Source organism: Chthoniobacterales bacterium (genome assembly GCA_018883245.1).
Classification (GTDB): domain Bacteria; phylum Verrucomicrobiota; class Verrucomicrobiia; order Chthoniobacterales; family JACTMZ01; genus JACTMZ01.
The window spans coordinates 1-55,153 of the sequence record VEQL01000015.1; the positions used below are offsets into that span (position 1 = coordinate 1).

Annotated in this window: 58 protein-coding genes, 2 tRNA genes and 2 pseudogenes (1 of these 62 cut by a window edge); 30 read left to right on the plus strand and 32 right to left on the minus strand. The window is 61.3% G+C overall.

Translation table 11 applies throughout. The annotated features are described in order from the left end of the window. Positions 1-41 precede the first annotated feature (41 nt). Together FGM15_06865 and dprA are read right to left on the minus strand one after the other, a co-directional pair. Entirely contained in the window at positions 42-2,558 is a 2,517-nt protein-coding gene (locus FGM15_06865) for a DNA topoisomerase III (protein MBU3665584.1), read from the minus strand. Positions 2,559-2,560: 2 nt separating this feature from the next. Beyond that, complete coding sequence (gene dprA, locus FGM15_06870; protein ID MBU3665585.1) at positions 2,561-3,652, minus strand: DNA-protecting protein DprA; 1,092 nt, start codon at positions 3,650-3,652, stop codon at positions 2,561-2,563. Positions 3,653-3,774: 122 nt separating this feature from the next. Between dprA and glgA the strand changes: the two genes are divergently transcribed. The 4 genes from glgA to FGM15_06890 are packed head-to-tail and all read left to right on the plus strand — an operon-like array spanning position 3,775 to position 6,609. Next, positions 3,775-4,986: a glycogen synthase gene (glgA, locus tag FGM15_06875; GenBank protein ID MBU3665586.1), complete on the plus strand. Its 1,212-nt coding sequence runs from the start codon at positions 3,775-3,777 to the stop codon at positions 4,984-4,986. A 48-nt stretch (positions 4,987-5,034) separates the two neighbouring features. Beyond that, positions 5,035-5,286, plus strand: a complete 252-nt coding sequence (locus tag FGM15_06880; protein MBU3665587.1) for a hypothetical protein — start codon at positions 5,035-5,037, stop codon at positions 5,284-5,286. Positions 5,287-5,291: 5 nt separating this feature from the next. After that, positions 5,292-5,717 carry a PIN domain-containing protein gene (locus FGM15_06885; GenBank protein MBU3665588.1) on the plus strand — a complete coding sequence of 142 codons (426 nt, stop codon included), beginning with the start codon at positions 5,292-5,294 and terminating at the stop codon, positions 5,715-5,717. A 10-nt stretch (positions 5,718-5,727) separates the two neighbouring features. After that, a complete protein-coding gene (locus tag FGM15_06890) occupies positions 5,728-6,609 on the plus strand; it encodes an SMP-30/gluconolactonase/LRE family protein (protein ID MBU3665589.1) in 882 nt (293 codons plus the stop codon). On the opposite strand, the gene FGM15_06895 is transcribed toward FGM15_06890, so the two are convergent. Genes FGM15_06895 through FGM15_06910 form a run of 4 tightly spaced genes read right to left on the minus strand, consistent with a single transcriptional unit; the run spans position 6,606 to position 10,101 of the window. After that, positions 6,606-7,346, minus strand: coding sequence for a protein-L-isoaspartate(D-aspartate) O-methyltransferase (locus tag FGM15_06895; protein MBU3665590.1), 741 nt, complete (start codon positions 7,344-7,346; stop codon positions 6,606-6,608). The genes FGM15_06890 and FGM15_06895 overlap by 4 nt on opposite strands. Further along, complete coding sequence (dusB, locus tag FGM15_06900) at positions 7,318-8,367, minus strand: tRNA dihydrouridine synthase DusB (GenBank protein ID MBU3665591.1); 1,050 nt, start codon at positions 8,365-8,367, stop codon at positions 7,318-7,320. Before dusB ends, FGM15_06895 begins: the two co-directional genes overlap by 29 nt. Before the next feature lie 32 nt (positions 8,368-8,399). Further along, complete coding sequence (locus FGM15_06905) at positions 8,400-8,921, minus strand: hypothetical protein (GenBank protein MBU3665592.1); 522 nt, start codon at positions 8,919-8,921, stop codon at positions 8,400-8,402. 7 nt (positions 8,922-8,928) lie between these two features. Beyond that, positions 8,929-10,101, minus strand: a complete 1,173-nt coding sequence (locus tag FGM15_06910; GenBank protein ID MBU3665593.1) for a YjgP/YjgQ family permease — start codon at positions 10,099-10,101, stop codon at positions 8,929-8,931. Positions 10,102-10,203: 102 nt separating this feature from the next. Between FGM15_06910 and FGM15_06915 the strand changes: the two genes are divergently transcribed. Genes FGM15_06915 through FGM15_06925 form a run of 3 tightly spaced genes read left to right on the plus strand, consistent with a single transcriptional unit; the run spans position 10,204 to position 13,936 of the window. Beyond that, the gene (locus FGM15_06915) at positions 10,204-12,147 is read left to right on the plus strand and encodes an ATP-dependent DNA helicase (protein MBU3665594.1); all 1,944 of its coding nucleotides are present in this window, start codon (positions 10,204-10,206) and stop codon (positions 12,145-12,147) included. Beyond that, positions 12,123-13,322: a hypothetical protein gene (locus tag FGM15_06920; protein ID MBU3665595.1), complete on the plus strand. Its 1,200-nt coding sequence runs from the start codon at positions 12,123-12,125 to the stop codon at positions 13,320-13,322. The genes FGM15_06915 and FGM15_06920 overlap by 25 nt, the downstream gene beginning before the upstream one ends. After that, entirely contained in the window at positions 13,319-13,936 is a 618-nt protein-coding gene (locus FGM15_06925; GenBank protein ID MBU3665596.1) for a hypothetical protein, read from the plus strand. The genes FGM15_06920 and FGM15_06925 overlap by 4 nt, the downstream gene beginning before the upstream one ends. A 10-nt stretch (positions 13,937-13,946) precedes the next feature. Here FGM15_06925 and FGM15_06930 read toward each other — a convergent pair. From FGM15_06930 to dnaG, 7 genes and pseudogenes are all read right to left on the minus strand, one after another. Next, positions 13,947-14,038 (minus strand) — tRNA-Ser (locus tag FGM15_06930). Positions 14,039-14,082: 44 nt separating this feature from the next. Beyond that, entirely contained in the window at positions 14,083-15,567 is a 1,485-nt protein-coding gene (locus FGM15_06935) for a YdiU family protein (GenBank protein ID MBU3665597.1), read from the minus strand. 24 nt (positions 15,568-15,591) lie between these two features. Further along, positions 15,592-15,930, minus strand: coding sequence for a hypothetical protein (locus FGM15_06940; protein MBU3665598.1), 339 nt, complete (start codon positions 15,928-15,930; stop codon positions 15,592-15,594). 36 nt (positions 15,931-15,966) lie between these two features. Beyond that, positions 15,967-16,452, minus strand: a complete 486-nt coding sequence (locus tag FGM15_06945; GenBank protein ID MBU3665599.1) for a hypothetical protein — start codon at positions 16,450-16,452, stop codon at positions 15,967-15,969. Further along, positions 16,373-17,322, minus strand: a pseudogene (locus FGM15_06950) (sigma-70 family RNA polymerase sigma factor). The gene FGM15_06945 and the pseudogene FGM15_06950 overlap by 80 nt, the downstream one beginning before the upstream one ends. A 39-nt stretch (positions 17,323-17,361) precedes the next feature. Further along, positions 17,362-17,940 (minus strand): annotated as a pseudogene (locus FGM15_06955) (hypothetical protein). A gap of 81 nt (positions 17,941-18,021) precedes the next feature. Next, positions 18,022-19,809, minus strand: coding sequence for a DNA primase (gene dnaG / locus FGM15_06960; GenBank protein MBU3665600.1), 1,788 nt, complete (start codon positions 19,807-19,809; stop codon positions 18,022-18,024). Positions 19,810-19,907: 98 nt separating this feature from the next. Here dnaG and FGM15_06965 point away from each other — a divergent pair, with 98 nt between their 5' ends. Next, positions 19,908-21,350 carry a nodulation protein NfeD gene (locus tag FGM15_06965; GenBank protein ID MBU3665601.1) on the plus strand — a complete coding sequence of 481 codons (1,443 nt, stop codon included), beginning with the start codon at positions 19,908-19,910 and terminating at the stop codon, positions 21,348-21,350. A 6-nt stretch (positions 21,351-21,356) separates the two neighbouring features. Here FGM15_06965 and thiS read toward each other — a convergent pair whose 3' ends face one another. Next, positions 21,357-21,554 carry a sulfur carrier protein ThiS gene (thiS, locus tag FGM15_06970; protein ID MBU3665602.1) on the minus strand — a complete coding sequence of 66 codons (198 nt, stop codon included), beginning with the start codon at positions 21,552-21,554 and terminating at the stop codon, positions 21,357-21,359. Continuing rightward, entirely contained in the window at positions 21,551-22,693 is a 1,143-nt protein-coding gene (thiH, locus tag FGM15_06975; protein MBU3665603.1) for a 2-iminoacetate synthase ThiH, read from the minus strand. Before thiH ends, thiS begins: the two co-directional genes overlap by 4 nt. 96 nt (positions 22,694-22,789) lie before the next feature. Between thiH and FGM15_06980 the strand changes: the two genes are divergently transcribed. Genes FGM15_06980 through ssb form a run of 5 tightly spaced genes read left to right on the plus strand, consistent with a single transcriptional unit; the run spans position 22,790 to position 25,775 of the window. Further along, complete coding sequence (locus tag FGM15_06980; GenBank protein ID MBU3665604.1) at positions 22,790-23,731, plus strand: ribose-phosphate pyrophosphokinase; 942 nt, start codon at positions 22,790-22,792, stop codon at positions 23,729-23,731. Positions 23,732-23,745: 14 nt separating this feature from the next. Then, the gene (locus tag FGM15_06985; GenBank protein ID MBU3665605.1) at positions 23,746-24,411 is read left to right on the plus strand and encodes a 50S ribosomal protein L25; all 666 of its coding nucleotides are present in this window, start codon (positions 23,746-23,748) and stop codon (positions 24,409-24,411) included. Positions 24,412-24,420: 9 nt separating this feature from the next. Continuing rightward, a complete protein-coding gene (locus FGM15_06990; protein MBU3665606.1) occupies positions 24,421-24,999 on the plus strand; it encodes an aminoacyl-tRNA hydrolase in 579 nt (192 codons plus the stop codon). Beyond that, positions 24,996-25,304 carry a 30S ribosomal protein S6 gene (gene rpsF / locus FGM15_06995; protein ID MBU3665607.1) on the plus strand — a complete coding sequence of 103 codons (309 nt, stop codon included), beginning with the start codon at positions 24,996-24,998 and terminating at the stop codon, positions 25,302-25,304. Before FGM15_06990 ends, rpsF begins: the two co-directional genes overlap by 4 nt. Positions 25,305-25,334: 30 nt before the next feature. Then, positions 25,335-25,775: a single-stranded DNA-binding protein gene (ssb, locus tag FGM15_07000; GenBank protein ID MBU3665608.1), complete on the plus strand. Its 441-nt coding sequence runs from the start codon at positions 25,335-25,337 to the stop codon at positions 25,773-25,775. On the opposite strand, the gene pssA is transcribed toward ssb, so the two are convergent. Next, a complete protein-coding gene (gene pssA / locus FGM15_07005) occupies positions 25,776-26,555 on the minus strand; it encodes a CDP-diacylglycerol--serine O-phosphatidyltransferase (GenBank protein MBU3665609.1) in 780 nt (259 codons plus the stop codon). It abuts the gene before it with no gap. Positions 26,556-26,599: 44 nt separating this feature from the next. Further along, positions 26,600-27,418 (minus strand): phosphatidylserine decarboxylase family protein, encoded by an 819-nt coding sequence (locus tag FGM15_07010; protein MBU3665610.1) that lies wholly within the window; start codon positions 27,416-27,418, stop codon positions 26,600-26,602. Here FGM15_07010 and sufT point away from each other — a divergent pair. The 9 genes from sufT to FGM15_07055 all read left to right on the plus strand — a co-directional run bounded on the left by sufT (position 27,324) and on the right by FGM15_07055 (position 37,167). Continuing rightward, positions 27,324-27,869 (plus strand): putative Fe-S cluster assembly protein SufT, encoded by a 546-nt coding sequence (sufT, locus tag FGM15_07015; protein MBU3665611.1) that lies wholly within the window; start codon positions 27,324-27,326, stop codon positions 27,867-27,869. The genes FGM15_07010 and sufT overlap by 95 nt on opposite strands. A 31-nt stretch (positions 27,870-27,900) precedes the next feature. Then, positions 27,901-30,648 (plus strand): PAS domain S-box protein, encoded by a 2,748-nt coding sequence (locus FGM15_07020; GenBank protein ID MBU3665612.1) that lies wholly within the window; start codon positions 27,901-27,903, stop codon positions 30,646-30,648. Next, positions 30,645-31,277: a response regulator transcription factor gene (locus tag FGM15_07025; GenBank protein MBU3665613.1), complete on the plus strand. Its 633-nt coding sequence runs from the start codon at positions 30,645-30,647 to the stop codon at positions 31,275-31,277. Before FGM15_07020 ends, FGM15_07025 begins: the two co-directional genes overlap by 4 nt. Before the next feature lie 167 nt (positions 31,278-31,444). Next, positions 31,445-32,200, plus strand: coding sequence for a hypothetical protein (locus FGM15_07030; protein MBU3665614.1), 756 nt, complete (start codon positions 31,445-31,447; stop codon positions 32,198-32,200). A gap of 65 nt (positions 32,201-32,265) precedes the next feature. Then, positions 32,266-32,463: a hypothetical protein gene (locus FGM15_07035; GenBank protein ID MBU3665615.1), complete on the plus strand. Its 198-nt coding sequence runs from the start codon at positions 32,266-32,268 to the stop codon at positions 32,461-32,463. An 84-nt stretch (positions 32,464-32,547) separates the two neighbouring features. Further along, the gene (locus FGM15_07040) at positions 32,548-32,703 is read left to right on the plus strand and encodes a small basic protein (GenBank protein MBU3665616.1); all 156 of its coding nucleotides are present in this window, start codon (positions 32,548-32,550) and stop codon (positions 32,701-32,703) included. 37 nt (positions 32,704-32,740) lie between these two features. Continuing rightward, positions 32,741-33,442, plus strand: a complete 702-nt coding sequence (locus FGM15_07045) for an rRNA pseudouridine synthase (GenBank protein MBU3665617.1) — start codon at positions 32,741-32,743, stop codon at positions 33,440-33,442. Positions 33,443-33,472: 30 nt separating this feature from the next. Then, entirely contained in the window at positions 33,473-33,862 is a 390-nt protein-coding gene (locus FGM15_07050; protein ID MBU3665618.1) for a RidA family protein, read from the plus strand. Positions 33,863-34,041: 179 nt separating this feature from the next. Then, positions 34,042-37,167 (plus strand): PAS domain S-box protein, encoded by a 3,126-nt coding sequence (locus FGM15_07055; GenBank protein MBU3665619.1) that lies wholly within the window; start codon positions 34,042-34,044, stop codon positions 37,165-37,167. A gap of 457 nt (positions 37,168-37,624) precedes the next feature. Here the strand turns inward: FGM15_07055 and FGM15_07060 are convergent, their stop codons facing one another. The 10 genes from FGM15_07060 to FGM15_07105 form a co-directional block, all read right to left on the minus strand. Further along, the gene (locus FGM15_07060; GenBank protein ID MBU3665620.1) at positions 37,625-37,873 is read right to left on the minus strand and encodes a hypothetical protein; all 249 of its coding nucleotides are present in this window, start codon (positions 37,871-37,873) and stop codon (positions 37,625-37,627) included. Between the two features lie 315 nt (positions 37,874-38,188). Continuing rightward, positions 38,189-38,482 carry a hypothetical protein gene (locus FGM15_07065; protein MBU3665621.1) on the minus strand — a complete coding sequence of 98 codons (294 nt, stop codon included), beginning with the start codon at positions 38,480-38,482 and terminating at the stop codon, positions 38,189-38,191. Beyond that, entirely contained in the window at positions 38,479-39,060 is a 582-nt protein-coding gene (locus FGM15_07070) for a hypothetical protein (GenBank protein MBU3665622.1), read from the minus strand. Before FGM15_07070 ends, FGM15_07065 begins: the two co-directional genes overlap by 4 nt. 4 nt (positions 39,061-39,064) lie before the next feature. Beyond that, positions 39,065-39,700 carry a hypothetical protein gene (locus tag FGM15_07075; protein MBU3665623.1) on the minus strand — a complete coding sequence of 212 codons (636 nt, stop codon included), beginning with the start codon at positions 39,698-39,700 and terminating at the stop codon, positions 39,065-39,067. 139 nt (positions 39,701-39,839) lie between these two features. Continuing rightward, positions 39,840-40,685 carry a hypothetical protein gene (locus FGM15_07080; protein ID MBU3665624.1) on the minus strand — a complete coding sequence of 282 codons (846 nt, stop codon included), beginning with the start codon at positions 40,683-40,685 and terminating at the stop codon, positions 39,840-39,842. Further along, positions 40,682-40,987 carry a hypothetical protein gene (locus FGM15_07085; GenBank protein ID MBU3665625.1) on the minus strand — a complete coding sequence of 102 codons (306 nt, stop codon included), beginning with the start codon at positions 40,985-40,987 and terminating at the stop codon, positions 40,682-40,684. The genes FGM15_07080 and FGM15_07085 overlap by 4 nt, the downstream gene beginning before the upstream one ends. A gap of 140 nt (positions 40,988-41,127) precedes the next feature. Further along, positions 41,128-42,690, minus strand: a complete 1,563-nt coding sequence (locus FGM15_07090; protein ID MBU3665626.1) for a hypothetical protein — start codon at positions 42,688-42,690, stop codon at positions 41,128-41,130. After that, complete coding sequence (locus FGM15_07095) at positions 42,687-42,983, minus strand: hypothetical protein (protein MBU3665627.1); 297 nt, start codon at positions 42,981-42,983, stop codon at positions 42,687-42,689. Before FGM15_07095 ends, FGM15_07090 begins: the two co-directional genes overlap by 4 nt. Further along, positions 42,980-43,186 (minus strand): helix-turn-helix domain-containing protein, encoded by a 207-nt coding sequence (locus tag FGM15_07100; protein ID MBU3665628.1) that lies wholly within the window; start codon positions 43,184-43,186, stop codon positions 42,980-42,982. The genes FGM15_07095 and FGM15_07100 overlap by 4 nt, the downstream gene beginning before the upstream one ends. Further along, positions 43,183-43,374, minus strand: coding sequence for a helix-turn-helix domain-containing protein (locus FGM15_07105; GenBank protein MBU3665629.1), 192 nt, complete (start codon positions 43,372-43,374; stop codon positions 43,183-43,185). The genes FGM15_07100 and FGM15_07105 overlap by 4 nt, the downstream gene beginning before the upstream one ends. Positions 43,375-43,607: 233 nt before the next feature. On the opposite strand from FGM15_07105, the gene FGM15_07110 reads away from it, so the two are divergent. Continuing rightward, positions 43,608-43,964, plus strand: coding sequence for a hypothetical protein (locus tag FGM15_07110; GenBank protein ID MBU3665630.1), 357 nt, complete (start codon positions 43,608-43,610; stop codon positions 43,962-43,964). On the opposite strand, the gene FGM15_07115 is transcribed toward FGM15_07110, so the two are convergent. Further along, positions 43,961-45,079 (minus strand): hypothetical protein, encoded by a 1,119-nt coding sequence (locus FGM15_07115; protein ID MBU3665631.1) that lies wholly within the window; start codon positions 45,077-45,079, stop codon positions 43,961-43,963. The two genes, FGM15_07110 and FGM15_07115, sit on opposite strands and share 4 nt — an antisense overlap. 90 nt (positions 45,080-45,169) lie before the next feature. Between FGM15_07115 and FGM15_07120 the strand changes: the two genes are divergently transcribed. From FGM15_07120 to ribF, 7 genes are all read left to right on the plus strand, one after another. Then, positions 45,170-45,241: transfer RNA gene (locus FGM15_07120), tRNA-Val, on the plus strand. Between the two features lie 103 nt (positions 45,242-45,344). Next, positions 45,345-46,634, plus strand: coding sequence for a transcription termination/antitermination protein NusA (nusA, locus tag FGM15_07125; protein MBU3665632.1), 1,290 nt, complete (start codon positions 45,345-45,347; stop codon positions 46,632-46,634). Positions 46,635-46,652: 18 nt separating this feature from the next. After that, on the plus strand, positions 46,653-48,689 hold the full coding sequence (infB, locus tag FGM15_07130) for a translation initiation factor IF-2 (GenBank protein MBU3665633.1): 2,037 nt from the start codon (positions 46,653-46,655) through the stop codon (positions 48,687-48,689). A 66-nt stretch (positions 48,690-48,755) separates the two neighbouring features. Next, the gene (rbfA, locus tag FGM15_07135; GenBank protein MBU3665634.1) at positions 48,756-49,112 is read left to right on the plus strand and encodes a 30S ribosome-binding factor RbfA; all 357 of its coding nucleotides are present in this window, start codon (positions 48,756-48,758) and stop codon (positions 49,110-49,112) included. After that, entirely contained in the window at positions 49,109-50,101 is a 993-nt protein-coding gene (locus FGM15_07140; GenBank protein ID MBU3665635.1) for a bifunctional oligoribonuclease/PAP phosphatase NrnA, read from the plus strand. Before rbfA ends, FGM15_07140 begins: the two co-directional genes overlap by 4 nt. Further along, positions 50,079-50,801, plus strand: coding sequence for a tRNA pseudouridine(55) synthase TruB (truB, locus tag FGM15_07145; GenBank protein ID MBU3665636.1), 723 nt, complete (start codon positions 50,079-50,081; stop codon positions 50,799-50,801). Before FGM15_07140 ends, truB begins: the two co-directional genes overlap by 23 nt. Positions 50,802-50,809: 8 nt before the next feature. Next, positions 50,810-51,712 carry a riboflavin biosynthesis protein RibF gene (ribF, locus tag FGM15_07150; protein MBU3665637.1) on the plus strand — a complete coding sequence of 301 codons (903 nt, stop codon included), beginning with the start codon at positions 50,810-50,812 and terminating at the stop codon, positions 51,710-51,712. 66 nt (positions 51,713-51,778) lie between these two features. On the opposite strand, the gene FGM15_07155 is transcribed toward ribF, so the two are convergent. The 4 genes in view from FGM15_07155 to FGM15_07170 are tightly spaced (at most 31 nt apart) and all read right to left on the minus strand, a layout consistent with a single transcriptional unit that may run on beyond the window. After that, positions 51,779-52,525: a pyridoxine 5'-phosphate synthase gene (locus FGM15_07155; protein ID MBU3665638.1), complete on the minus strand. Its 747-nt coding sequence runs from the start codon at positions 52,523-52,525 to the stop codon at positions 51,779-51,781. Between the two features lie 3 nt (positions 52,526-52,528). Beyond that, complete coding sequence (locus FGM15_07160; GenBank protein ID MBU3665639.1) at positions 52,529-52,984, minus strand: DUF5069 domain-containing protein; 456 nt, start codon at positions 52,982-52,984, stop codon at positions 52,529-52,531. A gap of 31 nt (positions 52,985-53,015) precedes the next feature. Continuing rightward, the gene (locus tag FGM15_07165) at positions 53,016-54,356 is read right to left on the minus strand and encodes a DUF2851 family protein (protein MBU3665640.1); all 1,341 of its coding nucleotides are present in this window, start codon (positions 54,354-54,356) and stop codon (positions 53,016-53,018) included. Beyond that, positions 54,353-55,153 carry the final stretch of a TIGR03790 family protein gene (locus tag FGM15_07170; GenBank protein ID MBU3665641.1) on the minus strand. It continues 852 nt past the right edge of the window, so only the last 801 of its 1,653 coding nucleotides appear in the window; its start codon lies beyond the right edge, outside the window; it ends in the stop codon at positions 54,353-54,355. The genes FGM15_07165 and FGM15_07170 overlap by 4 nt, the downstream gene beginning before the upstream one ends.

Below are 55,153 nucleotides of genomic sequence, written 5' to 3' on the forward strand. Positions count from 1 at the left end.
CCCGCTTGACTCTGGGTAAGGCGAGGCTTGGTGCCATGGTCTTAGGAGGCGCCTGCGGCTGCGGCGGTCTTCTTCGGCGTCTTGGGCTTTCGCTCTTCGAATTCGAACCCGACTTTGCCGGATTTCTTGTCGAGGACGAGGAAGGCGTTGAAGGGGCGGCCTTTTTTGGAGATGAACTTTGTGAGAAGGGCTGTTTTACCTTCTGCGCAGATTTTGCGAACGTCGTCAGCACTGATTTCTCTCTGGAGGATCGTTTTGCCCATGCGGAATGCGCACTTTTTCTCGGGGGCCAACGCGTGTTCACAAGCGAAGGCGTTGCCGGCGTCATAGATGGCGCCGTTTTCGCACACGGGACATTTCTCCACCACCATGGTGGCTGCGTCTTTATTGAATGGCTCGTTGTTGCGGACCCCGCCGTCGCCGAAGTCGAAAGTTGTTTTCCATCCGGTGGCCTCCGAGAGAGCGAGCTTGGCCTCGAACGGTCGCCCCATCTTGCTCTTGAATCCCTTGATCGGCCCGACGCTGCCGGTGTCCAGCAGCGCACGAACTTCCTCGGGTTCGAGTTCGCGTCCACTCACGGTCTTCCAGACCACGAGCCCGCAGCCGGCTTTGCAGTCATAGGCTTTGAATGATTCTTTGAATCCGGCGGCACTCCCGCATTTCGGACATTTGGCATCCAAATCATGGAAATTGCCGCGCATGGTCTCGCTGTTCACTTGTCCCGAGGCTTCTTTGATTTTTTTGATCACGCGATCCACGAGGCCGCGGATTTCCTCCATGAACGCGTCGCGTTTGAGCTGTCCTGCCTCGATCTGCTTGAGCTTGTATTCCCATTCGCCGGTCATTTCCGGAGAGCTGAGCGTGCCGATCTGCAGTTCGCGCAGGGCGGTGATGAGCTTGATCCCTTTGGCCGTGGCGGCGAGGTCGCGGCCTTCGCGCCGCACGTATTCCTGCGTGAGGAGGCCCTCGATGATGGCGGCGCGCGTGGCGGGGGTGCCCAGGCCGCGTTGGCTCATGGCTTCGCGCAGTTCCTCGTCCTCGACAAGTTTGCCGGCGCCTTCCATGGCGGAGAGAAGTGTCGCCTCGGTGAACCGCGGGGCCGGTTTGGTCTGCAGTTCCTTGACCTCGATGGACTTTGTCTCGGCGGTTTCGCCCTGTTTGACCGGCACAAGAGATTCTTCGTCCGCGCCCGCGGCGGACTTCCCGTAAACCTCGCGCCAGCCCGGTTCGATGAGCACCTTGCCGTCGGTCTTGAATTTCTCGCCCTCCACCGTGGTGATGCGTTTGGTGACCTCGTATTTTGCGGGAGGGAAAAAGACCGCGATGAAGCGCCGCGCCACGAGGTCGTAGAGGCGCATCTCGTATTCGTCGAGTTTCTCAGGGCTGGCGCCGGTGGGAATGATTGCGTGGTGGTCGCTGACTTTGGCGTTGTTGAAAACGCGCGGCGTGGCTGTCACCCATCCCTTGTCCAAAGCTTTGCGTGCGTGGGGCCCGAGCGAAGGATCGTCCATACCGGAGAGGACTTTCTTCACCGCCGGCAGGTTGTCCTGGGGTAGATAGCGCGAGTCGGTGCGGGGGTAGGTGAGGACTTTGTGCTTCTCGTAAAGGGCTTGGGCGATTTGCAGGGTGCGCTTGGCGCTGAATCCGAAACGTCCGTTGGCCTCGCGCTGGAGCGTGGTGAGATCGTAGAGAAGCGGCGAGGACTCGCTTTTCGGTGTCTTGGTCTCCTCGACGGTGCCGGTTTTTCCTTCGCACTTGGCCTTGATCTCGTCCGCTTTGGCCCGACCCCAGATGCGCTCGGCTTTGGCGTCTTCATCCGATGACTTTTTGAATTTCTCGTCGAACCATTTGCCGATGTATGCCCCGGCGGCCACGCCGAACTCACCGTGCAGTTCGAAGTAAGGACGGGGCTGGAAATTGCGGATTTTTTCCTCGCGTTCGACAAGGATTGCTAAGGTGGGTGTCTGAACACGGCCCACGGGCGTCACTTGGAAACCGCCGAGCAATTCCTTGTAGAAGGCGGTCATGGCCCGCGAGCCATTGATGCCGACCAACCAATCGCTTTCCGAGCGGCAGGTAGCGGCCTCGCTCAGCGGGATCATTTCCTCGTCGCTGCGCAGATGTGCGAAGCCTTCGCGGATGGCGTCAGCCGTCATGGACTGCAGCCAAAGCCGCTTGATGGGTTTGGTGTTTTTGAAGTGCTGGACGACGTAGCGGAAGATCAGTTCACCCTCGCGTCCGGCGTCGCAAGCGTTGATCACTTCACCGACGTCTTTGCGGGCCAAAAGTTTTTTCAGGATGCGCAACTGCTCCTGCGCTTTTTCGCGCGGCACGAGGTCGAAGCGGTTGGGAAGGACCGGGAGATTCTCGAGGCTCCACTTTCCGCGCACGACTTTGAATTCATCGGGTTCCTGGATCTCGAGCAGATGTCCCACCGTGTGGGAAATCACCATGGAGTCGCCCTCGTAATAACCCTTCTCCTTTTTGAACTTTCCAAGGGCGCGGGCAAGGTCTCCGGCCACGCTGGGCTTTTCGGCGATGACGAGTGTTTTGGACATTGTTAAACGAGTTTGACGAAGCGTTTTCCCGGCAATTGCTTGACGAGTCGCCGCATTTCAAGGGCGAGCAACGTGGAAGACACGACGGCCGGTGTCAACCCGCTTGTCGCGATCACGGTATCGAGAGGCGCCTCTTCGGAGCCGATCGCGTCACAGATCTTTTGCTCGTTGGGCGAAAGGCTTTGCGGGGTCGGGGCGTCCGGCAGTTCCGGCTCTTTGGCAAAAAGAATCGGCAGATCATCGAGGATGTCGCCGGCCGCAGTGACAAGTTTTGCGCCCTGCTGGATCAAGCGGTTCGATCCGAGGCAGGACGGTTGGTCGATGCGTCCGGGCACTGCGTAAAGCGTGCGCCCTTGCTCTGCGGCCATGTTCGCGCTGATGAGCGCGCCGCTGTTGGCGCCGGCCTCGACCACAAGAACGCCGAAAGAAAGTCCTGTGACGATGCGGTTGCGGATGGGAAATGTTTGGCGGTCGGGTTTCGTGTCGATGGGGAACTCGGAGAGGACCGCCCCCGACGAGGCGATGCGCTCGGCGAGTTGCGCGTTCTCCGGCGGATAAATGTGCGCCAACCCGGCGCCGATCACGGCGATGGTGCGTCCTTTGGCGGCCAACGCGCCTTGGTGGGCGGCGGTGTCGATGCCGCGCGCCAGACCGCTGACGACCGTTAGTCCTGCATAGGCCATCTGGAATGAAAGCTTTTTGGCGCTTTCCGTGGCATAGTGGCTGGCGCGACGGGACCCGACGACGGCGATGGCGTTGCGGTCGCGATCGTCAAGCGTGCCGAGCATGTAGAGAACGATCGGCGGATCGTGGATTTCGCGCAGCGAGTGCGGATAATTGTCATCCTCCGCCGTGATCACGACCGCGCCCATTGCCTTCGCTTTTCGCAGTTCCGCGGACGGATCGGCGAAACCCTGCCAGCGGGCGATGTTTTCGGCGACGTGTGAGCTGATGCCTTCGACTTGCTCGAGTTGGCCGCGGCGCGCCAGCAGGATTTTTTCCGCCGAGCCGAAAGCACCGAGCAGCCGGCGCATGCGCACCGGGCCCATGGACGGAATCATGTTCAGCGCGACGCAGGCCTCGAGGTGGTTCATGGGGGCGTCATGCTAAACACAGGTGTCAAGGAGCGTGGAATGGGAAAAGCATGGCTGCGCCCTTGCGATGCGCGGAGGAACTTGCGCTGGCCAAGGCCGGCACGAAGTTCCAAAATGCCTCTGTGAAAGTATTGATGCTGACCAACGAATACCCGCCCCACGTTTACGGGGGTGCGGGGGTGCATGTGGACTATCTGGTGCGCGAGTTGACGCGATTCATGGATGTGGAGGTGCGGTGCTTCGGAGACCAGCACTCGCATGATGGCCGCCTGACTGTGCGCGGCTTTGGATTCGACGGCTCGGGGTTCGGTTGCTCCAAGGCCTTGCGGCCGGTATTTGCCACGGCCCAGCGCGATGTGGCCTTTGCGGCCGCGGGTCCCGATGAGGCCGATCTCGTTCATGTGCATACATGGTATACGCATCTGGGCGGCATCTTGATGAAGTTGAATTACTCGATGCCCTTGGTTCTGACTGTCCATTCGCTGGAGCCGCTGCGGCCTTGGAAGCGGGAACAGCTTGGTGGCGGATACGATTTTTCCGTATGGGTCGAGAAAACGGCGATCGAGATGGCGGACGCGATCATAGCCGTATCCGAGTCAACGCGCGACGATGTGCTCGAAATGTTCGGTGTCGATCCGGCCCGCGTTCATGTGATCCACGGAGGCATCGACCTCGACGAATACCGCAAGCGTGCCGACGAAAAGGTGCTGATCGGCCACGGCATCGATCCGTCAAAGCCTTATGTGCTCTTCGTCGGTCGTATCACCCGCCAGAAGGGGATCATTCACCTCGTCCGTGCGCTGCGATATCTCGATCCGGGCTTCCAAGTGGTCTTGTGTGCCGGGGCGCCGGATACTCCCGAGATTGCCGGCGAAATGCACCAGGCAGTCGCGGCGGCGCAGCAGGAGCGTCCGGGTGTGATTTGGATCGAGGAAATGCTTCCGAAGAACGAAATCATTCCTCTGTATTCGCAGGCATCGGTGTTTGTCTGTCCGTCTATTTACGAGCCGTTCGGACTGATCAACCTGGAGGCGATGGCCTGCGGCACGCCGGTGGTGGCCAGCGAGGTCGGAGGCATTGTCGAGGTTGTTGTTCACGGTGAGACCGGTCTTCTTGTGCCTGTTGAGCAGATGGACACCGCGCCTTTCGAGCCGGTGAATCCGGACAAATTCGCCCGGGATCTGGCCGCCTCGACCAACGAACTGATGCGCCAGCCGGAACGGCGTGCGGCGATGGGTGCGGCGGCGCGCAAGCGCGTGGAGCATGTTTTCAGTTGGGAAGCGGTTGCCCGCCGCACGGCAAATCTCTACCGCGAGGTGTGCAGGGGGAAATGAAACTCTGCGCATATTGACAACAGCCCATACACCCATACTGTCGCCCATATGAAGACCACCCTCGAGCTGCCCGACGATCTTTTTGCTGAAGCCAAGGCCGTTGCACTAAGGAGAAAGACGACCTTGCGCGCAATGTTTGAGCATGCCCTGCGCCGTGAAATTGGTTCGTCAGCTGGTGCAGAGAGTCCTTCGCCTTATTACCACATTGGTCCAGGTGGAATTCCACTCATGAACCACACCGGCACCGGAAACAGGGTTGTCACCAGTGAAATGGTGCGTGAGATGCTCGAGGACGAATAGCTGCCGTGGCCTTTCTTCTCGATGTCAATGTGCTGATCGCGCTGACCGATCCCTTGCACGATCATCACCGTCGCGCCACCGACTGGTTTGAAGCCGATGCTTACCGTGCTTGGGCAGCGTGTCCGCTGACCGAGAACGGCTTTGTCAGAATTGTCGGGCAGAGAAACTACCCCAACTTTGCCGGTGATGCTCACGCGGCGCGCGAGGTCTTGGAGAAGCTTTGCTTGTTGTCCGGGCATCAGTTCTGGCCCGATGATTTGTCGCTGCGCGATCGCACCAAATTCAAGCACTTACCGGATTCGCGCCAGCTCACAGACTGCTATCTGATCGGTGTGGCGGTTGCGCGCAAAGGATGCCTTGCCACGCTCGATCGTGGTATGGACGCTTCATTGGTCCGCGGCGGAAGTCGCGCGCTTTTTTTGATTCCTTGATGCTTCCATAATGGAAACTTTTTCTTCCGACTGTGTTTTGCCGGCGCGGGCTATCTTGGGCGAGGGGGCGTGCTGGTTCCCAGCCGAGCAGAGACTCTACTGGGTCGATATTCTGCGCTGCGAAGTTCATCGGTTCGATCCTGCCACGGGACGCGACGAGGTGCGCAAGACACCTTGTCATGTGTCGATGGTCCAACCGACGACACGCGGCGATCTCGTGCTGGCCACGCGCGACGGCATTGCGCGAATGGATTTCGAGAGCGGCAAGTTTGTGCTGCTGTGCGATCCGGAAGCCAACCTCCCCGGCAATCGTTTCAACGACGGGAAGCCGGATCCCCGCGGGCGGCTTTTTGCCGGCACGATCGCCTATGACGGCTCGGATCAAAAGGCGGCGCTTTGGCGCATCGAGCCTGATCTGAATTCCACGAAGCTCATCGATCGCGTCGGCAACTCCAACGGCCTCGGGTGGTCACCGGAGCAAAGGACGTTTTATTGGACCGACACGAAGACCGGCTGCGTGTTCGCGTTCGATTACGACGCGCTGACGGGCGGCATTGCCAACCGGCGCGCGGTGGTCGAAGTGGATAAGTCGATCGGCCGTCCCGATGGTTTGGCCGTCGATGCGGAAGGCTGTTTGTGGACCGCGCTGTGGGCGGGTTATGGCGTGGCGCGATGGAATCCGGCCAATGGCGAAATGCTGGCCAAGGTCGAGTGCCCGGCTGCCAACGTGACGTGTCCCGCCTTTGGCGGTCCGGATCTTGACGTTCTTTATTTCACCACCGCACAGAAAGGCCGCGACGACGCGGAGCCTTCGCCGGAGCCCGAAGCCGGCAACTTGTTCGCTGCCAAGGTCGGGGTGAAAGGTCTGCAGGGTTTCGCCTTTGCTAGTTAGCGCGGACTTTCCGCTTCGCCGGTCATGGGGACGAAGCGGACGGGCAGGACGGCATGTTGTTCGATCTTGTCGCCGTGTTTGCTTAGAAGGATGAGTTCCTGGTTCATGCCGCCGCCAACGGGAACGATCATTCGTCCGCCATCTTTGAGTTGGGTGACCAGGTCTGGCGGAATCGCATCCGGAGCGCAGGTGACGATGATTGCGTCATAGGGTGCGTGCTCGGGCCACCCTCGATAGCCGTCGGCGTGGAGAACATGGGCGTTTTTGTAGCCAAGTCGTGTGAGGTTTTGCCGGGCCAGCCCCGCGAGTGGTTCGAGGATTTCCACGGTGAAAACTTCGGCCCCGGTCTGCGCAAGGACAGCTGCTTGGTATCCCGAGCCGCCGCCGATCTCCAAAATTTTCTCCCCCGGTTTCGGGCGGATGGCTTCGGTCATGAAGGCCACGATGTAGGGCTGGGAAATGGTCTGTCCGCTGCCTATGGGCAGTGGGTAGTCCCCGTAAGCCTCATCCCGCAGGCGCGCCGGGACAAATTCGTGGCGGGGGACCGAGCGCATGGCGCCCAGAGTCGCGGTGTCGCTGATTCCGCGCGACGCGATCTGGGTTTCGACCATGGCATTCCTGCGAGCGGCATAATCGTCGGCCGGCGGCTTTGCGTCGGTGCAGGACGCAAGAACGAGGATAGTAAGAGAAAAGAAAAAGTTGGCGCCGCTACAGGTGAGCCAACGATGGGGCGACATGCTGCGGTTCCTCGGTATCGACCGGTTCATGCACGGCATTTTCGTGCCACGCTCGGATCTCTGCAAGCTGCTCAAGCGATTCGATTGCACCGAACCGGCGGCGAAGTTCGCGGCTGGAAGGGAGCCCGCGGGAGTAAGCCATCAGCCTCGCCCGCATGGCGTGCATGCCTTTCGCGGTGTGGTGCCAGTGTTGGAGTTCCTCTCGGCAATGCTGCTCGACGAGGTTCCAACGGTCGGACAGCGTGGGTGAAGGCGGTGCATCTTCGCCTCGGAAGGCGGCTTTGATTTCGTGGAAGATCCATGGCGAGCTCATCGCCGCTCGTCCGATCATCAAGCCTGAAACCGGGGTATTTCTCCAACGGTGGAGTGCGGTCGTTGCGGAGTTGATGTCGCCGTTGCCAACGACCGGAATCAGCACGGCGTCGGCGGCGGAGGCAATGACGTCCCAATCGGCCTCGCCGGAATATCCCTGCGCGCGGGTGCGGCCGTGGATTGTCAGTCGCTTGATTCCCGCATCCTCGAGCCGCCGTGCGTTGTCCGCGGCGTTGACCGACTGCGCGTCCCATCCGGTGCGGATTTTGGCCGTGACGGGCAGCGGTGCGACAGCCTGCACCACCGCGGACGCGATGGAGGCGAGAAGTTCTCCATTGCGGAGAAGGGCGGATCCGCCGTTTTTGCAGACGACTTTGTTGACGGGGCATCCGAAATTGATGTCGATGAAATCCGGCTGAACCCACTCCACGACCGCGCTGGCCCCGCGCGCGAGGTGTTCCGCATCCGCGCCGAAAAGCTGGACGCCCAGAGGACGCTCGTCGGGAAGGAAGCCGACATAGCGCGCGGTGCGTTCATTGCGGTGAAGCACGCCGTCGGCCGAGACGAATTCGGTCGTCAACACGTCCGCGCCCCGTGCCTTGCAGATGCGGCGGAAAACGGAGTTGGTCACTCCGGCCATCGGCGCGAGGAAAAGCACCGGCTGTTCCGGACGCCTCGCGAAGGAGGTTTGCGGGGTGGAGGTTTCCATGGGAGCGGACGGGACCGCCACAAAATTGATGCTCAGGCGGCCTGCGTTTCGGGGTCGGGTTCGCTTCCGAGTTGTAGTCCCAGAAGAGCGGAAACTTCCACCTGGACTTCGGGCACCTGAGAGAGGCTGAGCTGCGGGTTGGGGATCAGGAAGGTCTCGCCAGTCTCAGCCCGCTCGTAAACCAGCACTCCGGCATCCTCGCTGTCCATCGGCTTGAGGATGCGTTTGCGTTCGAGCATCAGCGCGAGGATGTAGCGGGCGTTTTTGGTCGAATCGGAATTTTCCTCGATGAGCTTCCGCAGGATTCCTTCGGCGTCTTGCTTGGCCAAGGGTTCAGGCGGTGGTGGCGGAGGTGTTTCGAATTTTGAACGCCAGAAAGAGAATGGCCTCGGTTCGGCGGGCAGTCCGCCCCACGCTTCCTCGCAGATGTCCTCCCGCCGGAAACCATCGCCATCACGGTAGAGCGCGGTGTAAAAAGCCTCGCCCTCGGTGAAGGGCTTTTGCGTGGCGGTGCAAATGTCGGATCGTTTGCGGATTTCCCAGTCTTGGTTCATGGCATTTTCAACTCAGTATGTTGGGCACCTCGCGGTTGGTTGAGCGCATCCATAGCATGACCGCGCCGACCGCGCCAAAAATAACCAGCGGAATCCACGCGGCTGCCACCGGATCGATGCGGTTGCCCTTGCCCAGAGCCAGGAAGACGCTGCTCGAGAGCACGAGGAGAAAGAAGAGCCCGATGGCCATGGTGATACCGCCGAGCAATCCGCGTCGCGAATAGACGATGCCGAGCGGTGCGGCGATGAGCACGGCAAGGAAACAGCCCCAAGGCAAGGCCCAGCGGTAGGCGAGTTGCGTGCGGTAGGCTGCAAGGCGTCCTTCCGTGAAATGGGCGTTGTTGGCGAGGTATTCGCGCAGTTCGGGCACCGAGAGGAAATTGGCTTCCAGCACCGAGCTGCTGATCCGCCACGGTGTCTCGGAAAAATTGCGCAGGCGCAGGATTTCAAAACGCCGTTGCTCTTTCACGTCGCCCTGCGGTGTGAAGTCGACAACCTTGCCCTTGTCGAGGCGCCATGTCTTCGTCGCGTGATCGTATGATGCTTTGTCCGCGTAATAATTGCGCCGTGGGTGTCCGGCTTGGTCCTCCTGGATGATCATGACGGCGGAGAATCTTTCGACCGAAGGATTGAGCCGCGCCACATGCCAGAAGCGCCGGTCCTCGCGGTTGCGGAAGAGGTGTCCCCTGATTGCTTTGCGGTCGAGATCCTCGCCGCCCGAAACCTCCTCGATGATCTCCTTTTTCACCGCGCCGGCGTGGGGTGCGGCCGAGTAATTGAGCGCGGTTGCCAAGCCGGTTGTGAGCAGTCCCAGCAAAAAAAGCGGCATGAGCAGCCGCACGACGCTGCGTCCGGCTCCGAGGATGGAAATGATCTCGTTGCGTCGGGACATCTGGGTGAACGTGTAAAGTATGGCCAAGAGCAACCCGACCGGCAGGCTCATGAGGATGATCTCGGGCACGCGAAGAACGTAAAATTCCAGCAATTTCGAAAGCGGAGCTTTGTTCTCGAGGAAGGCCGGTGCATTCTCGCTCAAGTCGAAAACAACCCAGATGGCAACAAAGCCCCCCACGCAATAGAGGAATGGTTGCAGCACACGCTTGAGAATGTATCGGTCGAGAATCTGCATCGGAAACGGCACGTTCGCGCCCCCAAGGGAGCGCGGGGCCCGATATGCCATCTTCTTCGAACGAATTGACGCGATCAACGCGATTCATCGGGGGGGCACGGCGTGATTTCTCTCGTTCCCGACAGCGGTGCAAGCCCCACCACCGATCTGCGCATGGAGGAAATCTTTTCCCCGGGCGGTCTGTTGTCCTCTGCCAACAATTACGAGTTCCGACCGCAGCAGTTGCTGATGGCGCAGCGCGTGGCCGCGGTCCTTGCCCGCGGCGGTCATCTTGTCGCCGAAGCAGGCACCGGCACGGGAAAGTCCCTGGCCTATCTGGTTCCGTCCGTGCTGACGGCGATGGAAGGCGGGCGCAAAGCGATTGTCTCCACACACACCATCAACCTGCAGGAACAGTTGCTCTACAAGGATCTGCCGCTCGTGGCGAAACTTCTGCCGCACGAGTTCGAGGCGACGCTGCTCAAAGGAAGGCAGAATTATCTTTGCCAGCGCCGTTTGCAGAAGGCCATGGAGAACAGGGCGGAGCTGTTCACCACGTCAGAGTCGGTGGAACTCGAGCGCATCCTCGACTGGAGCCGCCGCACGCGCGACGGCTCGCTTGCTGACATCGATCCGCTGCCCGACCCCGCGGTTTGGAATCTGGTTTGCAGCGAGGCCGGCGTTTGCACCCATCGGTCGTGCGGGGGTGGCCATGGCCAGCGTTGTTTTTACCAGCAGGCGCGCAGGCGGGTGGACACCGCAAACATCGTCGTTCTGAACCACAGCCTGCTCTTCATTCTGCTCGGCGGTGCGGACGAACTGCACGCCGATGGTGCCGGCTATCTTTACCCGAACGACTTTCTCGTCATCGACGAGGCGCATACGATCGAAAGCGTCGCGGCCAAGCATCTCGGGCTGCGTTTGTCGCAATACGAGCTGCGCTACCTCCTGCAGCGTCTTTGGAATCCCCGGACTAAAAAGGGCCTCATGGCTGCGCTCAAGGCGCGGTCCGGAGGAGCGGCCGTGGCATCCGCACTTGACGAGGGTGAAAAGTTTTTCACCGCGCTGGCCAACGCATGCCCCTTCACCAAAGGCAAAGAAGTGCGCGTCCGCCAGCCGATCGAGCTGCCGATGGACATTGTGTCGCGCTTGAACGCGGTTCGCCAAATGCTCAAAGAAGCCGCTTCCGGCGCCAGCGAGGACATGCGCGCGGAGGTCGGCGAATGCATTTTGCGACTGCAGGCGTTCGCCGAGGGATTGCCGGTGTTTGCCGACCAGCGCGAGGAAGAAAGCGTCTACTGGACGGCACTGTCCGGCCGGCGCGACCAGTTCGTGACCGCGCACGTTACCCCGGTGGATCTGGCGGCGGAATTGCGGCGGCTGCTTTTTCGCGACGAGACCACGGCTGTCCTGACCAGCGCCACGCTTTCGGTCGGGCGGCCGGACTTGATGTATTTTCGCGAGAGGGTCGGGGGCGAGGATGCCGAGGCGGTGCAGATCGGAAGTCCTTTCGACTACGCGCGGCAGATGAAAATTCACGTCGTGAAGAAGATGCCCGACCCGCGGGCGGCCGATTACGAGACAGCGCTGGAAGGTTGGATCGACCACTTCACGGACAAGACCGAAGGTCATGCCTTCGTGCTTTTTACCAATGCACGCCTCATGCGCCGGCTGGCCGAGCGGATGGAGAAACACTTTGCGGACCGGGGTTGGCCGCTTCTCGTGCAGGGGGCCGAACTTTCGCGTCACCGGATGGTCGAGGAATTCAAGGGCGAGTCGAACTCCGTGCTCTTCGGTCTCGACAGTTTCTGGAGCGGGGTGGATGTGCCGGGGGGCGCGTTGCGCAACGTGATCATCACACGGCTGCCCTTTGCCGTGCCGGACCATCCGCTGGTTGAAGCGCGGCTCGAGCAGATCGAGGCGCGCGGGGGGGATCCTTTTTCCGAATACTCGCTACCCGAGGCGATCCTCAAACTGCGGCAGGGTGTGGGGCGCCTTATCCGCACCGCGGTGGACGAGGGGATCGTTGTGATCCTTGACAACCGGCTGGTTACCAAGGCCTACGGCCGGGCGTTTCTCAAAGCCTTGCCCGAATGTCCCGTGGAGGTTGTGTCGTGAGCGTGCGGGAATCGGAGCAAACAAAGCGCGGAATACTTTTTCGCGTGGCCTGCGTTTTTATTGCGCTGGCATCCGGTCTGCTTTCGTGGTGGATGTCGTCGGACCAAGCAAATTGTGCGTTTCCGGGATTCGTCGTGGCACCGGACATTCCGGCATCCGAGCCGCCCTTTTTCCGGACAAATGTAATCAATCCCGGCGCGCCTCAACCGAAGTCGCACTCGGCTGCGCTTGCGGAGTTGCCGGGAGGAGAATTGTTGGCGGCATGGTATGCGGGCAAGGGGGAGGTGGAGGATGATGTGGCGATCTATCTCTCCCGACGCGGACCAGATGGAGAATGGTCTCCTCCGGGGGTGATCATAACGCGCGAAGGGGTTGCATCGCAACTCGGCCGCAACGTGATTTCCCTCGGCAATCCGTTGCTGCTGTCTGACGAGTCGGCGCGCGTTGGACTGCTCTTCGTGTCGATTGCTGCGGGACGTTGGTCCGGCAGTTCGATGAACATAGCATGGTCGGAGGATGGAGGGCGCACTTGGGGACCGGTCCGCAAGCTTACGATGAACCCGCTGGCGAATTTGAGCGCATTGCCTCGCAATCCCCCGGCGCCTCTGCTCGGAGGCGGATGGGCGGTGCCGGTTTACGAGGAGTTCCTCGGGAAATTTCCCGAGATCCTGTGGCTTCAGCCGGAGCGAGACGGGTGGATCGACGCCGTTTCACGCATCTACGGAGGTGTTTCGATCTTGCAACCTGCTTTGGTGCCTCTGGACACGCGGCGGGCTGTCGCTTTGTTTCGCGACTACACGTCTGCGCGTCGGATGTCGGTGGCATGGAGTGACGATGCAGGAAGGACCTGGAGCCGCCCCGTGCCCACGGATATTCCGAATGTGGATTCGGGCGTCTGTGCGGTCAGGCTCAGCGACGGGGCCTTGCTCTGCGCTTTCAATGACTTCTCTCCCGGCAAACGCGAAAATTTGCGATTGGCAATTTCACGTGACGAGGGGCGCACATGGCGGCGCGTTGCCACGCTGCAGGAAGAGGCCGGCAGCGAGTTTTCTTATCCCTACATGTTGGCCCGAGGGGGCAGGGTTATGATGGTTTATTCAGCTCGCCAGAAAGAAATTCATTTTGCGGAATTCAACGAAGCGTGGGTCAGACAGCAGGAGGAGCGTGCGCAATGACACAACTTTCGCTCTGGTGGGGATTGGTTGGGCCTTGGTTGCTGCTGGTATGGCTTGTCCAGCGCGTGCCTTGGTTGCACGGGCTACGCAGTGCGGTCGTATCCGCCATTGTTGCGTCGGTCGCGGTCTCCGTCCCTTGGTTCGGACATGCCTTGCCTTGGTGGTCGATGAGCCTTAGCGCGAATTTCAGCGTGACGATGGCAGTCCTTCTCGTTGTTGCGATCATCGACCGCGCTTTTGGGACGCGCATTCTTCGCAAGCGCGATTGGAATGCTGCATGGACTTTCGGCGCAGCGGCCGGTTTGCTTCTTTACCCCAGCGCCTTGGGGCTGGGTCCGCGGAATTTCGACTCATACTCCCTGGGCTGGCCGTGGCTCTTTTGGAAAGAGTCATTCGTCCTATACGGCGCGGCATCCATCACGGCCGCGGTCCTCTTATGGCGTGGGAATCGATTCGGCTACGTGCTGCTTGCCGTTTTCTGCGGCTACGCACTTCGTTTCCAAGAGTCGCAGAACTTCTGGGACTATTTGATCGATCCGGTCTTTGCCGCCGTCTCGCTGCTCGCCGTTCTTTGGAAGGGTGTCGCGCTCGCCTGCAGCAAGCACAAGGAATAGAACTGCAGAGTGGCGGAAGGGGTGGGATTCGAACCCACGGTGGGTTTAACCCCACGCTCGATTTCGAGTCGAGTGCCTTAAACCGGACTCAGCCACCCTTCCTTCAAGGTCGTTTATAGCCCGTGCGTCGCATCGAGGCAACTTCATCAAGTGCCGCAGAAGGTCCGGTAGGTCTCGATGCCGGGCGGCGGCGGTTCGCAGAAAGGTTCGTTCGCTGCTGATTCCTCGAATGGCCGTGAGAGAATGTCCAACAGTCTTTGCATTGCCGAGAGGTCCCCGTCGTTGGCCGCTGCAAGCGCCTCCTCGACACGATGGTTGCGCGGAATCACAGATGGGTTGGCGCTGCGCATTGCAGCTGCGATTTCGTCCTTGGTCTTTTGCTGGCGCCCGAGGCGCGCGGTCCACTTTTCAAACCAAATACTGAAGTCCGCGTCCGACAGACCTTGCGGAAGCCTGTGCGTGCCCGCGGCACGAATCAAGGACGCGAATGTGTTTGTGAAGTCGGATTTGGCGCGGGTCATCCAAGCCAATAGCTCGTTGGCCAAGTCGAAGTCATCATCTTCTGCAGTCAGCAGGCCGAGCTTTTTTCTCAGGCCCGACTGATAATGGTCCTGGAACCTGCGGGGAAAGGCTTCGAGAGTGGTGTTCGCACGTTCGATCGACTTTTCGCGGTCTTTGTCGACCAACGGGAGCAAGGCTTCCGCCAGTCGCGCTAGATTCCAATGTGCGATGTGGGGCTGTTTTCCGTAAGCGTATCTGCCGCCGCGATCGATGGAGCTGAATACCGTTGCAGGATCATAGGTGTCCATGAATGCGCATGGACCGTAGTCGATGGTTTCACCGCTCAGCGCCATGTTGTCGGTGTTCATCACCCCGTGAACAAAGCCGACGCAGAGCCACCGTGCCACGAGGTCCGCCTGGCTCTCCACTGCCGCGGCAAGCAGAGCCAAGGCCTTGTTTTCCGATTGGGCCGACTCCGGATAGTGCCGCTGCAGCGTGTGCTCAAGGAGCGCCTCAACCGTGCGCAGGTCGCCGAGCGCGGCCGCGTATTCGAAGGTTCCCACGCGGATATGGCTTGCGGCGACGCGTGTCAGCACGGCTCCGGGCAGCGGTTTGTCGCGAAGGATTTTCTCGCCGGTCGATACCACCGCGAGGCTGCGGGTGGTCGGAATTCCCAGCGCATGCATGGCCTCGCTCACGATGTATTCACGCAGCATCGGTCCCAAGGCCGCCCTGCCATCGCCGCGCCGCGAGTAAGGGGTTTGGCCCGAGCCTTTCAGCTGGATATCGAAGCGCCGCGCGCCAGGCGCCATATGCTCTCCGAGCAGCAAGGCCCTGCCGTCACCGAGATTTGTGAAATGGCCGAATTGGTGTCCCGCGTAAGCCTGTGCGATCGGGTCCGCGCCCAGAGGAAGGCTATTGCCGGATAAAAACTCCGCCCCTGTGTGCCGCAAAGCATCCGCATCGAGTCCCAGATCGCCCGCCAGCCGCTCGTTGAGCAAGACGATCTCAGGCCACGCCACCGGAACCGGTGCGACGCGGGAAAAAAGAACCTCCGGCAAACGGCTGTAGGAATTGTCGAAGCGCCAACCCGTGGCGCCGGGGCAAAATATGCCGGGCTCGCCGCTCATTGATACGGTGCGCGGGCTGTGCGATTACAAATCCGCGCTGAGGAAGCCGTCGTTGTATGGCCAACCGGCATCGGTGAGGATTTGGTAATCCTCCGGGCTGAGCAATTCCAAGAGGTCGAGCGTGGTAAGGTCGGATGTTGCCACGGACGCGGGTTCGCGATCGGGGCGGGGTGCGATGGCAAGAACGACGAGCGCGGCGATGGCGGCGGGGGCGAGCCAACGGAAAATCGGAGCGAACCATGAGGTCCGAGGCGCACCTGCTTCACCAATCCGCCGCATGACTTTCGCAGCGAAAAACGGCGGAGCTGGGTGCCGCGGGGAGCGGCCGAGCAAATCCCAAAGTTTCCGGTCCTCTTGGTTCATGCTCAATAAAACACCGGAACCGGGCAGCGGTTGCGCTTAAAGATCGCGCGGCTCCAGGTATCCCTCAAGCTGGCGAAGCCGGGTGGGGTGGCGCATCTTGCGAAGGGCCTTGGCCTCGATCTGACGGATTCGTTCGCGGGTGACTTTGAATTGCCGTCCGACTTCCTCGAGCGTGCGCGGGTAGCCGTCCACCAAACCGAAGCGCTGTTCGAGCACGGAGCGCTCGCGATCGGTGAGGGTCTCGAGAACATCTTTGATCTTGTCCTTGAGCAGGATGATGGCGGCGCTGTCCGCGGGGTTTTCCGCGGATTTATCCTCGATGAAGTCACCGAAGCTGGTGTCATCGCTGTCGCCGACAGGCATCTGCAACGAGATCGGGGTCTGGGCCATTTTGAGAACGGCGCGGACGCGTTCGACGGGCAGCTGGATCTCGTCGGCAATTTCATCGGGCGTGGGCTCGCGTCCGTATTCCTGCACGAGTTGCTTCTGCACGCGGATGAGTTTGTTGATCGTTTCGATCATGTGCACCGGAATGCGGATGGTGCGGGCCTGGTCGGCGATCGAGCGGGTGATGGCCTGACGGATCCACCACGTGGCGTAAGTGGAGAATTTGTAGCCGCGGCGGTATTCGAATTTTTCCACCGCTTTCATCAGGCCCATATTGCCTTCCTGGATGAGGTCGAGGAAGGACAGGCCTCGGTTGGTGTATTTTTTGGCGATGGAAATGACGAGGCGGAGGTTGGCCTCGACCATCTCGGTCTTGGCTTTGTGGGCCTCGCGATGCCAGCGGCGCAGGTCGGAATAGGACTGGCGGAAGACGTCTGGAATCATCCAGGCGCGGTGGCTCAGGTCGGCGATGCGTTTTTCCAGCTCCTGCATCTTCTTTTTGGCTTCCGCACTGCGCTTGGCGCGCGGGCTGGTCTTGGCGTGCTCGCCATTGAGATGAAGAAGGGTGCGGTGGGTGTCGTCCGCAGCCTGCACAAAGTCGTCCGTGATCTTTTGTTTGTAGAAAAACTTCGGGTAGTGCTGGCGGATGCTCACCAATGCCTTTTCGAACGTCTTGTGCTGGGCGCCCGAGGGCTTTTTGAGATTGGCTATCTGGGCGAAAAGACGGTCGATCTTCTGGGCCTGCGTCTTGATTGTTGCGCAGAGCCGGGGCAGAGCCTTCATGTAGCGTTCGCGGCTCTCGATCTTTTTGTCCATGATCACGCGGTCGAAACGCTCGCGCTGGTCGAGCAATTTTCCGGCGAGATCCAGATGGCCGCGGGCCACGAAGCCCATGCGGTAAACGATGTCCTGAACCTTGAGTTCCGCATCCTCGATGCGCTTGGAGATTTCCACCTCTTGCTCTCGCGTGAGGAGCGGCACTTGGCCCATCTGCTTGAGATACATGCGCACGGGGTCATCGAGAATGTCGAGACGTCCGTCGGCCTTGTCGTCCTTGTCGGTTTTTTCCTCTTCCTTGCGCGGCGCCTTGTCCGTGTCGATGTCGCTTTGTTCGATCAGTTCGATCTCCACCTCGCGCAAGCGAGTGATGATCTTGTCGATCACGTCGGGGTCATTGAGAGCGGAGGGCAGGTTTTCCTCGAGATCGTCGAAGGTGAGGTAGCCTTGGTCTTTGCAGAGTTTGATGAGTTCGCGCGTTTTTTCCGCTATGAACTGTTCGGTATTTCGCCCTTGGGAAGGATCGGTCAAGAGCGCGATTGCAGAGTTCTTGATGGCTTGCGACTTCGTGTCTGCCTGCTTTTTCCCCGTGACTTTGTCCTTGGCGGACTCCGGCTTTTTGGTGTGCTGCGCGTTCGCCGACTTGGCGTCCTTTGCCTTTGCCGCGGTTGCTTTGGCCTTGAGAAGCGTTTCCTTGCCCTTCGGGGCCGGTTTGCGAGCAGGGGCCTTTTGGGGCGAAGTTTTTTTGGCCGCCGGCTTGGATTTCGGTTTTTGGGCAGGCGGCTTGGGGGAGTGCTTTTGAGACTTAGCGGCTTTGGAAGGCTTTTTGGACTTTTTGGTGGCCATGGATGTTGGATGAGCGGTCGCCGGACAGCATTTCTTCCCGATGTTTCGGGAATCAGCGGGTCTGCGTAGGTTCCGCGGTTGTCACTGCGACCCGCTAAGATCCCTCAACTGTCTCATAATGTCAACAACCTCAGACTGTAATCTCACGACTTCGTCAGAGGGCAAGCCGGGCTGTCGCAATTGCGAGGTGATGCCTTCGCGCCTTGCATCGAGGCTTCGTTTGCGCAGGTTCAGTAAGGTCTCGCGGGCGATGAGGTCGGGCCGGATCGGAGGGGGCGCGACCAAAAGTGAAGCCACAAGCGACTGGTCGTCAGAGGATTGTGCGGCAAGAAAAAGGCGTGCCGCAGCTTCGTCCGCCGGATCGAAATCCGAGCGCAAGCAGGCTGCGAGCAGCTCGGTGCCGGCCCGTCCGGCCAGAAACGAGCCTGCATCCTGCTGCGCAAGCCACTGCCGGGCGTTCAGGTCGGACAGAGCGGCATGGAGAAGTAGCCGAACCACCGGGTCGGGTTGGCTGCCCTGCTTCTCGCTGTCCGGTTGTTCCTCGGTTCCCGAATCGGCGGGGTGCGCCGGTTGTGTCTTCGGCACGGCGGCCAGAAAAGCCTGCGGTGATATGGCAAGGCGCGGTGCAAGGCGGGCGGCGATCGCTTCCCGCCCCACCGCATCGGGCAAGGACGCGGCGAAAGCTGCCAGCTTTCGCGCGAGGGCAGCCTTTTTCTGGGCGTTGTCCAGCGCGCCCGATCGGGCTGCCTCATCGACCGCGAAGTCGAAATAGTCAGGAGCACTTTCCATGAGTTCGCGAAATTTTTCTGCGCCCTGACTGCGGATGAGGGAGTCGGGATCCTCACCGGGTGGAAGTGCAGCGACGCGGACGGCAAAGCCGCTCGCAAGCAGGATGGGCAGGGACCGCTCCACCGCCGTGCGCCCCGCGCGGTCCGAGTCGAAGCAAAGCACGGCGGTGTCCGCGTAGCGCTTGAGCAGCCGCGCTTGCGATGGCGTGAAGGCCGTGCCCTGCGGTGCAACGACATTTTCCATGCCACTCTCGAAAATCCGGATGAGGTCGAGTTGTCCCTCGCACACGATTGCGGTTCCGGTGTCGGCGAGCGGCCGTCGCGCTTTGTGGAGGCCGAAGAGGGCGCGGCCCTTGTTGAACAGCGGCGTCTCGGGAGAGTTGACATATTTGGCCGGATCCTCCGATGGCGGCAGGACGCGTCCGCTGAACGCGATGACTTCGCCGAAGTCGTTGCAGATCGGGAACATCAGCCTCTGACGGAAACGATCGGCTGGCGGCTTGCCGGCACCGCCGTGGAAAAGGCCGCTGGCCTGGAGTTCGTCGTCGCGGAAACCGGCGCTCCGCGCATGCTTCAAAAGCGCATCACGGCTGTCGGGGGCATAGCCGAGGTGCCAATTCTTGGCGATATCCGATCCGATGGCCCGGGACTTCAGGTAGTCGCGCGCGTTGGCGCCCGAAGCCGAACGCAGGAGGTTGTGATGGAACCAGTCAGCCGCGAGTTTGTGCAACTCGAGCAGACGTCCGCGTAGTTCGTGCCGCCTCTCTTCCCCGGGCGCGGATTGCTCCTCAACCACCACTACTCCCGCGCGTTGTGCCAGGCGTCGCACGGCAGTGCCGAAGTCCACGCGCTCGTATTCCATGACAAATTTGAAGACGCTGCCCCCCGCGCCGCATCCGAAGCAGTAGTATGCCTGCTTTTGCGGGCTGACGTGAAACGAAGGACTTTTCTCGCGGTGGAAGGGGCACAGCGCCCGCCAGCTTGAGCCCGCGCGCTTGAGCGGGAAGTAGCTGCCGATGACTTCCACGATGTCCGTGGCAGCGGCGACCCGTTCAATGCTCTCCTCGGCGATGCGTGGCATGGCCAGTCAATCTAACCGAGGCGGCAACCGTGCGCGCGGTTTTTCGCGCGCGGAATCGTCTTGTGGGGCGGGGGCAGAGGGGGGAAATTCGGCATCACATGAGGCGTCTGACCTTCGCTATCCTTACGCTCGTTTTTTCCGGTGTCCTTGCGTCCGCGGAGACTTTGCCCTCGCGCGACGTTTCTGCGCTGCCGGTGGTGACTCCTCTGGCCGGCGACATACCCGAGGGCGCGGTGGTGGTGGTCCCGCTCAAGGGCGAGGTCTCGAAGGCGCAATTTTTCTTTCTCCGCCGCATTCTGAAAATGGGTGAGGCAGCGAAGGCCTCGGCTTTCATCCTTGATATGGACACGCCCGGCGGTGATCTCGGCGCGGGGGTGGATATCCTGCAGGCTCTGCTCAAAGTCCGGGCGCCGACGTTGACCTACGTCAACCCGAACGCGGGTTCGGCAGGAGCGTTGATCGCGCTGGGCACCAAGCAAATCTGGATGGCCCCGGTGAGTGCGATCGGCGCCGCCGCGCCCGTGATGGGAACGGGTCAGGAAATCCCCGAAACCCTCAATGCAAAGATCGTGTCATATTACTCCGGATACTTTCGCAGCGCGGCGGACAGCAACGGCCATAATCCCGAACTGGCCGAGGCCTTCATCAACAAGGACAAGGAGGTGAAAATCGGCTCACGCGTGATCAGCGACAAGGGCGAACTCCTCACGTTGAGCGCCCAGGAAGCCGCGGAAAAAATCAACGGCAAGCCCCTTCTTGCCGCGGGGATCGCGCCTTCCATAGCCGACCTCGTGCGCGATGCGGGGCTTCGCGGTCCGGTGGTGGAGGCGGAGCCGAGTGGCTTCGAACGCATGGCGCTGGTGATCACCATGCTGGCTCCGCTATTCCTCCTCGGGGGAATCATCGGGACCTATATCGAATTCAAATCCCCGGGATTCGGTGTGCCCGGGTTCATCGCGGCGATTTGCTTCCTGCTCTTCTTCGCGGGTCATTACGTCGCGGGGCTTGCGGGCATGGAAGTGGTGGCATTCTTCGTCCTTGGCCTGCTGATGGTGCTGGTTGAACTCCTCTTTCTTCCGGGGATTGTGGTTCTCGCGCTTGCCGGCAGCGTTCTCATGATCGGCGCGCTCCTTTGGGCCATGGTGGATTACTATCCCAATGCCGTGCAGTGGCCGTCCTTCGATGTCTTTGCCGGTCCGCTGGCCAACCTCGCCATTGCGATCGGCATGTCCGGCGTTGCCATTTTCTTCCTCGCGAAATTTTTCCCGCAGTTGCCCGTGCTGCGGAGGATCATTTTGACCGCGAGCCAGCCCTCGGGGGCATCGGTCCCCGCGCACGAACCCGGTTCGATCCGGCCGTCGGTGCGCGCGGGCGATGCGGGGCGGACGGTTTCGTTGCTGCGACCCGTCGGCAGGGCGGAGTTCGGTGGCGAGATATTCGACGCGCGGACGGAGGGCGATTTCATCCCGGCGGGAACGCGGGTCGTGGCGCTGCGGACCGAAGGCAGCGAGGTCGTGGTCGAACGGGCTTCGCGTGATTGAAGTGCCTCACCCTCCGGCAACCATACGCACGACCTCGAGGCGGTCGCCGTCATTCAGCGCGGTGCTTGCCCACTCCGAGCGCAACAATGCGATGCCGTTGTGCTCGACCAGAGCGGCGGACACAGGAAGACCGAGTTCGGTGACGAGTTCTTCCACTTGCGAGGCGCGGACTTCGCGGTTTGCTCCGTTGACGGTGATGTTCATGTGCAGAGAATTGCCCGGTCCCAGTCTTTCCACACGGGATCCAGTCCCAGTTCACGAAGACGTGCAGCGATTTCCGCCGGCGGGCGCTGGTCGGAGGTGGAAAATTGCTCGGTTGCGAGCGCACGGGCGTCCGTGTCGCACGGCACAGCCCTGCCCCTGACGGTCAGGTGCAAGCCCTCGCGCCCCAGGCCGGTGTAGCCGCCCGGTTCGGTGTGGCTTCCGGCGCTCATAATCGTGACACCGATCGGCGCCACCGCATCGCGCAATGCGGCGGGTTCGCGCGTGCTGAGCACGATACCGGCACGCGGGAAGTGAATGCGGAAGGCGCAGAGCAGTTGGACGAAATTCCGGTCGTCGAGGGGATGCGTTGGCTGGAAACCTCCGGCGGCGGGGCGCAAGCGCGGCAGGCTCACGGTGAGGTGCGCTTTCCAGCAGGAGCGCTGGAGATGATCCAAGTGTGCCGCCAAGGCGATGGCCTCTTCGCGCCAGTCCCAAAGTCCGAACAAAACGCCGATGCCGATGCGCCGGAATCCCGCCGCGTGTCCGCGTTCCGGACAAGCCATGCGCCAGTCGAAATCTTTCTTCGGTCCCGCGGTGTGAAGTTTTGTGTAGGTGGGGCGATGGTAGGTCTCCTGATAGACGACCAGTCCCTCCGCGCCGGCACGCACGAGCGGGACGTAGTCCGCGGCTTCCATCGGCGCGACCTCGATCGACAAAGACGGCACTTCCGGTGCGAGCGCACGTATTACCTCCTCGAGGTATCCGTTCGATACGAACTTCGGGTGCTCTCCCGCGACGAGGAGGATGTTGCGGAATCCCTGCGCGGCAAGGTGGCGCGCCTCGGCGCGGACCTGTTCGGCCTCGAGCGTGACGCGGAGGATGGCGTTCTCGCGCGAGAACCCGCAATAAGTGCAGCTGTTGATGCACTCGTTCGAAAGGTAAAGCGGGGCGAAAAGCCTCACCGTTTTGCCGAAATGGCGGCGGGTTATCGCGCGGGCAGCGCGCGCCATGGCCTCGAGACGCGTGCCGTCTGCCGGCTCCAGATCCCGCGCAAATGCCGTCACAGCCGGCGTGACTGACAGGCCGAGCGGCGCGAGCACGGAGGCGGGATCGGGCGAGGTTTGCAAGTCCGGACTCATGGGCGCGGATTCTCCAACGAAGATTTTTTTTTTGCAATTGCAAGACCCCGCCGTCCTCGCGGAATCTTGCTAGCCATGACTCGCGGAAAAAGGGAAATGAAATTGATCTCGGGAACGGCGCATCCGCGCCTTGCGGCGGAAATCGCGGACTACATCGGTGAGCCGCTCACCGACGCCACAGTGACCGTGTTTCCAGACGGTGAGACCTTCGTGCGGATCAATGAGAACGTCCGCGGTCGCGATGTTTTCATTATCCAGCCCACCTGCCCGCCGACGAACCAGAACCTGATGGAACTTTTGATCATGGTGGACGCCGCGCGTCGTGCGAGCGCGGCGCGCATCACCGCGGTGATCCCGTTTTTCGGCTACGCCCGGCAGGACCGCAAAGACCAACCCCGCGTGCCTATCACCGCGAAGCTCGTGGCCAATCTTCTTGTCGCCGCGGGCGTCAATCGCGTGCTCACGATGGACTTGCACGCCCAGCAATTGCAGGGCTTTTTCGACATCCCGATGGACCACCTTTACGCCGCGCCGGTGCTCATCAAATACGTGCGCAGCAAAAATCTCGGCGACATCGTGGTTGTTTCGCCGGACGTCGGCGGCGTGAAGATGGCGTCCGCATACGCCCGCACCCTCGGCGTCAATCTGGCGATTGTGGTGAAGCGCCGCATCAGCGCCAGCGAAACGGAGGCGCAGCACGTGATCGGCGACGTCGAGGGCAAAAACGTGCTGCTGGTGGACGACCTCACGGAAACGGCCGGCACTCTGGCCGCGGCCGCAGGACGCCTGAGGGAGGCGGGGGCGAAAGATGTTTATGCCATGGTGTCGCACGCCGTCTTGACCGGCCCCGCCAGGGAGCGTCTGCGTGCCTCGGACATCAAGGAACTCATCACAACAAACAGTGTCCCGATGGCCGAGGCCGACGGCTGTCCTTTGACCGTTTGCTCCGTGGCGGAGTTGCTGGGCGAGGGGATCAAGCGGATCCACGATGACGAGTCCGTGACTTCTTTGTTTGAAATCAACGGCGCTTCCGTCTAACCTTTCCGCCCTTTATGTCGAACCAAGTCAGCCTGAAAGCGTCGCATCGCACCGCCAAGGGGCGCAACGCCGTGAAAAAATTGAAAAATGCGGACGCCATTCCGGCGATCCTCTACGGGAGCGGGGTCGAGCCCACGCCTTTGCAACTCGAGCGTCGCGCCATCGATACACTTCTTTCGCACGCGGTCGGCGAAAACATTCTGGTCAACCTCGAGATCGACGGCGGCGCACGCCTCGCCCTCATCAACGAGGTGCAGCACCATCCTGTCAACCGTGCCGTGCTGCATGTCGATTTCCAGGCCGTGTCGGCCAATCAGGCCCTTGTTGCCGAGGTGGTCATCGAGCCCGTGGGCGAAGCAGCCGGCGTGAAGACCGGCGGCGGTCTTCTCGAGCAAAGTCTGCGCTCGATCGAGGTGGAGTGCTTGCCCAAGGACTTGCCGGAGATGATCAAAGTGGATGTCTCCGCTCTCAATCTCGGCGATGCGCTCCACGTGCGCGATTTGCCGGCGCTGCCCGGCGTGAAATATGTCGCCGATCCGGAAGTCACCGTTTTCCTCGTTTCGGAGCCCAAGGTCTCCGAAGAAGGAGCGCCTGCCGCCGAGGGTGCGGCTGCCGAACCCGAGGTCATCCGCGAGAAGAAAGCGGAAGAGGGCGAGGGCGCCGGGGCCAAAGAAGACTAGGTCAGCGACTTGCCGGCCGCCGATACAAGCTCCGCTTGGCTGGTTGCCGGTCTTGGCAATCCCGGTGCCCGCTACGAGGGCACGCGGCACAACGTCGGTTGGCTTGCGCTGGATGCGCTCCGCCCAGATCCGGCGTTTCGCGAAGAGGCCAAGTTCGAAGGATTCGTTGCGCGCGCCGATGGCGCGTGGCTGCTCAAGCCCACGACATTCATGAACTTGAGCGGTGTCGCCGTTCGGACCATGGCGGACTTTTACAAGATCCCGCACGGCCGTGTGCTGGTTGTTTTCGATGACGCCGCCCTGCCTTTCGGTCGCTTGCGCATCCGTGCCTCGGGCAGCGCGGGCAGTCACAACGGCCTGGAGTCGGTCCTGCTCCACTTTGCCACGGAGTCTGTCCCGCGCCTGCGCATCGGCGTCGGGGCGCCGCCCGAACCGGTCGCTTTGCATGATCATGTGCTGGGTGCATTCACGCCCGCGGAACGCGCTGAATTGCCTTCCATTCTGGATCGCGCGGCTTCGGCAATTCGCGTCATTCTGAAAAACGGGCTTGCCGCGGCGATGAATGAGTTCAATAAAGAAGGTTCATGAATACGCGACGTTACGAAATACTTTTGGTCCTCAACACCAAGGGCCGCGAAGAGTCGGCCAATGACCTGATCGACGGCATCGAAAAACAGATCAAGGCCGCCAAGATGGAACTCGAGCAGGTGCAGCGGCTGGAAAAAAGAACCTTCGCTTATCCGAGCCGCAAACAGAGCGCCGGTTTCTATGTCAACTTCATCGTCCATGCCACACCCGAGCAGGTGGACGAGCTGCGCGCCAAGTGGAAGCTCGACCAAGCCGTCCATCTCCAGCACGTCGAGAAATTGAAGCCCGCGGCCAAGGCCGCCTGACGCAAACCCAGTCACCACCGCCCTAATACCATGGCCTCCGTCAACAAAGTCATGCTCCTCGGAAATTGCACCCGCGACCCCGAGGTCAAATACACGCCAAAAGGCAGCGCCGTCACCGATGTCGGCATTGCAGTCAACCGCGTTTACACGACGGATGGCGGCGAGAAGCGCGAAGAAACCACCTTTGTCGATGTGACGATGTGGGGGCGCCAGGCGGAAATCGCCGGGGAATATCTCAAAAAAGGCCGCCCGGTTTTCATCGAGGGGCGACTGCAGCTCGACACGTGGGATGACAAGCAGACCGGACAGAAGCGCTCCAAGCTCCGCGTGGTATGCGAAAATTTCCAGCTTCTCGGTTCCCGCGACGGCGGAGGTGAGGGCGGGGGTTCCCGCCCCGGAGGCGGATCCAAAGCAGCGAAAGCCGCGCCAGCCCGCGAAGAGGAACCGTCCGAGGACGATATCCCGTTCTGATCAGGCCGGCCCGCCGCCCGTCGCGGCTTCCTCTTCCTCCTCGTCCGATTCGATCTCGCGACGCCATGCGTTCGAGATCAGCGGCCTGACCAGTCCGTAAAGCAGGTAGGCGACAAAAAGCATCGCCGGCATCCATTCGTAGTTCATCGCGGTGAAGATCAGCACGACGATGGTCGCGATGAATTTCGGGATCGAGCGGCGCGTGCGCCAGTTCACGGCTTTGAAACTCGGGTATTTCACCCTGCTGAACATCATGAACGAGAGGAAGAGCATGAGCGGCGGCAGCGCGTATTTCCACGGACCGATGGTTTTCTGGCCCGCGTCGAGCCAGAGCATCAGCAGGGTGATCGAGGCGATGAGGCCCGCCGCGGCGGGAATGGGAAATCCCTCGAAGTCCTTCGACCCGTTGCCTGCCTCGTTGTTGGCCGCGAGGCAGTTGAACCGCGCCAGTCTCAGCGCGCCGCAGGCGAGATACACGAACGCGATGAGCAGTCCGTAGCGATCGAAGTCGCGCAGGACGATGTGGAACGCCAGCAATGCGGGCGCCACGCCGAACGAGACGATGTCGGCCAGCGAGTCGAATTCGCGGCCGAACGCGCTTTCGTTGCCGCCGAGCCGGGCGAGCCGTCCGTCGAGAAGGTCGAAAATGCAGGCGCCGAGGATGAACCAGATTGCCACATGGATGTTCTCCGCGGGATTGCCGCCGCCGCGTTGAGCTATGACCGCATCTAGGATGTTGAGCACCGCGGCAAACCCGCAAAAAAGATTCCCCGCCGTCATGAGATTCGGCAGGAGATAAATCCGCGGCCCTTCCGGTTCGCTGTTCATGGCTCTGCGAGGCGGGCGATGACCGTGCTGCCGCCTTTGACGTGCTGGCCGACTTGGACCACCACCTCGGCATCAAGGGGAAGGCAGATTTCCGTCCGTGAACCGAACCGGATCATCCCGAAATGCTGACCGCGCGCGAGGCGTTCGTCCAGCTCCGCCCAAGGCACGATGCGTCGTGCTATGGCGCCGGTGATCTGGCGGACCACAAGAATCAGCCCGGGACGGCACTCGAGGCCCCAAGTGCGTGCCGTGTTGTGCGTGGAGGCCAGCGGGCTGCGCGCGTCGAGGTAAGTCCCGGCGTATTCCGCCGTGTAAACCACGCGGCAATCGGCAGGCGCGCGGTTCACGTGGACGTCGAAGACCGAAAGAAAGATGCCGATGCGGCGCATCCTCCGGTTCACCCACTCCGTTTCCTCGATCTCCGTGATGTCCGTGACGCGGCCGTCGGCGGGGGAGACCACGAGGCCCGGACCGTCGGGTATTTTCCGTGCGGGATCGCGGAAAAAGTAGAGCGTGAACAGCAGCAGCCCGAACGGCACCGCTGCCAGCCAAGGCGCGACGAGCCATGTCGCGGCCATTGCCGCGATCAACACGACCAAAATCCAGCGTCCCTCCCACAAAGTCTGCCAGCGCATAAAGCCCGCGACATTACACGGCAGCGCCCGCGGGCGCGAAACCATTTGATTGGACTCGTGGGTCCACGGGAATAAATTGCGCGGAATGACACACCGCGAAATCACCCTGACGCGCGACTGCAAGGCGATCCTCATTCCCAGCGGCGAGGAGTCCACCCTTGCTGCCGGCAGTCCGGTCATTATCACGCAGTCCCTCGGCGGCACCTACACGGTGGCGACGCAGACCGGTTTGGCGCGCATCGCCGATGCCGATGCCGATGCGCTCGGCCTCGAACTGAAAAAGGAAGAGGCGGCGCGCCCTGTGTCCGCAGGTGGCGAGGTGACGGAGGACGACGTCTGGGCGCAGTTGAAGAATGTTTATGACCCGGAGATTCCGGTGAACATCGTCGATCTCGGGCTGGTTTACGACTTGGTCCTCGGCAAGAGCGAATCCGGCGCCACCACCGTGAACGTCAAAATGACCCTCACGGCTCCCGGCTGCGGGATGGGGCCGACCATCGCCGCCGATGCGCGCGGCCGGATTCTTTCGCTTCCCGGCATCGACTCGGCCGAGGTCGATTTGGTGTGGGAGCCGCCGTGGAACCAAGGCATGATCACCGAGGCTGGGCGGATGAAGTTGGGTCTGGTCTGATCCGCAGACGCACCGAAAATCGTCTCAAGGGATGCAGACGCTGGATCCGGCAGTCACCACCTGCAGCGGCAGTGCCGATGCCCATGACGCGGGGCGGGAGTCCTCGCCGGGCACCCCCCGCATCGACGACAGCCAGCTGTGGCGTCAACTTTTTGAAGCTCCGGTGGCCATGGCATGGACGACCCTGCCGGGCCGAGGCGACATGCAGGCGAATCGCGCTTTTGCGCAGTTGTTCGGCTACGGCCCCGACGAAATCCCGACGCTGGAAAGCTGGTTTGCCAAGGCCTACCCGGACGCGACATATCGCGCGCGAGTGCGGGAGGAAACCGCCGACTTGATTGCGCGGTGTGAGTGTGACGGACACCCTCCCGGGCTGCGTGAATACAAAGTCACCTGCAAAAACGGCGAAGAGAAACGCGTCGAGGTGGCTGTGGCGGTGATTTCCGGGCGCTTCCTCGGAACATTCACGGATGTCACTGTCCGGCACCAGCAATTCGAGGCCCAGCAGCAGCGCGAAAACGACCTGCGCCGCATTCTCGACCATCTTCCTTTCCCCGTGGCGACGAGCTTGGCCGGAGAGGATTTCGACTGGCGGGATTCGCGGGCGAAGGTGACATACGTGAACCGGCGCTTCACGGAGTTGCTGGGTTACACTTTGGATGACATTCCCACGGTGGGCGAGTGGGCGCGCCGGGCGTATCCCGACGAGAAAGTCCGGGAGAATGTGATGCGGTTGCTCGACAGTCAGATCCGGTCGGCTGTGTCTGCAGGAGCGGATGTCGGTCCCGTCCGCTCGCGCGTGGCGACGAAAAACGGAGGAACAAAGGACGTGGTGATCAAGGCGGCCACAGAGGGAGGAAGCCTGATCATTTCTCTCGAGGACGTGACGGAGCGCCAGCTTGCGCAGCGATTGCTCGAGCAGAGCGAGGAAAGATTCCGCCTGATGTTCGAGCAGGCGCCGGTGGCGATTGTTTACACGGATCTCGCGACGGGAGACATGCATTTCAACGCTGCGTATGAGCAAATGCTCGGCTACCGGCGGGATGAATGTTGGACGCGCGAGCAGTTGGCTGCCCGGGTGTTGGAGTCAGCCGGCTTGGATCTGGCGGATGTGGAAAAAATGAAACGTGCGGCTTTTGAGCGCGGGGAACGCTTCAGCTTGGAACTTCGCCTCACGGCCACGGATGGATCGGTGCGGGACGTTGTGCTGACCTCCATTGATTTGCCCGGCGTGGATTGCAACGTGATCATCGACCTCAGCGAGAGCAAGCGCGTGCTGCGGGACCTCGAGGAAAGCGGAAGGCGGTTGCGCGACATCGTCGAGAACGCGCCGGTTCCGATTGCCTACACGCGGGGAGGCGCGCGGACGTTGGCGTTCAACAAAGCGTTCATCGAAGCCTTCGGCTGGACGGCGGAAGACGTGCCCACTTACGAGGTGTGGTTCCGAAAAATCTACCCCGATGCCGGATATCGGGAGAAGGTCCTGGCAAATTGGGATCTCGACGTCCAGAAGGCTTCGCAGTCGGAAGGCAAGATTCCCATGCGCACCTACGACATCACGACCAAAGACGGCTCGCGGCGGGAGGTGGAGCTTACGGCTGGCATATTCGAGGGAGAGATATTCGGAGCCTTCATCGACGTGACCGTGCGCAACCGGGCCGAGCGCCTGCTGGCGGCGAGCGAAGCGAGCTTGCGGGGTCTTCTGGAAAACGCGCCGCTCGGTATCGTAAGGACGGACTTGGCCTCGGGGAGTTTGTGGGTCAACAAGGAGTTTACGAAGATGCTGGGCTACACTGCCTCGGACATTCCCGATTTCGAGCGCTGGATGCAGCGGGCGTATCCCTCGGCGGATTACCGCAACCGTATCGCCAAGCAATGGGAGGAAGCGGTGGGGCAGGCGCAGGCGGGTGACGGGAGGATCGAGGCTGCGGAGGTGCGCGTGATGGACCAAGCAGGTTGCGAGCATGTCATGCAGTTTTCCGGCATTCTGATCGGCGGCGAGGTTTTCGGCCTGTGCGTCGACCTGACCGAGCGCAAAAATGCGGAGCAAAAATTGCGGGAGAGGCAGGAGCAGCTGGCACGCGTGGGTCGCGTGTCCAGTCTCGGGCAGTTGGCCGCCTCGCTGGCGCACGAGCTGGAGCAGCCTTTGGCTGCCATTCTGAACAACGCGGAGACGGCCAGCTTGCTGCTCCAGAAGGGCGGCAAGGCGGACTGCGCCGAGTTGCGCGACATTGTGGGCGACATCCTGGAGGACGACCGGCGCGCCGGGAAGGTTCTCGATCGGATCCGCAGCATGGTTCAGCAGCAGCGCTTCGAACCGCAGCGGCTGGACGTGGGCGAGATCCTGGAGTCCGCTTCCCACCTGTTCGGCGGGGAATTCGATTCGCGTGGTCTCGCGCTCGAGATTTCGAAAGAGGACGGCCTGCCGATGGTGATGGGTGACTCCGTGCTGTTGCAGCAGGCGCTGCTCAACCTTGTTCTGAACTCTCTCGAAGCTATCGGGGACCGGCCTAATGGTCGCGTCCATGTGCGCGCGCGCGATGCAGGAAGCGGACGCGTCGAAATCTCCGTGTCCGACAACGGCGGCGGGGTGCCACCCGGAGACATGGACAAGTTAATCGAGCCTTTCCACACCACAAAGAAACAGGGACTCGGCATGGGTCTGCCGCTGGTCCACAGCATAATCGAACAGCACGGCGGCGACCTGCGCTTCGCCAACCGGGAGGGGCACGGATTTTTTGTCAGCATGGTGTTGCCCGCAGCGGAGGCGGAGAAGTGAGCGAGAAGCCGGTGGTCCATGTCGTGGATGACGACGTCTCGTTTTTGCGCAGCGTGACACGCTTGCTTCGTGCCTCGGGTTACAAAGTGGAGGCGTATTCATCCGTCGATGAATTCCTGCAGCGGCCCTCGTCCCAAGCGCCCGGATGCGTGCTCACGGATCTGCAGATGCCCCACCGCAGCGGCCTCGACCTGCAGAAGGCGTTGGCACGCACACGCCATGCCTTGCCGGTCATTTTTCTCACCGCAAAAGGTGACATCCCGACCTCGGTGCGGGCCATGCGCGAAGGCGCGGAGGATTTCCTCACAAAGCGCGCCCCGAAGGCGGCCCTGTTCGATGCGATCGAGCGGGCGATCGCAAGAAGCCTTCGCGAGGAGAAGCGGCGATCTTGTCGCGCTGAGGCGAGGGCCAAATTCGATGCACTGAGCCGGCGTGAATGGGAAGTGCTGGCAGGTGTTCTCCGCGGACTGCTCAACAAGCAGATTGCGGAGAAGTTGGGAATTGCCGAGCGCACCGTAAAACACCACCGGACGTCATTGACCAACAAAGTCGGCGTCTCCTCGGCAGCCGAAATGGCCTTGCTCGTCAACGAAGCCGGTCTCGATCGCGCTGACATACCAGCTGTCTGAATCGCCGCCGGGACACGCCACCGCTTGCCCAAAAGGGCAATAGATGGCCGGCGCGGGATTTTACATAATGACGGTCGATGAGCAATTCGTCCGACTCAGTTGTTGTTACCAAGTCCAGTCCCAAAAGACGGTTTCGCCGGCGCGTCCGAAATTCCGCGCCGGTTCCCGTGCCGCGCGAGGATGTGCAGGCGTGTCTGGAGCGTATCTTGGCCAGTCCGGATTTTGCCGCAAGCGATCGCAATCGCCGCTTTTTGGCCCATGTGGTGAACAGCGAGCTGGACGGGCGTGACGAGGATATCAGCAGCTATAACATCGCCGTGCGCATCTTCGGGAGATCGCCCGACTTCGATCCGACGAGGGATCCGATTGTGCGCATTGAGGCGGGAAAATTGCGTCGCGATCTCGAGATGTATTACTTGAAGAGCGGTCGCGCGGAACGGGTGGTCATTTCGCTGCCGCGTGGCGGATACTGGCCGCATTTTGCGCTTCGCGATGTGTCGGCATCGCCGGACGGGGAGAGTTCGGACGCGCTGGATCCCCGCGGGATTACCGTGCATGTGTTGCACTCCGAGCAGAGCCGTTTGGCCAACGAATATCCCGATTTCCGGGCGCGAGTGGTGGACGCTCTTGCGAGATTGCCCGATTTGGCGGTATTCACGAGCCAAGGCGCCGCGCAAGAGGGGGTTTTACTCGACAGCGACACCGCACGCGATTTGGCGAGAAAGAACGGCACGAAGTTCGTGCTCTCCGGATGCGCGCGAGACGGTTTCGATCAAATCGTTCTTACCGCGCGGTTGCATGACGGCGACAATGGCCGGCAGATTTGGTCCGAGGATATCCAGGGAGATGGCCAAGGGCTGATGGAAGCTCTTGTTTCGCGTCTCACGGAGGTTCACCGCTCGTTTTGCGGGAACCGGCGCTGATGGGGAGATTTTCCAAACGGCCGAAACGACTTGCAAGGCGTTCGGAGAGTGAAACGTTCACCCGCATGGTCATGCCCGCTGCCTACATTTGTCTGCCCGTCGGGGTCGCGATTGTCTTCGCAGCCATCCTGAGCTACGCCGTTTACGACGCGTTCCCGCTGGAAATCTTTTGTGTCGGGGGAGCGGTTATGCTCACCCCCGGTGTTTTGTTTGTTTTCCGGTTCCTGCGAGGCCATTTCAGCGACTCGCTCAACGAGCCCTGACGCAGGGGCATTGCGCCGGATATCTGCGGCAAGCCGCAGCTTTTGGTTGGCAGAAAGCCCAAGCATCGCTAATGTCCCGTCGCTATGAGTCAGCACAGAAGTCTACGTGGTCAGGGCGCCATCAAGGCAAAACGCAACGTTCTCAAGCGTTTTGAGCGTGTCGAGTTGCTCAAGAAGCGCGGGCAGTTCAAGGACAACCAGAGCGTCATCGGTCTCAAGAAGACCAAGCCGGACGAGTGATCGGCGCTGCGCGCCTCGTGTAGGCGCGACCCTACCGATGCGGCTCAACCGCTACCTCGCGCTGTGTGGATTGGGTTCCCGTCGCGCTTGCGAGGATATCATTCTCGCCGGAAGCGTGCGCATCAACGGCCGCCCCGTGCGGGAGCTGTCCACGGTCGTCCGACCGGAAGACACGGTTTTCGCGCGCGGTCGCGAAGTGCGTCCGGCGGCGCCCCGATGCATTGCCTTCAACAAACCGCCGGGCTGCCTGAGTTCGCGCCGTTCGCAGGGTGACAAGCCCACCATCTATGACTTGCTTCCCCGTGACGCGGCAAACCTCGCGCACGTGGGAAGACTCGATGCCGAGAGCGAGGGGTTGCTGCTGCTCACGAACGACGGTGCTTTGGCCCAGGCTCTCACGCATCCCTCGCGTCATGTGGAGAAAGAATACGAGGTGATCCTCGACCGTCCGTTCGACCCGTCGAAAACGGCGAAGTTACTCAAGGGTGTGTATCTCGAGGAAGGGCGCGCCCGGGCCGCCAATGTGCGGTTGGATGCTCCGAACAAACTTCGCGTCGTTCTCACGCAGGGCATCAACCGGCAGATTCGCCGGATGTTCGCCGCGCTCGGCTGGGATGTGAAGAGACTGACCCGCACCCGGCTCGGCCCACTTCGACTGGGGCGGCTTCCGCGCGGCGGATGGAGGGAACTGTCCGCCAAAGAAGTCGATTTGCTGCGCCGCACTACCGGGCAGCGTTGATTTTGCGCGGGCGCCCGCTAAAACATACACATGATCAAACGAATCACTTCCGTGCAGGACGGCCCGTCTGCCATCGGTCCCTATTCGCTCGCAGTCGTCGCGGAGGGCAAATTCCTTTTCGTCTCCGGTATGACGCCCATGGACCCAGCGACGGGAAAAATGAGCGACGGCCCCGTGGCCCGGCAAACTCAGCTTGTCCTTGATAACATGCGCAAGGTTGTCGAGTCGGCGGGTGCGACCCTTGCCGATGTCGTGAGCTGCCGCGTTTTTCTGGCTCAGTTGACGGAGAAAAATTTCGCCGAGATGAACGGCGTCTATAAGGAGTTTTTCAAAGATCCGTATCCGGCGCGCACGACTGTCGGTGCTCAGTTGATGAACATGGCTGTCGAGATCGAATGCGTCGTGCGTTTGCCGGCCTGATTGCGTTTGCTCCGCGGAGGCGGAGTATTCTGCGAAAGTTGATGCCCTCATCGGGGCATGCGGCCGGGTGATATCCATGGGGTGTTCACCCCATATTCTGCAGCGGCCGGTTCGCGCATTATTTATATCCATCGGCTCCGGAAATAGTGCCACCGGCGCCGCGGTGGTTAGTCGCAGTTATGAGACAATTTGCGCGCCTCTACTTGCCGGTCGCGTTCTTTGTTTTGCTGGTTACTTTTTTTGTCGCGATCAATCTGACGCAATCCGACCTCGCCCGGCTCAAGAGCGCCGAGGCAGACCAACTGCAACTCGGCTCGGAGATTCTCCGCGCGGCGCTGGTGATGTCCGTGGAGCACCTGACGGGCATGGCGCGCGAGCCTCAGCTTGGCGAGGCGTTGAGGATGCCGCCTGCACGGGCGCGTTCGGTCGTGGGAAGCCAGCTCGCGACGCTGCTTTATCACAACCCTGTCTATGACAAGGCGCGCTGGCTTGGCCCCGATGGCATGGAGTTGGTCGGCGTGGAGCAGGGACCCCAAGGCCCTGTTGCCCGCGCGGAGCCGGATTTGCAGGACCAGTCGCATGGCGGATATTTCAAGGACGCCATCAAGCAACCGCCCGGCACTTTTTACATGTCGCATCTCGACCTCAGTGTGTCGCGCGGCTCTGTGGAAGTGCCGCACAAACCGGTTTTGCGGTTCGCCATCCGCCTGCCGTCCAGCGCGGGCCGCGACCTCGGACTGTTGCTCGTCAACGTGCGAGCCGGAGACATGCTCGACCGCCTTGCAACAGTCGTTCCCGTGGCCGCCGGGTCGGAGCTTATGCTGCTGAGTTCTCAAGGCCACTGGTTGCTGGCGCCGGATCCGCGGGACGCGTTCGGGTTCGCAACAGGGGATGCGGGCAAATCCTTCGCCGCACGACAACCCGCGGAGTGGGCGCGCATCTCGGGGGCTAAATCGGGCGCGATCTTGACGCGGAGCGGACTGTGGTCGTGGATGACCTTCGATCCCGCGGCCATTCTTGGCAGCGATGTGAGGGCGGCGGAAACTTGGAAACTTGTCGGGCACGTGCCCGCGGCCGCGATCGCACGCATGCAGTGGCAGCTTTTATGGCCACTGCTTGCCGTGTGCGCGACAGCACTCGGAGTCCTTCTTTTCGGCGTTTACAAATACCGGCAACTTTGGGAGCGGCGCGAAGCCGGCGCGTCCGAGCGAACTTTGACTGCGGGCAAGCAACTGGCGGAGCGTCGCTTCCTCCTTGCCACCGAGGCCGCGAACGTCGGCGTGTGGAATTGGGACCTCGACACCAACAAACTCGAGTGGTCGGACCTCTGCAAAAAACATCTCGCCCTGCCCCCGGGGTCGGAGCCCAGTTTCGAGCATTTCTACGCGGTGATGCATCCCGAAGACCGCGGGCGCGTCGAGCGGCGAATCGCGGAAGCCGTGGAGAAGCGGCGCGATTATTACGAGGAATACCGGATCGTCCAGCACGACGGTTCCGCGCGCTGGATTGCCGCCCCGGGGCGCGTCTATGCCAAGCCCGACGGAACGCTCGAGGGCATGGGAGGGGTGACGTTCGACATCACTGCGCGTAAAAAAGCCGAGGAAGATCTGCGCCAGCTCAACATGACCCTGGAACGCCGCATCGCGGAGCGGACGGCCGATTTGGATGCGGCCCAGCGGCAGTTTCGCCTGCTTGCCGAGAATGCCTCCGATGTGGTGTTGCAGCAAGACACGCAAGGTATCATCCAATGGATTACCCCTTTGGCCGTGAGGCAACTCGGCCATGTCCCCGAGGAACTTGTCGGCAGACCCTTCAGAGACCTTGTTCACCCCGAAGACTGGGACGGGGTCGAAACGGTCGAAGGCCAGCTCAGGAAAGGCAGTCCGGCATCCGTTGAAATCCGCTTGCGAGTCGGCAACGACGGCTACCAATGGTTCTGGATGTCGATGCGTCCGCTGACCGACGAGAACGGTAAAACCACGGGATTTGCTGGCGGTTTGCGCGACATCCAGCAAGAGCGGCAGGCCCGCGAGGCGGTCAAAAACGAACGGCTGCGTCTGAAAGCGACCTTGGACAGTCTGCTCGATCCGCATGTGCTTGTGCAACCGGTGCGCGACAAGAGCGGACGCGTTGCTGATTTCATTTACACCGACGCAAACCCCGCCGCTTGCAGGTGGATCGGCAGGGACCGCGACCATCTCCTGGGCCGCAGCACACTCGAACTTTTTCCCGCAATGGAATCCACCGGACTTATGAAAATTTACCGCGATACCGCGGAAACAGGACGTCCTGCGGTGATCGACAACTTTCTTTTTCCCTTGGGCGATTCGTCGCATTGGCTCGATATCCGTGCTGTGCGGGTGGATGAACGGGTTAGCTTTGTCTGGCGTGACATAACCGAGCGTCACAATGCCGATGCGAGACTCGCCGCCTCGGAGGAACGATTTCGCCTTCTGGCGCTCAATTCGTCGGATGTCGTCGTGCACGTTGACGATAGCGACACGATCGTCTGGGTCTCGCCGTCGCTCACCGCCGTGCTGGGGTGGGAGGTTGCCGATTGGACCGGGCGCAAAGTCACCGACCTCGCCGTCGATAGTGAAGAATTGGCCCAACTGCACGGAGACCTCCAACGCACGCGGCAGGGGACGCCGTTCGTCCGGCGTGCGAAGCTGCGAGCCAAAAGCGGAGTTGTCCATCGGATCGAACTCCACGCGGGCCCCTACCGCGACAGGCACGGCCGCATCAACGGCATCGTCGGGTCGTTCCGCGTGGTGGACAAGGAAGCGGCCGCGGAGCAATTGCTCGAGCGGCAGGCCAAGACCGATGCACTTACCGGACTCTGCAACCGCCGCGAGTTCGAGGTCTTGGCCCATCGCGAGTTGTCCCGCGCGCAGCGTGCGGGATCAGCGGCTTCACTGCTTATGATGGACATCGACAAATTCAAATCCATCAACGACACCCGCGGCCACGACGCGGGCGACGAGGTGCTCAAAACCATCGCACGTGCTTGCGCGCCGCATCTGCGCGAAATCGACACCCTTGCGCGTCTCGGCGGCGAAGAATTTGCCGTCCTTCTTCCTGATACCGCGATCGAAGGCGCGCGCCATGTCGCGGAGCGCATCCGGGAAGCCCTCGCGGGGGAGTCCGTCTTTCCCGGCAACGGCGCGTCTATCCGGTTCACTGTGTCGATCGGCGCCGCCGAGCACGACGGAACGCCGGAAGATTTGCCAGGGTGGTTGAAACGCGCCGACGAGGCTCTTTACCGCGCCAAAAATACCGGTCGCAACCGTGTTTGCGTTGCGTAGGGGCGCCTAGCACGCCAGCACTATGCGGTCTTGAGCGGACGGCCGGGTCGCGCTTCAAACCGGATGAACCGCGGGAAAACTTCCGTCCATTGCGTTGCCGCAGCATTGACGCGCCGCGACCGTCGTGGCATCAAGTCGGCTTTCGCGCGATTAGCTCAGTGGTAGAGCGCTTGCTTCACACCCCCTCGGGCCGAATTTTCGCCAACATTTCCCGAGACAATCCCGAGCGCATCGCGGCCTTTCAAACACCTTTGCGCGACCAAAATTTTGCGCGGGATGTTTGTCATAAACCATTCCCGACATTTCCCGACATGAAGCCGAAAAAATGCTGTCGGGTGATAAAACGGGTGAAAAGGTAAGGCGCTTACGTTCGCCGCAAGTGAGTTAACAATCCGAGACAGCGGACGCATCGGAAAAGCGTTTCTTGCGCGATCCTCGCGCGAAGATTTGGGCAGCTTCAGCCGATTTGCGGCATGCGCTTCCAAGTCCGCAGCCAGCGCATCAGATAGCGGGGTGCAACGATCATATCGGCCACAAGCGCGACCAGCGCGGCGGCCACGGGTGCGAGCCGGTAGCGCATACGCTGGCGCGCCTCGGCAATTTCGTCGCGCTCGCAGACATAGACGGGCGGGTGGTCTTGCGACTTCATGACGGGCGCGTAGAGTTGGCGCGCGCGTTGTTCGAGTTGTGCGAGATTATCCAACATGGTCGGAAGGTTTGCAGGGGAGCGCTTATGCGGACTATCGCTCACGGCGTGACTCACGAAAGCCGCCGTTTGACGCGATTTGATACCGCCAACGGCCTCCGCTTTCCGCAACCGGGCCACTCGGCCCATCCTGCAAATTCCTTGGTGTTCATCAGCGCCCCAAAGTATCCAAAGGATTTTCGCCCATGCCGACGATGGTGTCGGCGGGCGCTTCGACATTCTTCTCGGCCTGCCCTTTATCGGCCTTCTTCGCCTTCTCCCGCGCGTCGAGTTTCGCCAAGAGTTCCTCGGCCTTGGGTGTGAGCTTCCAAGTCTTCATCCGAACAAAGGTCTCATGGGTTTCGCCGGTGCGGCCTCGCGCCGTGCCTCGGCTCGCGCTGCGGCAGCGTCACGGCCCCGGCGCGCGGCCTTGGGTGAATCGGCCCACTCGCTTTTTGCGCGCACGATTGCGGGCTTTGCTGCCGGCGGCGTGACCGGACGCGCGGCCAATTTCGTCGCCGACTGGCCGGCGATGAGTCGCAGCGCGCTGTCTTCGTGTGTCGGCGTGTTGAGTTTGTTGCAGGCAATCATGCGGCTGGCCTTGGTGGTGTCGATGAGTCGGGTTTTCATTTGGCCTCCCCGGCAACGATTTCATGGAATCCGAATCCCGGCAGACCGATAAGACCGGCAGCCCCTTCGCCGTCACGGACAAGACCTTCTATGCGGTCGAGTTCTCGGATGATGACGCCGATATTCGTGCGCCACTTTTCGGAATCAAAAGCAGGCTCGCCAAGTGCGGACAAGATGCTGCGATGTTGCTCTTGGATTTTCTCGCCCGCGCGCAGGACGGCGGGTTTCGCCTTCTCCGCGAACGACAAGAACAAATCGAGATTGCCCAGGGCGGCGCGGCGGCGTGCGGCCTCACGGACGGCATACACCTCTCGGGCTTTGGCGGCGTATCCGGCGCGGCCTCCGTGGTCCCAGAGTTTGCGCTCGGCGGTGGTGTCGCCGTTCACTGCCGAAGCGAAAAGTTGGTCCGCTTCCACGACGGCGTGGTCGGGATGCGCCTCGTCGCGGGCCTTTGTGAGTTGAATGTCCATCTCGGCAGCTTGGCGCAAAGCCGGGATGAGGGATTTGATGGCAGGGCCAACTTCGGCGGCGATGAAGGCCTCGGGCTGGATGATGGTGATGGTTGTTTGTTTTTTCATGCGGTTATTTTGTCGGGTTGAAAATGTCGGGCGCGGGTGCGGCCATGACGGCGGTTTTCACTTGCGCCATGGTTTGCTCGGCTTGGAAGTCGGCGGGGTCGGGCGAATTTTCCTTAATGAACTTGCCGAATTGCGCGATGGCCTCGCTTACCATTTCCCGCGCGGATGTCGGGTTCCACGTCTCTGGAAATTGCTCGATTTTGCGGAGTCGGTCGATGAGCAGGCCGATGGTTTCGTTGAAGCCTCGGACGAACAGGTCAGACGGGACGAGATGCTTCGCGGCCACGGCGGCGGCCACGGCGGCTTGCTTGGCTTCCTCGCTCATGCGCAGGGCTTGGAGATAATCGCGGCTCGCGCGGCCAATGGTGCGAACGTCCCCGGTGCGCGCGGCGTCAAGCAGGACACAAAAACAAAGGTTCTCGGTCGCCGTGGTGCGCTCGAAGGTGCTGACGGCCTTGGCGTAGTCGTCGGGTTGCGTTGCGACGAGCATTATGGTGAAGGATTTGCGCCGTTGCTTGGCACGGGAGAGTCGCCATTGCGCGGCGGCTTCGACCGAGTCGCAGGGCATCCCGTTTTGCGCGAGACGGGAGACGGCGGAAACCGAGATTCCCAGTCCGGCGGCGATTTGCTTTTGCGTCATGCCCTTGGGGGAGTTGTCAATTGACCGATGAGCAAAAGAATTGAAATTTTCGCCAAAACGTAGCGAGTCGCGCTGCTCTGGCGCTCTGGCGGCTGAGAAGACTCCTGACCCCGTCCCCCTGCGGCCCATCGGCTCGCCTTCATGGATTGCACGAGGCCAGCGCCTCGACGCGGGCCTGCGTTGCAGTGCTGACGTTTGCCTCTTTTGCGCGGGCTGCGCGGCCCTTGGCGCGGTCTTGAGAAGGATGTTGTTCATCTTGAACAACATCTTTCCTCCGCTCTCCTTTCGCGGCGTGCGGAACACCAGCCATAGCCTCGCTCCGCTTCCGGTTCGCCTCGGCATCAATGTCCTTGCGCTTCCCGCTCGCCCAATACCGCAGCGCGGCCTGCCGGCTACGCTCGACCGCCTTCTCGCCTCGAAGGAGTGAAGAGAATTGCCCGAGCTTGAGCGCATCGCGCAGCCTTTTTGCGCGCAGGGATGTAGCCGCCCGACACTCGCCGAGCCGTCGCCCGAGTTCGGCCAGCGGGACACCGGCCAAGGCGGGGCAGCCGATTAGCCACGCCATGACCAGCAACCGACGTCCGGCCTCATCTGTCACAGTCTCGAAGGAAGTGGCACTTTCGGTTCTGGAGGGCAAGAGCGCGTCGATGATTGTCCGCAGGGCATAAGCGGCGATAGGCGCCGCCGCCCGTATAACCTCGGGGTCATGATCTTCCGGCAGTGGTTCCTCGCGGCGTGCCACCTGCTCGCGAACGTGTTCCTCGCCTCCCAACATTTCGGCCAAGTCCTTCTTGTTGCCCGTGCTTCGCACCTCGGGCATATCGCGCAGGAACACCTCGGCCCGCTTTTCGGGCGACCACTGATCCCAATTCCGGCGGGCGGCTTCGGGGTCGATCAATATGACGCTGGCCGCCGTGTCGGCGTCGAGGCCTGCCACGAAGGACAGAACCTCGGGGTCAATCGGGGTGGCGGTTGTCTGGCTCAACGCAGAACCTCCAAGGCCTGCCATTGGCCGCTTGCTGGCAGGATTCGCTCGACCATCCATCCGTTGCCGTAATCGGCAAGGTCAACGTCCATCACGCTCCCGTTGCGCTCGGCGAGGCGCACCCCGTCGAGGATCGGCCCGCGCATAACGCCGGCCTCGACGCCATCGTTGAACGCGACGAATCCCTCGGCGCGGTGAGGCGTGACTTTCTCGACTTGGACTCGGCGCAACTTTCCCGTGCGGATCGGCGGTGATGTCGGCGGTTCGAGGCGACGATATAGCCGCCTTCTTTCATTGGGCACACTCGGCCTTGTTCTTTCACCTTCAATGTGTGCCGTGCCCGTGCCCCTGTCTAAAGACAGGGGGCACGTGGGCACACTGCTTTCACTGCGCCCGTGGGCACGTTGTGGGCACGTTGTGGGCACAGGGGCACGCATGGCCGTCATACCGCCAACCTCCCGCCGTTAATTTCGCGGTAGGGCCGTTTGATTACGTGCATGTTCGCCGAGCCTTGTTTCTCGACGGAAAGGTGGCCGTCCTGTTTGAGCATCGCCACGGCCTTATCGACGTAGCCGTGATTGCCAAGATCCCGCAGGCTGCGGGTGGACTGCGGCCCGTTTTTTTCGATAAACTCGCTGATCTTTTGCATCAGCCCCGTGGGCTTCCACGATTCCTTGGTCTCGTTCTGCGGTTGCTCGAAGCGGACATCGGGCCGCCCCTCTTCGTCATGGCCGAAATGAAGATCGGTCACGATATGACCAACAGGGCCGACTCCGCCGTTGCGATCCTTCGCCACAACCAATCGAACAAAGCCGTCTGTTTCGGGAGAGTAGGGCTTCCTCAGCTTGGCCTCATAGACCACGCCATCATATCGGCCCATCTTCGCCCCGCTTCCACGGGGCCAGCGCCCCCGGCTTTCGCTGTCCTTGGCAACGTGGTCGGAAATCAGAACGGAGCATCCCGCCTCGACAAACAAGCGCATCCGCTCGCGGAAGAATTGCAAGACCTCGGCGGGCTTGTCCTCGCTCAATGCCTCGGCGGCCAATCCTTCGGCCAATCCATCGAGAACAACGAGAGAGGGCTTGTGCTTCTTCGCCCAAGCATGGAGCGCGGCAAACTCGGACGGCTCGGGGTTCTGGACGTAGTGGAAACGCTCGGACAGGTCGGACTCACGGCCGCCAAGGGCAACAAAGCGCGAGCCGATGCCGCGCGGGTTGTCCTCGGGGTCGAGATAGAGAACGTGCAAGCCGTCCTGCATGACCTCCGCGCAGATACAAAGCGCGATGTTCGTTTTGCCGACACCAGGCTCGCCGTGGATTTCATTGATGCGCCCCGGGTAGAGCAGAAAACGGCCCTCGTCATATTGGCACAAGCTCGGCATCTCCCGCTTGAATCCCTCGGCGATGAGCGCGGAGAAGTCGGCAAAGCGCGGTTCGGCTGTCGCTCCATTGATCTCGCTCTCCCGCTTGTCTAACTCGGCCTTTGCCTCGTTGAAGTCGGCGTCGATGATTCTGCGCTCGGCATAGTCCGCAGCCAGCGCGCGCCGTTTGCGGTCAATGCTGGCGGCCAGAAGTTCGCGCACGTGATGAAGCAGGACGCTCGGGCCAATGCCCTCGGCCAGCGTGACCAGATCCAGCACGCCGGCGGCGCCTTGGCCGATCTTGTCGGCCAGCCCCGCCACCTCCAGTTGTCGCTGGATGTCGGCGAAGTTCATCGCCCCCGGTGTCCACTTGTCGGCGTGGTCGCGCAGCCAGAGCATGACGGCGCCGTGTTGCGGTGCGTTGAAATCGTCAATGCGGAGTTCGACGCCAGCTTCATCGAGCGGGGCGAATCCATTCACAATGATCCCGCCGAGCACGATGCGGTCGAGTTCGACATCGCAATCGACGGCGCGAGCGGCTTTCAATGTGCGCTTGGGCTGCTTGACCTTCTCGCCTTCGTCCATGAAAGCCGTATCCATGAAGGCCTGATAGCCGATCTCTTGGGTGCCCGTTATGTCCCTCACGCCCGCACCTCCTTTTTGCCCTCGCGGGCCAGAGACAAAAGTTCGTTGCCTGTGAGCCAAGGCGGGAGCAGGTCGCAGCGCGCTTGTTGAACCGCATCAACAAAGCGGGCCAGCATCGCCATGCGCTCCCGGTCACGCTCGCTGCCGAGGGCCGAGAACAGGACATAGTGCCGCAGCCATTGGCCTCGCAGAAAATTGACAACCTCGCCGAGGGCATCGGGTTCCTGTGGCAAGGTTCCATGCGTTGCGGCGGTCTTCGGGCCGCCGTTTCGTTTTTCGTCGTGCGGTTTCATTTCGTTTCCTCCAAGAAGCGCTCGATCTCCGTGCGCGACCATCGGGGATGTCGCAGGGCGCGGGATGGTTTCAACAATCCGCGCTTTTCCAGCCTCCATAGTGTGACCAAGGAAATTCCGAGAGCCTGCGCGGTTTCCTCGGCGTTATAGGCCAAGCGCTCGACGGGCGCGGGCCTTGGGTCGGTTGTGGCAGGGGCGCTCATTTTGCACCCTCCGCTATGCGCTGAACGGAATTGCGGGAGATTCGGACAACCCCTCCGACCTTGATCGCGGCGAGGATGCCCGTCTTTATCCACGCGCGAATCGTTCGCTCGGTGACGTTGAAGGTTTTGGCCGTTTCGGAGACGGTCGCGAAAGGCCCACTGTTTGCATGAAACGTAGCGTGCTTCATGCCTTTGGTATTGGTGTCAAATAAAATGTCCGCTTTACAGAGACAGAGACATGTGTTATGTCCGTTTCATGGCCTGCCAATACCTACAAACAATCGAGAGCGTTTATCGCGTGTCCCAGCGCACCGTCCGACGATGGTGCGAGGAAGGGTGCATACCCGGGGCCTATCGCCCATCCCCCCGAAAACAGTGGCGCGTCCGAAAGCCTTTAGACCTTGATTCATGGCAAAGCGCGGTGGTCAGCAAGGTCGGCGAGCCGCCGCAGGTTAAAGAGGACATCCGTAAAGAGGGCTTTCGCGTGAAGGTCGAGATACGCGGCGAAGTTGAGAGCTGGCCTCAGGATCACCGCTCCCGTTTTGGGGTTGCTTTGGTCGATGCCTTGGTGGCGCTCGTCCGCCTCGATATGCTTGAGCCGATTGAATACGATCCGACAAGGAAACATCCAGGCACACGCGACGGCCTGCGCCTTGGTCTGGTCTTTAAGTCGGGCAAAGGGCGCGACCAATACGGAAACACAGCCCTTGAGGCTGGTCTTGTGCGCGCCTTGAAACGTCACGGAATCGCCGTGCCAAGCGGAATCCGCGTTAATTAGAGTGCGACTGCCGCCTGCTGCTGCGCCAACTCGACCACGTTTTCCGGCTTCGCTCCCAGCATCGCGGCCATCCGTAGCGAGTGGGAAAGATTCACCTCGGCTTGATAGGTCTTGAGGACAAGCGCGCCGCCGTCTCGGTGGCCTTGCCATGCGGCCACGGTCGGCGCGTCGATACCCGCCCGCAGGCTGCGGGTGATATGGAAGCGGCGAAGGGATCGCGGCTCGAAGTAGGGGAATTTTAAGCGCTTGCAGGCTCCGTGCATTGCCATGCGGCAGTTGTCCTGCGGCAGCAAGCGCGCCTCCGGTTCCTCGGGCATATTCTTCAGCCTGCGCTCGATGATCGGACGCGCATCGGGGAAAATCGGGACGGTGAATGTTTGTGAGGTCTTGCGGCGAAAAATTCGGATGATTCCGGCTTGAAGGTCGATGTCCTGCCGCCGGATCGCCGAGAGTTCGGCCTGCCCGAGGCCAAGGGTTCCCGCCAGTTCCACAAAGTCGGCAGAATCGTTGCACCCGTGACCGTTGCTTTTTTGCGAGCGTATATCGTCCACAAGCGCGCGGAATTGTTCCTCGGTCGGCGTGTTGCGGATGGGTTTGGAAATCTTGGCATATTTGATGCCGTCCAGCGGCGAGCGTTCGATCACGCCATCGGCAACGGCCAAGTCGAAAAACCTGCGCGCCGTGGTCAGAAGGTGATTGATCGAGGACGCCGAGAGGGATTCACGGAAGGGTTTCAGCCAAGCCAAGACATGACTGCGCTTGATCTTGGAAATCGTGTCAGGCGCATCCTCGGGCCACTGCTCGACCAGTTTGCGGACGTTGAGGCGTTCGCTGTAGGTGGTCGCCTCCTTGCCGGTGATCAGCGCCTCGAAAGTCTCGCGGTGATCGGCCAGTGTGCGGCGGGAGAGGGTGGGGTCGGTGTTCTCCAACTTGCGCCGCAAGCCGGTCAGTTTGCGCCTCGCAAGCTCCTTGTCCTCGGTCTCAAGCGACTGTCTGATTTGCTTGCCGCGAAATTTAATCACGGCATAGTATGTCCCGCCTTTGTAGCGATAGAGACATGCTCCAACTTTCTTCCAAACTGGTGTTTCCTTCGTGGGTTTCTTGGTCTTTCTCATGCCAAGAATCCTATAGGGTGCAAAAACTGGTGACAAACAAGAAAAATGGAAATTACGTATCGTTGCAAGTAGCTGGTAGTTAAGGCTTTCGCGCGATTAGCTCAGTGGTAGAGCGCTTGCTTCACACGCAAGAAGTCGCAGGTTCGAACCCTGCATCGCGCATGCCTTGACACTGGTTGTCCGCGCCGGTAATGTGAGGTCAACCTTTTCTTGTGAAAAGTGGGTTACGGCCCACTTTTTTTTATCCTTAAAACATACAACCACCATGAGTAACGAACTGCTGACGATGCTGGAGTATCTCGAGCGCGAGCGCGGTATTTCCCGCGATACGCTGCTTCAGGCGATGCAAGAGGCCATCATCAAGGCTGCCGGCAAAGGCTTTGGCGGCTTCACCCGTGAATTGCGCGTGGAAATCAGCCCCAAGACCGGAAAAATCCGCGGCGTGGCCAATGTCCTTGTCGTGGACAAAGTGACGAACCCGCAGGAGGAAATCCTCTTGGCGCGGGCCAAGGTGATCAAGCCGAGTGTGCAGGTCGGGGACACGCTCGAAGTCGAGGTCGAACCGGCCGCCTTCGGACGCATTGCCGCCGGAGTGGCCCGGAACGCGATCATGTCGAGCATTCGTCGCGTCGAGAAAGAGCGCATCTACGAGGAATTCAAAGACCGTGCCGGTGATATTGTCAGCGGTTCGGTTCGTAGATTCGTGAAAAGCGACGTCATCATCGATCTCGGCAAGTTCGAGGCCGTGATGCCCGCCCGGGAGCGCGTGATGACCGAGGATTACAGCGTCGGCGACCGCCTCCGCGCCTACGTGGTCGCGGTGGAGAACGGGAAAGACGGTCCGCAAATCATTCTCTCTCGGAGTCATCCGAATTTTGTCCGCAAGCTTTTCCAGCTCGAGGTGAGCGAAATCGCGGACGGCACGGTGCAGCTCAAGGGTATCGCGCGCGAAGCCGGCGTCCGCACCAAGGTGGCCGTGGCCAGCGCGGACAGCAAAGTGGATCCGGTCGGCGCGTGCGTCGGCATGCGCGGGGCACGGGTGAAGAACATCGTGCGCGAACTCAACAACGAGAAGGTCGATATCATCAAGTGGAGCGAGGATCCCAAGGAATTCGTCGTCGAAGCGCTCAAGCCCGCGAAGATCAAGACGATCGAGATCAATGAAGCCGGCAAGCGCGTCAAAGTGACCGTCGATGAAGACCAGTTGTCCATCGCCATCGGCAAGAAGGGACAGAATGCGCGACTCACGGCCAAGCTTACGGGTTGGGAAGTGGACATCGAGAAGGATGCCTCCAAGGAGCAGGCCTTCGAAAGCCAGGTGACCAGCGCCACCGAGCTGTTCAAGACGCAACTCGGTCTCGATGAAGAGACTGCTTCCAAGCTGGTTCAAAACGGCATTCCGAGCCCGCAGGACCTTGTCGCGGGTGGCGTGGATGCCGGCGATCTTGTTGAGATGCTCGGCGTCGAGGAATCCAAAGCCAACGAGATTCTCGAGCGCGCCCGGGGTTTGGAAGCCAAGAAACCCGAGCCCGCACCAGCAGGGGTAGCAGAGTAAAGCGCAGGACCGACCCGCATGCCCGCCAAGCCGCCAGCCACGAAAAAGCCACCCGCGAAAAAGGCCGCGCCTGTGCGCCGTGCTGCGAAACCGGCTGCGCCGGAGCCTCAAGCATCGAAGCCGAAACCGGTGCCAAAGGCGCCGGTCGAGGTCGTATCCCTCATCGACGAGAAGCCCAAGAAAAAGGCCGTCGAACTGCCCGAGCCGGAACCGGCCGCGACGACCGCGGAAGTTGAGCCCGCGCAGGAAATTCAGGTCTCCGAGGACGGCAAGAAGATCATCAACGTCAAACCGCCCATCGTGGTCAAAGACCTCGCTGCGGCCCTGGGTCTCAAGCCGTTTGTGGTCATCAAAGACCTGATGGAGGCGAACATTTTTGCCAACCTCAACCAGACGATCGAGCCGTCGGTCGCCGCGCTGGTGTGCGAGAAGCACGGCTTTGTCTTCGAAAAAGAAAAAAGGCAGGCCGGTGCGGGGGTCCACAAAGCAGAGCCGGTCGTTGCGCCACCATCGGTCCCGGAGGTCGAAGTCGCCAAGGACGAGCTCGAACCACGTCCGCCCGTTATCACGTTCATGGGTCATGTGGACCATGGGAAGACCTCGCTTATGGACTATGTCCGCAAGTCGCGGGTTGTCGCCGGCGAAGCGGGCGGCATCACCCAGCATATCGGCGCGTATTCCGTCGAGCACGCCGGACACCGCATCACTTTCCTTGATACGCCGGGCCATGCGGCCTTCACCGCCATGCGTGCGCGGGGGGCAAATGTCACCGACATTGTCGTGCTGGTTGTTGCCGCGGACGACGGGATCATGCCGCAGACGGAAGAGGCGATCAGCCACGCCAAGGCCGCCGGAGTGACCATCATTGTGGCCGTCAACAAAGTCGATTTACCCACCGCCAATGTGGACCGGGTCAAACAGCAGTTGCAGGAGCACGACCTCGCGCCGGAGGACTGGGGTGGTTCGACGATCGTTTGTCCTGTCTCAGCGACCAAGGGCACGGGGGTCGATCATTTGCTGGAAATGATGGCGTTGCAGGCCGAAGTGCTGGAACTCAAGAGCAGCCCGAAAGTTCCGGCACGCGCCACGATCATCGAAGCTGCCATGGAGCCGGGCCGCGGCCCCACGGCAACGGTGATTGTCAAGATGGGAACCCTCAAAGTCGGTCAGGCCTTCCTGTGCGGTCTCGAGTGGGGCAAAGTGAAGTCGCTCATCGATGACCTCGGCAAACCGGTGAAATCGGCCGGGCCCGGGACGCCGGTGAAGGTCCTCGGCTTCGACGGTCTTCCGAAAGCGGGTGACGAGTTGATGGTGATGGAGTCCGAGCGTTCCGCACGGACTTTGAGCGAGGAGCGTCAGGAGGAGCAGCGCAAAACAAAACTGGCTGCCCCGCAGCGCGCGACACTGGAAAGTCTTTTCGACAATCTTGCCGAGAACCAGCGCAAGGTGCTGCGGGTTGTGCTCAAAGCCGACGTCCAAGGTTCACTGGAAGCCCTGCAGCAGGCCCTCGGCGAAATCAAAGCCAAGCAGATCGACCTCGAACTGCTCCATGGTGCGGTCGGCCCGATCAGCGAATCGGACATCCTTCTCGCCACGGCTTCCGATGCGATCGTGGTCGGATTCGGTGTGAAGGTCGAAAACAGCGCGGCAACGGCGGCCAAGCGCGAGGGTATTCAGATCAAGCTTTACTCGATCATTTACGAGCTGATCGACCAGATCAAAGAAGCGATGGCTGGGTTGCTCGAGCCTGAATTGCGGGAGGCGGTCATAGGCCACGCGGAGGTCCGGCAGGTGTTCGATCTGACCAAGGGAATGGTCGCGGGTTGCATGGTGACCGACGGACGCATCGCCCGCTCGGCGCGTGCGCGTGTCCTCCGCCGCAAGCAACCGATCTACGACGGCGGAATCTCGACCCTCCGCCGATTCAAAGATGACGTCAAAGAGGTGCGCAACGGGTTCGAGTGCGGCATCAAGCTCGGCGATTTCGAAGAATACGAGCCTGGCGATATCATCGAGTGCTACACTCTCGAGAAGGTCGCACAGAAACTCGAGTAGGCTTTTGCCGGGACGGGGAGGGACGCCGTCCCGCGCCCCCGTCCTTCAACTTTCAACTGCCCAGCAATGAAACACCGTCTGGCCCGCGTTGCCGAAATCCTCAAGCGCGAACTCAGCATGATCATCCTGCGGGAGGTTCCCGCGGACGGCGCGCTGATCACCGTGAACGCGGTGGACGTCTCGCCCGACTTGCGCAATGCCACAGTCCACGTCGGGATCCTGGGCACGGCCGCACAGCAAAGGGCCGCACTCGAACGCCTCGAGCACCATCGCCCCGTGTTGCAGGCCGAGTGCGCCAAGCGAGTGGTCCTGAAGTTCACGCCGCATTTGCAATTCAAGCTCGACGAGTCGGTGGAGCGGGGCACGCGGGTCCTCGATATTCTGGATGAGATCGGGGAAGCGGGAGAGGAGTCGGGAACATGAGTCGCGGGTCCGATGCAACATTCGGCCAGATCAGGCACACGCTCGATGCGGCAGATCGGATTTTGCTCGCGAGCCATGTGCGGCCGGACGGCGACGCCTACGGGTCGTGCATCGCGATGGCCTTGCACCTGCGGTCGCAGGGGAAGGATGTCACAGTTTGGAACGAGGAGGGGATGACGGAGAAGTTCCGCTACCTGCCCGAGAGCGCAACCGTCGCGGCTCCGCCGGAACACGAAAAGCGCGACTTCGATGTGGTGCTGGCGCTCGACACATCCACCAAGGAACGTCTCGGCCGTGTGCTGAAGGCGACGGGCCAAGTCGTGACATGGATCAATATCGACCATCACGTCAGCAATCACCGCTACGCCGACCTGAACTACATCGACGATACTGCTCCGGCCACGGGTCAGATCATCTATGACTATTTCTCCGAATGCGGCGCGGAGATAACGCCGGCCATGGCGGAAAATCTCTACGCTGCGATTTCCACGGATACCGGATCGTTCCAATACGACAAAACTTCGCCGCGGACTTTTCGCATCGCGGCCGACCTCGTGGAGGCGGGCGTCAGCGTGCCCGAATTGTCGCGAAAAATTTACGACAGCTACCCGCGCCGCCGTCTGGAATTGCTCAAGGCCCTGCTCAATTCCGCACGCTTTGTGTGCGACGATCGCGTGGCGAGTTTCAGCCTGTCGATGAAAGTCGCCGCGGAGCTTGGCGTTTTGCCTGAGGACAACGAGGGTCTCATCGACCATCTGCGCGCGGTCGAGGGGGTGCAGGTCGCCGTGTTTTTCGAGGAACTTCCCGCGAACAAGGTGCGCGTCAGCATGCGTTCCAAGGAACCGCGCTTCGACGTTTGCAAAATCTGCGGGCTCTTCGGCGGGGGCGGTCATTCGCAGGCCGCCGGGGCCCGCTTGCCCGGTCCGCTGGAGGCGGCGGAGGAGAACGTTTTGGAGGCCATTTGTCATGAAGTCCGAATCAACAGTTGACGGCGTTCTGCTCATCGACAAAGCGCCGGGAATGACGTCGCACGACGTGGTGGCGATCACGCGCCGCGTCTTGAATACGCGCAAGGTCGGTCATTGCGGCACGCTCGACCCGCTGGCGACCGGACTGCTCATCATCACCATCGGCCGCGGAACGAAAATCCAGGACCTCCTCATGAGCGAGGACAAGGAATATGCGGGCACGATCCGTCTGGGGCAGGTCACGAGCAGCCAGGATGCGGACGGCGAGATTCTGGAGGAAAAGCCCGTTCCCGATTTCACGCGTGCCCAGATCGACGAGGCCTTCGGAAAATTCCAAGGCGATTTCTACCAGACGCCTCCCATGGTGTCGGCGATCAAGAAGGACGGCGTGCCGCTTTACAAACTCGCGCGTCAGGGCAAGACCATCGAGCGCGAGCCGCGTCTTGTCCATGTTTACGGCCACGAAATTCTCAAGGTCGCGCTGCCCGAGGTGGAATTCCGTGTTGTTTGCAGCAAGGGGTTTTACGTCCGCACCTATGCTCACGACATCGGTCAACTGCTCGGTTGCGGGGGGCACTTGAAAGCTCTGCGCCGCACGGCCTCGGGCAAGTTCCGCGTTGAAGGCACGCTGACGGTCGATGAACTCCGCACCTTGCCGCTCGAGGCGGTCAAGGCCCGCGTGATGAGCCTTCCACAGGTGTCCCGTCTGCGCGGCGTTTGAACCGGTCCATGGAGATCCTGCACGATCTCAACTCGCTGGCCTCTTTGCGCGGTCCGGTCTATCTGGCCATCGGAGTTTTCGACGGGGTTCATCGCGGACACCAGGCGCTGATCTCCGAGGCGCAAGCCGACGCTGCGAAGACCGGAGGGACGGCGGTGGTCATGACCTTCGAGCCGCATCCCATGATGTTTTTCCAGCGCGCGGAACCTCCGCTGCGTCTGTCCAGTCCGCGGCACAAAGAGTTGCTGCTTGCGCGTCACGGCGTCACGCATCTGGCGGTGTTGCCTTTCGAGGCCGCGCGAGCGGCCCAGACGGCGGAGGAATTTGTCCAGGACCTTCGCACGGCGTGCCGGCCGCTCGGCGGAATTGTCGTCGGCGCCGACTGGCGTTTCGGCAAAGGGCGCAAAGGCGATGTGGCGCTTTTGCGCCAGATGGGCGCCTTCGAGGTGGATGGAATTCCTGCTGTGACAATCGATGGCGAAGTCATCTCGAGCACCTCGATTCGGTTGGCTGTGGCGCGCGGAGACCTGAAATTTGCGGAGAAAGCACTCGGCCGTCCGTATGCTATCCTCGGTCCGGTTGTCCCCGGACAAAAACTCGGTCAAAAGCTTGGTTTTCCCACGGCAAACATCGCCACGGACGGATTTCAACTTCCCCCGGATGGCGTCTATGCGGCGACGGTTCGGATCGGGGACAAATCGTTCCGCGGGATCGCAAACCTCGGATTGCGCCCGACCGTCGCGCGCGATGCGTCGCGCGTGCTGGAGGTTCACTTGCTGAACTTCGACGGCGACCTATACGGACTGGAGGTCGAAGTGGCGTTTTTGCGGTTTGTCCGCGGGGAAAAGAAGTTCGGCTCGCTCGACGAACTGCGTTCGCAGATCGCGAATGACATCGCGAGTGTGAAATGAGGTTTTGTCCGGCGCCGTTAGCCGTTGAGCGCTTACCCAAGCCAATCATTGCCGGAAACGGCGATGCTACACGGGGTATTGGGCGCAGATGCCTTTCATCTCGCGCACGGCGGTGGCAAGGCCGACGGAGAGTGCCCGCGAAACAATGGAATGACCGATGTTGAGTTCCTCGAGATGCGGGACGGCGAAAAGCTCGCGGATGTTGGCGTAGTTCAAGCCGTGGCCGGCGTTGACACGGAGTCGGAGATCGTGTGCAAGCCGTGCGCCGTCGATAAGGCGTTGGAGTTCCTCCTGGCGGGAATCTTCGGCGGAGTTGGCAAACGCCCCGGTGTGAAGTTCGATGTATTCAGCCTTGAGACCCGCAGCGGCGCGAATCTGATCCGGATCGGGATCGATAAAGAGGCTGACCACCGTGCCGGCGTCCTGCAAACGGCGGATGGAATCGGCGAGGGCTGTGCGGTTGGAAACGCAGTCAAGACCACCTTCGGTAGTGACTTCATTGCGGTTCTCCGGAACGAGGCATACATCGTGCGGCCTCACGTCGAGGGCAATCTCAAGGATTCCCGGCGTGTTGCCCATTTCGAGATTGAGCTTGGTTCTGAGCGACTGCTTTAGCCGAAAGATGTCGTGATCCTGGATGTGGCGGCGATCTTCGCGCAAATGGGCGGTGATTCCGTCGGCCCCCGCCTGCTCGGCGAGGAGCGCGGCTTCGACGGGATCGGGTTCCGAAAGAATGCTGTCGGGATCCCGCGCATAACGCGCCTGCCGCAAGGTTGCGACATGGTCGATATTGACGCCGAGACGCAGCGGCATGGTTCAGACCTTGCCGCCGAAAGATGCGTAGTCGTCGAGATCGAGCAAATCGAACCAAGTTCCGATATCCTCGCGCGAAGCGGCGGTGGCCTTGTGCGCGCCGTGGAAGAATTCGCGGCTTTCGATGTCACTCGGGATGCGGTCTTCCATGAATCTTGACCAAAGGGCGACTTCATGGGGGCGGCGATTGGCCCCCGAGTTTTCCTTGATCCACGCCAGGAGGTCGCCGTCGCCAAGTCCGGCGTCTATTTGCTTCTTGAATGCCTTGGGATCGACGGCAGCGAATTCGAAAAATTGCATGTCGAGCGGGCAGGCATAGTTGTATTCGCCATTGGTTCCTGCATGGACGGCACGGCCTTTGTCGATGATGCGCGGGAGGATGGCGAATCCGCCGAGGCGGCAGCGTGCTCCCCGGGGTGGACGCTTTGTGAGATCGGTGGGTAGAGTCGGCTGAGGCATGCGGTGCAGGATATTTTGCCGCGTGGCGGGGTCAAGCGGACAGCTTTTCGACGATTCCGGGAAACCGGCAGCGTGCGCACTCATCGTGGTCGCGCTGGCAAAAGTCGGAGTAGATCTGCAAAAGCCCCTGTTGCACGTAGAGCCTGCCGGCAAGAGTGCGCGGCGGCGGTCCACCAAAGAGCCGGGCTGCCGCGACGCGGGCGGGGGTATTACCGGCGGAGGCGGGCAGGCCAAGCCATTGCGGCTCGGCGCCACGGGACAAAGCGAGAGGCAGGGCAATGTTGACGTAGATGTCGCGAATGCGCTCGGGGCCGACGAGAGCCAGAATTGTCGCCCGCCGCGGCGAATTCCATGTGGTGTGGAACGACCAGAACGGATGCTTCAGTGGTCCGAGGACTTTTTCCAATTGTTCCAAATTGCCCGACTCAATCGCCCCTCGCACGGTTTTCCAACACCGCGCAACGGATACAAGGGCGCCGAGACGACGCAGAGGGTGATTGGCGGGGCGTAGCCCGTTCATTCGCCATGCAGATCGCGGAAGCACGAGGTGCGCGTGGCTGCTGCGCTGGCGCCACCAGCTTTTCCACAGGACGGCGTGCACGTTGCGGGCGTCGGCTGAAGGTGGTTGCGGTTTCTCGAGAAAACCCGCGAGACCGAACAACAGAGCTTCTCCGCGCGGGGTTGCGGCGATGCGTGGCGGGACCCTTTGGGCGAGCAGTTGGAACGGCAACTTGTTGTTCTTGTAGCCGAGAGCCGTGGCGAAGGATTCGTAAAGCGCCGCATCGGTGCCGCGCGCCTCGATCATGGCTGCGAGCGCCAGGCCCTTGCGCTCCAATCGCCGGCGCGCCGCAACGGCGAGAAGATCGGCGAGCGAATCCTGCGAGAGGAGGCGCAGAGGAGCGGCGCAACGCCCGGGCTTGGCCGGAACAAATGCGCCACTTTCTCCGCCGGTGCCGCCGCAGTCGGACAAGCAGATTTGCGGAACTTCACGGTGCGATGCGGTCCGCGGAAAATGCGCACGGGCTGGGGCCCTCACAGCGACGTGAAGAACGACATTTTCGTAATCAGGGTTGGTCGCGTGGCGGTGGTTTTCCCAGCCTGCAGCGTCGAGATCGACCTCGATGGCGCCCTGCCGGTGTTTTCCATCGATCCTCACGGAAGTGTTGACGAAATCCGGCCCGGCTTCCCGGTTCCACTCCCCGAAATCGGTGACAAGGACCTTTCGGCCATCCCGGCAGACGAACTCACGGCCGCAGGCCCCCGAGAACCAGCGGGCCTGCCAGAAAAGTTCGTTGTCAGAAAAGGGTTCCGGCTCCCGCACATGGAGGTCGCAGCCGGCCAGGGCTTCCTCGTAGGCCTCGCGCGCTGTCATAACTTTTTCGGCCCCACGGACGGTGCGGGGGGCGGTGGCTCGATCTCATTGCGCAGCGCCTCGAGCAACTGCGCGCGCTCCGGGGGTTGAGCGCGCTGCAAGGTGCGGTCGATGAGTTGAATGGCGGCCTTTTTATTTCCTGTTGTTTGTAAAATGCGGATCCGCTCGACGACAGTCCTGAACGATTCCGCGGGATTTCGATAAACAGCGCCCGCGGCCTCGAGCGAGGAAAGCGCTTCCCGGGGCTGATCGTAAAAGCTTTGCAGCAGGCCGAGAGCTTCGTAGTTGAGGCCGGTGGGGTTTTCGCGTGCGAACCGTGCGAGATAAAGCGTCTGCATCGGCCCCGAGCGCGCCGATTTGCGCAATTCTTTTTGCAGCGCGGTCCAAGGTTGTGCGCCCGGATCCGAATCGCGGTCGAAGTTTCCCGCTTGGGTAGCGGCAAACGGGCGGTAGAGCGGATCCCCGACGACCGTGTTCATCCAAGACAGAACCTTCAGGCTCATGTATGCGCTCTCCGCAAAGGTGAAGCCCTGCAGCAAGCGCTCGTTGAAGACGTCGAGATGCGGCGTGAGGTCGAGGTAGGGTTCGTAAACATTTCCAATGGTGGCGGCCACCCCGCGTGTGAGCAACGGGGCTGCCCAGTGCTTCGCAGGATCGCGCAGCGTTGCGGCGCTGAAAGAGTGGATGTGCACTGCCACGGCGCCAGGGCGGAAATGCGGCGCGCCCATCGCGCCCTCCGCGGCCCACGCATACCAACCATAGTAGAGCGCGGCATCCGTGACGGGGAAACCCGCGGG

Bases quoted from the DNA above. Each gene is read 5' to 3' on its own strand.
- FGM15_06865 (MBU3665584.1), bottom strand. From the start codon at position 2,558: ATGTCCAAAACACTCGTCATCGCCGAAAAGCCCAGCGTGGCCGGAGAC.
- dprA (MBU3665585.1), bottom strand. From the start codon at position 3,652: ATGAACCACCTCGAGGCCTGCGTCGCGCTGAACATGATTCCGTCCATG.
- FGM15_06880 (MBU3665587.1), top strand. From the start codon at position 5,035: ATGAAGACCACCCTCGAGCTGCCCGACGATCTTTTTGCTGAAGCCAAG.
- FGM15_06890 (MBU3665589.1), top strand. From the start codon at position 5,728: ATGGAAACTTTTTCTTCCGACTGTGTTTTGCCGGCGCGGGCTATCTTG.
- FGM15_06895 (MBU3665590.1), bottom strand. From the start codon at position 7,346: ATGTCGCCCCATCGTTGGCTCACCTGTAGCGGCGCCAACTTTTTCTTT.
- dusB (MBU3665591.1), bottom strand. From the start codon at position 8,367: ATGGAAACCTCCACCCCGCAAACCTCCTTCGCGAGGCGTCCGGAACAG.
- FGM15_06905 (MBU3665592.1), bottom strand. From the start codon at position 8,921: ATGAACCAAGACTGGGAAATCCGCAAACGATCCGACATTTGCACCGCC.
- FGM15_06910 (MBU3665593.1), bottom strand. From the start codon at position 10,101: ATGGCATATCGGGCCCCGCGCTCCCTTGGGGGCGCGAACGTGCCGTTT.
- FGM15_06915 (MBU3665594.1), top strand. From the start codon at position 10,204: ATGGAGGAAATCTTTTCCCCGGGCGGTCTGTTGTCCTCTGCCAACAAT.
- FGM15_06920 (MBU3665595.1), top strand. From the start codon at position 12,123: ATGTCCCGTGGAGGTTGTGTCGTGAGCGTGCGGGAATCGGAGCAAACA.
- FGM15_06925 (MBU3665596.1), top strand. From the start codon at position 13,319: ATGACACAACTTTCGCTCTGGTGGGGATTGGTTGGGCCTTGGTTGCTG.
- FGM15_06935 (MBU3665597.1), bottom strand. From the start codon at position 15,567: ATGAGCGGCGAGCCCGGCATATTTTGCCCCGGCGCCACGGGTTGGCGC.
- FGM15_06940 (MBU3665598.1), bottom strand. From the start codon at position 15,930: ATGAACCAAGAGGACCGGAAACTTTGGGATTTGCTCGGCCGCTCCCCG.
- FGM15_06945 (MBU3665599.1), bottom strand. From the start codon at position 16,452: ATGATCGAAACGATCAACAAACTCATCCGCGTGCAGAAGCAACTCGTG.
- dnaG (MBU3665600.1), bottom strand. From the start codon at position 19,809: ATGCCACGCATCGCCGAGGAGAGCATTGAACGGGTCGCCGCTGCCACG.
- FGM15_06965 (MBU3665601.1), top strand. From the start codon at position 19,908: ATGAGGCGTCTGACCTTCGCTATCCTTACGCTCGTTTTTTCCGGTGTC.
- thiS (MBU3665602.1), bottom strand. From the start codon at position 21,554: ATGAACATCACCGTCAACGGAGCAAACCGCGAAGTCCGCGCCTCGCAA.
- thiH (MBU3665603.1), bottom strand. From the start codon at position 22,693: ATGAGTCCGGACTTGCAAACCTCGCCCGATCCCGCCTCCGTGCTCGCG.
- FGM15_06980 (MBU3665604.1), top strand. From the start codon at position 22,790: ATGAAATTGATCTCGGGAACGGCGCATCCGCGCCTTGCGGCGGAAATC.
- FGM15_06985 (MBU3665605.1), top strand. From the start codon at position 23,746: ATGTCGAACCAAGTCAGCCTGAAAGCGTCGCATCGCACCGCCAAGGGG.
- rpsF (MBU3665607.1), top strand. From the start codon at position 24,996: ATGAATACGCGACGTTACGAAATACTTTTGGTCCTCAACACCAAGGGC.
- ssb (MBU3665608.1), top strand. From the start codon at position 25,335: ATGGCCTCCGTCAACAAAGTCATGCTCCTCGGAAATTGCACCCGCGAC.
- pssA (MBU3665609.1), bottom strand. From the start codon at position 26,555: ATGACGGCGGGGAATCTTTTTTGCGGGTTTGCCGCGGTGCTCAACATC.
- sufT (MBU3665611.1), top strand. From the start codon at position 27,324: ATGACACACCGCGAAATCACCCTGACGCGCGACTGCAAGGCGATCCTC.
- FGM15_07010 (MBU3665610.1), bottom strand. From the start codon at position 27,418: ATGACCGGACTGCCGGCAGCAAGGGTGGACTCCTCGCCGCTGGGAATG.
- FGM15_07020 (MBU3665612.1), top strand. From the start codon at position 27,901: ATGCAGACGCTGGATCCGGCAGTCACCACCTGCAGCGGCAGTGCCGAT.
- FGM15_07035 (MBU3665615.1), top strand. From the start codon at position 32,266: ATGGTCATGCCCGCTGCCTACATTTGTCTGCCCGTCGGGGTCGCGATT.
- FGM15_07040 (MBU3665616.1), top strand. From the start codon at position 32,548: ATGAGTCAGCACAGAAGTCTACGTGGTCAGGGCGCCATCAAGGCAAAA.
- FGM15_07045 (MBU3665617.1), top strand. From the start codon at position 32,741: ATGCGGCTCAACCGCTACCTCGCGCTGTGTGGATTGGGTTCCCGTCGC.
- FGM15_07050 (MBU3665618.1), top strand. From the start codon at position 33,473: ATGATCAAACGAATCACTTCCGTGCAGGACGGCCCGTCTGCCATCGGT.
- FGM15_07055 (MBU3665619.1), top strand. From the start codon at position 34,042: ATGAGACAATTTGCGCGCCTCTACTTGCCGGTCGCGTTCTTTGTTTTG.
- FGM15_07060 (MBU3665620.1), bottom strand. From the start codon at position 37,873: ATGTTGGATAATCTCGCACAACTCGAACAACGCGCGCGCCAACTCTAC.
- FGM15_07065 (MBU3665621.1), bottom strand. From the start codon at position 38,482: ATGAAAACCCGACTCATCGACACCACCAAGGCCAGCCGCATGATTGCC.
- FGM15_07070 (MBU3665622.1), bottom strand. From the start codon at position 39,060: ATGAAAAAACAAACAACCATCACCATCATCCAGCCCGAGGCCTTCATC.
- FGM15_07075 (MBU3665623.1), bottom strand. From the start codon at position 39,700: ATGACGCAAAAGCAAATCGCCGCCGGACTGGGAATCTCGGTTTCCGCC.
- FGM15_07095 (MBU3665627.1), bottom strand. From the start codon at position 42,983: ATGAAACCGCACGACGAAAAACGAAACGGCGGCCCGAAGACCGCCGCA.
- FGM15_07100 (MBU3665628.1), bottom strand. From the start codon at position 43,186: ATGAGCGCCCCTGCCACAACCGACCCAAGGCCCGCGCCCGTCGAGCGC.
- FGM15_07105 (MBU3665629.1), bottom strand. From the start codon at position 43,374: ATGAAGCACGCTACGTTTCATGCAAACAGTGGGCCTTTCGCGACCGTC.
- FGM15_07115 (MBU3665631.1), bottom strand. From the start codon at position 45,079: ATGAGAAAGACCAAGAAACCCACGAAGGAAACACCAGTTTGGAAGAAA.
- nusA (MBU3665632.1), top strand. From the start codon at position 45,345: ATGAGTAACGAACTGCTGACGATGCTGGAGTATCTCGAGCGCGAGCGC.
- infB (MBU3665633.1), top strand. From the start codon at position 46,653: ATGCCCGCCAAGCCGCCAGCCACGAAAAAGCCACCCGCGAAAAAGGCC.
- rbfA (MBU3665634.1), top strand. From the start codon at position 48,756: ATGAAACACCGTCTGGCCCGCGTTGCCGAAATCCTCAAGCGCGAACTC.
- FGM15_07140 (MBU3665635.1), top strand. From the start codon at position 49,109: ATGAGTCGCGGGTCCGATGCAACATTCGGCCAGATCAGGCACACGCTC.
- truB (MBU3665636.1), top strand. From the start codon at position 50,079: ATGAAGTCCGAATCAACAGTTGACGGCGTTCTGCTCATCGACAAAGCG.
- ribF (MBU3665637.1), top strand. From the start codon at position 50,810: ATGGAGATCCTGCACGATCTCAACTCGCTGGCCTCTTTGCGCGGTCCG.
- FGM15_07155 (MBU3665638.1), bottom strand. From the start codon at position 52,525: ATGCCGCTGCGTCTCGGCGTCAATATCGACCATGTCGCAACCTTGCGG.
- FGM15_07160 (MBU3665639.1), bottom strand. From the start codon at position 52,984: ATGCCTCAGCCGACTCTACCCACCGATCTCACAAAGCGTCCACCCCGG.
- FGM15_07165 (MBU3665640.1), bottom strand. From the start codon at position 54,356: ATGACAGCGCGCGAGGCCTACGAGGAAGCCCTGGCCGGCTGCGACCTC.